Consider the following 57,671-nt stretch of genomic DNA (forward strand, 5'->3'; position numbering starts at 1 on the left):
ATAATGGACAGCAAGCGTTTCCGAAAGGAAACAGACGACACAGCCAGTTATGTATTCAGGTCAAGTTTGCTGCCTGCCGAACCACAGTTAATGAAAGCAACTAAAATGGATTTGTTTGTCGAGGAATTTTTAAAAATCACTCATCTATAAAAATAGTAAAGTATGGCTTCAGATAACAAAAACAACGATTTTGAAAAGCCCAATGTTGATGAGGAATACCTTATGAACGTCATAAGCGGCGATGAGCCTGTTGCTCCACCGACCATTAACAAAAAGCAGGATGTACCAAAGGAAAACAAGCCCAGGGAAAAAGCCCGTAACAGTTCATCAAAGAAAGCGGACTACGAGGAAACGTTTTTGGTCAATCGTTTTCCATCGGGGCGTAATGGCAAGGTCGTTTACATACGCCCTGAATACCACGAAAGATTGCTCCGCATCGTTCAACTGACAAGGGAAGAAAGAACAACGCTCTACTCTTACATTGACAATATTCTTGAACATCATTTCAGGGAGTACGGGGACGATATTACCGATTATTTCAATGAACATTTTAAACCCATTCTATAATGAAGAAAGATAAAAAGAACAGGAATACTGTTGCAGCCGGCAGCAACTCCGATACAGTTAGCAATACAGCTAAAACAACCTATGAAAACGCATTTATGCAAATGAATAAAATGCAGAAAAGAGGCAATAAAAGCATATACCTAAGTCCTGAACATCACGAGCGTTTAACCCGCATAGTCCAGATTATAGGCGATGATAAAATACCCTTGTTTGCCTATCTCAATAATATTCTTGAACATCATTTTAAAGTATTTGAAGATATGATTACAAAAGAGTTCAACGAAAAGTACAAAGGCTTGTTTTAAAAAACCTACGTTATGGAAATAGTAATTGTGATATGCCTGCTGATAGTCATTGTCCTGCTTTTACAGGATAAGATTGTCATTAAGAAAAGGACAAAACAAGTACCTCCGCAGAAGAAAGTCAATCCGAACCTGCCCGATATTATGGGGCAGCCAAAATCCGTAGAACGCCTTTCAATGCCAAACGCTGCCAATGAACGCCAAATTGAGGAACCGGAGATAAACCCCGCTAATTTAGACATTGAATACGACGAAAATGAAAACGTCGGCATTCAAATCCGCAAGGAAGAGCTGGACGAAGTTTTCAGTAATATACCTGATTTGGAGGAAGAGGAAGAAGATTGGAACAGGTACGGAATATCCGGTGGCGATGACGGTTTTGCCCAAGGGGTTACCTTTGAAGAACTAAGCTCCGTGGGGGTGTTGCTCCAAAAAGAAGAATTGGAACCAGCCCAAAAGGAAACAGCGATAGCCATAGTTCAAAAAATACAGGGAACCGAATTATTCAGCCTATTGGAGAATTCTATGGAAGATGCTTCCCGAAGAATAGCCGAGCTTTTGGATAGCACCCTTTCATCTGAAACGGAAGACAGTTCTTCCACTTTGCGGAAAAGTGATTTGAGTGATTTTGACATTGAGGAGTTTGTTTAGGCAAGCTCCCTTTTGTATGTTAGACACAAATTAAAAATTGTTCAAACGCTATAAAACTAAGTGCCCGCTATTTTTACAAATTTTGGAGTATCGAACTTCGGTGTAATTGTTGGCATATCTACTTTGACTGATATTGGCATTGGAAAATCAACTCCCATAATAATTGCTTCTCCTGACCCTAAAGATGGTAAAAAAGAAAGAGTTTCTTTATTGGCAGTCGAGCAAGCACTCGCGATTGCTTCCTTATCTTGATAATTTATCAGCCTATGAGTAATGAATGTTCCCATTTGACTTAGCGTACCAACAGGAATATCTCTTGGCATTTGTGTTGATAAACATAGAAATAATCCATATTTACGACTTTCTTTAGCAATGTTATCAAAAGCATTTAATTCTGTGCTTTCAAAATATTCATCCTTAATTTTCTTGTTTAAAAACTGATGGGCTTCATCTACAAAGAGAATTAGAGGATTTTCTCTGAAAATATTAGTTCGAGCTTTATTCAATAAGTATCTTCCCAATGAATTTGCCAAGATTTCTCTTGCCTGAAAATTATAAGGTACATTTTCAAAACCAATTCTTAAAATATTTAATTCTGGATTATTCAAAAACTCGTCTATCTTGGTTATTAGGTTATTTGTGGTTGGAGCATTAAATCCAAACATACCGGAATAATCATTGTCCGATATTACATTGTTAACACGCATTATTAAACTCGTTGCATTTCCATAATTTCTTTCATCTCTATTGTTTGCCCAACGGTCGTTGAATATTTGAAAACATTCATTCCCTATTTGCCTGTGGAGTAGATTTATACTGAAATTATTTATTGTGAAATCTTCTATAATAGATTTATAAGTAAAGTAGGCATTATTATATGCCGCAGTAATATTATTTTGTTTTACAACTAATCCATTATTTATAACTACTTGCTGACCCCTGAATGTAAAAGTATCGTTAGTTCCATCATTATTATGTCCATTATTAGGAATATTCCCTAATAAGCAATGTGCAACTTTTAACGACTTAATAGCTTCCAATAAAACGGGTTGCTGTACTTGTCCTGATGGTCTGAACAGAACGAATAAATCATTAATGGTTAAATTCTGATATGGAAAATAGCTTTCTGAAATCAGTGTTGAATGGTCAACTTTTGGATGAGCATCAAATGTAGAGTATTCTCCCGTTGGGTCTAAGATTATAGCTTTTGCTCCGGTTTCTATAACTCCCTCAATAAATTTGCTGATGGTATAACTTTTCCCTCCTCCTGTTGTACCAACAACCGCACAATGACGACTAAATATCGCTTGCAAAGAAATATCTACGGGAACATTTTTATCGTATATCAAATTCCCCATTCTAAAAGTAGGAGAATGTTCGATATTTTCGGGTTTTATGCCAAAGGTTTTGAAATGTGTAGAAAGAAATTCCGACGAACAAATGAATACCTTAGAACCAATGAGTGGGAGGCTATTTATCCCTTTTTCTATTCTACTCGGGTCAAACAAATCAAATGATAAAAGAATTTCTATTCTTCCTACTGGATGAAATGCTTTAGTTGAAAAAGTTCTTTCACTTAATTCCAACCGTTCTTTTTCAGGTAACGATATTTCCAACATTTTTCCCAGAAAACCTTTTTCCTCTCCCTCAACAACAATATAGTTTCCTACAAGTCCACCTCTCAACACTTCTGCGTGGTGAACAAATGTTTTCATCAAAACAGAAGACGGGAAATGCACTTTCACAAATGCAGGGGATACAAAATTTACATACCCAAGAAAATGACTGTGATTAAAGGGGCTATTGCTCATATCTAACTATTAGGGATATTAATTACTATTTGTCGTGTATCTTCCTGATTGTAAGATTTTAAGTCAGGATAATTCTTAGCGAAATCCTCAAAGGTTTCTGAAACAATAGATATATTGGAATATTTGTTTGCAGCATCAATAAAGGGTTTCATATTTTCGTTGGTTTCATCTATCCCTTTATTTACAATCATCAATTGAAAGCCTGGATTTTGTTCCAAGGCTTCGATGATTGCGGTTACGATATGTTTATCCCCGAAACTAAAGCCTATTGTAATAAGGAAAACATTCTCCTTTCTCAAATTGGACTGGAACCTCGACATCATTTCAAAATACGGCTGTTCATAAGAGCTTTCATATTTTGATTGATGTGGATATATCATCAATGGTTCGTCAGGTTCTTCTTTTTGTATAATCTTGTTGTCTTGCTTTTCCCAATTTACAGAACCGTGTAATTTGTACAAATGGAAAACTTTTTGAATAAAATTGTCTTCTTCTTTTACTCTACTTTGATTGCGGGAAACAATATCGTAATCATAATTACGCCCACTAAATATTCTTGGTTGAGAAAATGAAAACCCGTCTATAACAACAAAATTGCTTTCACAAGCTGATTGTTCAAACATTAGGTCATAATTCAATGTAAACAGCTTAAATCTTGGTAAAGTAACTTTGCGTTTCGTTATTTTATTTAATAAGAGCGTATGTGGCGAATTATCTGGCAAACTCAATTGACAGGCTTCTTTGATAAAATCTTTAATTTTGTTTACACAATCCTCAATATCTATATCCTCTTTGGGTATATATGGTATAGCAGGTGTTGCCATAGAAAGAACCTTTTCTAAATTCTTTACTATAGAGCCATCATCCCATTTTTCATCGTAGCCAATAGTTTCAAGTAACTTTCCAAAAACATCGGCTGTTAAAAGAGCTTCCGCATCATCCCATAAATTTGCCATCGACTTACCCAACTTCCCATCTTTTCCCCAACCAATAGATGACCCTGCACCAGTTAGAAGTAATAAATTCTCAAATTGATTATTTAGAGTTTGGGAGTATTTATTCCTATTTGTTGCAATTGCATAATCAATTCTATTTTCGGTACTTTCTTTGAAATCGTGAAGTTTGCCGTCGATATATACTTTTATATCAGTAGCATCACTATCATCATAAGCAACAGAACTGTTATTGTTGAGTAAAATGTATTTCATATTCGCATATTTTATTTGTTAACCTTTTTATTGCCAAAGAAGAGTTGTTAAAAACCTAATCTGCATTATTCTTGATTGCATTTAATTCTTTTAAAACAATTTTTAAAGCCTGCTTTCCTATTTCTTTATCGTCAATAAGTCCCTTTATTTTATCTGAAAACCATAAAACCAATAGCTCATCAATTGGGGTATTCAAAAATTCTGCAAGCTTTTCGATGTGTTTTCTTGGCAATGGTCTTTCTTCATTTTCGACTTTACTGATAAAAGCACTATCCAGTTCCAATGCAGCCCCAACTTCCCGTAGGAACAATCCTTTACTTTCTCTTAGTCTTTTTATGTGTTTTCCAAATGCCATTTTGCTTTTTTAAGACTTGTCTAAATATGTCAAATTTAAGCAAAATAGTTTAATAAATACGGATTTAGACTTTCTATAAAGCCACTCACTGCCAAATCATTCCTTTGACTGCCACTTTATTATAACGCCCTGATTTCTGAAACACCTTTGTTCCGAAAGTCCGCAAGGTGCGGGATAACAATAACAAATTAATGTGTTTCAATTATGGAAAAACAGAGAAAAAAAGTTTTGCTGGCAGCCGTGGCTATGCTGTCAGGAATTGGTGCGTTCGCACAGGGAAACGGCTCGGCAGGTATCAACGAGGCTACCCAAATGGTAACTTCCTATTTCGACCCCGCAACCCAATTAATCTACGCCATCGGTGCGGTCGTGGGCTTGATAGGGGGCGTTAAAGTTTACAATAAGTTCAGTTCGGGCGACCCCGACACATCGAAGACTGCGGCAAGCTGGTTCGGTGCGTGTATCTTCTTAATCGTAGCGGCTACCATCCTGCGTTCATTCTTCCTTTAATCCTTTGCTTTATGAACAATTACAACATAAACAAAGGCATTGGCAGGACAGTGGAATTTAAGGGACTGAAAGCACAATACCTGTTCATTTTCGCTGGCGGACTGCTCGGTACGCTCATCCTCGTGATGATACTGTATATGGCAGGCGTAAACTCTTACATCTGCCTGTTCCTCGGAGCAGGCGGTGCTTCGCTCATTGTGTGGCAGACCTTTTCACTAAACAGGAAGTACGGCGAACACGGGCTAATGAAAATCGGAGCAGGAAAAAGACATCCCCGATACATCATTTGTCGCAAGCCTGTACACCGCTATCTGAAATTCACTCCTAAATCGAATGCCCTATGAGAAACGTTGCAAAGACAACAACGCTGGAAAACAAATTTCCTTTGTTGGCAGTAGAAAACAACTGCATCCTTTCCAAAGATGCGGACATTACCGCCTGCTTTGAGGTTCGTTTGCCGGAACTGTTTACGGTAGCATCGGCGGAATACGAAGCTATTCACTCCGCCTGGCATAAGGCTATCAAGACCTTGCCGGATTTTACGGTCATCCACAAACAGGATTGGTACATCAAAGAAAGCTATGCTCCCGATTTGGCAAAGGAAGACCAAAGTTTTTTGGCTAAATCCTACCAACGCCATTTTAATGAGCGACCATTTCTGAACCATTATTGTTACCTGTTCCTGACCAAGACCACTAAGGAAAGAATGCGTATGCAAAGCAACTTCAGTTCGCTTTGCAAAGGTACGCTCATACCAAAGGAAATCAGGAACAAGGAAACGATACACCGCTTTATGGAAGCGGTGGCACAGTTTGAGCGTATCGTGAACGATAGCGGTTTCATAACCCTGCAACGCCTTACCGAAGATGAAATCATCGGAACGGACGAAAAGCAGGGATTGTTGGAACAGTACCTAACCCTGTCAAGGGAAAGCGGAACACCGATGCAGGACATCGCACTCGGAACGGAAGAAGTCCGTATCGGAAACAAAAGGTTGAGCCTGCACACCTTGTCCGATACAGACGATTTGCCCGGAACGGTATCGGCTGATACCCGTTTTGAAAAGCTATCCACCGACCGGAGCGACTGCCGTTTGTCGTTCGCTGCTCCCGTGGGATTACTCCTTAGCTGTAACCATATCTACAACCAATATTTGTTTTTGGATAACAGCGAAGACAACCTGCAAAAGTTTGAAAAGTCCGCCCGCAATATGCACTCTTTGGCAAGGTATAGCAGGGCAAACCAAATCAACAAAGAGTGGATAGAAAAATACCTGAACGAAGCCCACAGCTTCGGTCTGTCGTCTATCAGGGCACACTTCAACATTATGGCGTGGTCGGAAGACCCTGCGGAGCTGAAACAGTTAAAGAACGATTGCGGTAGTGCATTGGCATTGATGGAGTGTAAGCCTCGCCACAACACTACGGACGTAGCCACTTTGTTTTGGGCTGGAATGCCCGGCAATGCAGGCGATTTTCCGAGTGAGGAAAGTTTTTACACTTTTATCGAACCTGCCTTGTGCTTCTTCACAGAAGAAACCAACTATCACAATTCGCCCTCGCCGTTCGGTATCAAGATGGCTGACAGGCTTACAGGAAAACCTATCCATTTGGATATTTCCGACCTGCCTATGAAGTGTGGCATTATCACGAACCGGAACAAGTTTATACTTGGTCCGTCAGGTTCGGGAAAATCGTTCTTCACAAACCATATGGTAAGGCAATACTACGAACAGGGCGCACACGTATTGTTGGTAGATACGGGTAATTCTTATCAGGGCTTATGCGAACTCATCAAAGGAAAGACCAAAGGTGAAGACGGTGTTTATTTTACGTACACCGAAGGCAACCCGATTGCATTCAATCCATTTTACACGGATGATGGGGTTTTCGACATCGAAAAGAGAGAAAGTGTTAAGACCTTAATATTGACACTATGGAAACGTGATGATGAACCGCCAACCCGTTCGGAAGAAGTGGCATTATCCAATGCCGTATCAGGTTATATTGAACGTATCAAAACAGATGATGTTTACCCATCATTCAACGGTTTCTACGAGTATGTCAAAGGTGATTACCGCAAGGTACTCGAAGAAAAACAGGTAAGGGAAAAAGACTTTGACATTGCAAATTTCCTGAACGTCCTCGAACCCTACTACAAGGGTGGCGAATACGATTATCTGTTGAACTCCGACAAGCAGTTAGACCTGCTTTCCAAACGCTTTATCGTGTTTGAAATTGATGCGATTAAAGACCACAAAATCCTCTTTCCCATAGTCACAATTATCATTATGGAAGTTTTTATCAACAAGATGCGGAGGCTGAAAGGTATCCGAAAACTCATCCTGATTGAAGAAGCGTGGAAAGCGATTGCCAAAGAAGGAATGGCGGAATATATAAAATATTTATTTAAAACCGTCCGCAAATTCTTCGGAGAGGCGATTGTCGTTACGCAAGAGGTAGATGATATTATCCAGTCGCCCATTGTAAAAGAAAGTATCATCAACAATTCCGACTGTAAAATCCTCTTAGACCAGCGTAAGTATATGAATAAATTCGATGACATACAGGCAATGTTGGGGCTTACAGATAAGGAAAAAGGTCAGGTACTTTCTATCAATATGAACAACGATGCAAGCCGACTGTACAAAGAGGTTTGGATTGGCTTAGGTGGTACGAACTCGGCAGTCTATGCCACCGAAGTTAGTTTGGAGGAATACCTCGCATACACCACCGAAGAAACCGAAAAAATGGAGGTAATGCAATTAGCTTCCGAATTGGACGGTAACGTAGAACTCGCCATTAAGCATATCGCAATGCAAAGGCGTGACAAAGCAAATCAATAGTCATTAACATTTTAAAATTCATAAAAATGAAAAAGTTCCTTTTTATGGTGTGTACGGCACTAATGCTCGCCGTAGCACCGTCCGCAAAAGCACAATGGGTAGTAACCGACCCCACAAATCTGGCATCGGGTATTCTCAACAGTGCGAATGAAATCGTACAGACTTCTTCCACGGTATCCAATGTAATTAAAAATTTCAAGGAAGTGGAAAAGGTGTATAAACAGGGTAAGGAGTATTACGACAAGCTACAAGCTGTAAATAATCTTGTAAAAGATGCACGTAAGGTACAGCAGACTGTATTGCTTGTCGGTGACGTATCCGAAATGTATGTTACCAACTTCGGTAAGATGATGAACGACCCGAATTTTTCTGCACAGGAATTGGCAGCTATCAGCAATGGTTATTCGGCATTGCTGAATGAAAGTACCGAACTGCTGAAAGAACTCAAACAGATTGTAACCTCATCAAGCCTTTCGCTGAACGACAAAGAGCGTATGGATATTATTGATAGAGTGTACAAAGAAGTAAAGGAATACCACAGCTTGGTACGCTACTATACCAATAAGAATATCTCTGTAAGTATTCTAAGAGCAAAAAAGCAGAACAATACCAAAAGAGTGCTTGACCTCTATGGAACTCCTAACCAAAAATACTGGTAGTTATGGAATTTCAAAATCTTCACGAAGTCCTACGCTCATTATATGATGAGATGCTCCCACTGTCCGCCGATATGGCGGCAGTGGCTAAAGGGATAGCCGGATTGGGGGCTTTGTTCTATGTTGCCATAAAAGTATGGCAGGCTTTGAGCAGGGCTGAACCCATTGATATGTACCCTTTGCTTCGTCCTTTCGCTTTGGGGCTTTGCATTATGTTTTTCCCAACTATCGTATTGGGAACAATCAATGCCGTGTTAAGTCCGGTGGTACAGGGTACTCACACAATCCTTGAAAATCAGGTGCTTGACCTCAACAATTTGCAGGCGAAAAAAGACCTGCTCGAACGGGAAGCTATGCTACGAAATCCTGAAACAGCCTATCTCGTATCAAATGAGGAATTTGATAAAAAGCTCGAAGAATTGGGCTGGTCGCCCGGCGATTTGATTACGATGTCGGGAATGTATATGGATAGGTTTGCCTACCAAACCGAACAAGCTATTAAGAATTGGTTTCGCAATCTGTTAGAGGTACTGTTTCAGGCGGCAGCTTTGGTTATTGATACCATAAGGACGTTCTTTCTCATTGTCCTGTCCATACTCGGGCCGATAGCCTTTGCGATAAGCGTGTGGGACGGTTTTCAGTCCACGCTCACGCAATGGCTGACCCGATACGTCAGCGTTTACCTGTGGTTGCCTGTGGCAGACCTGTTCAGCTCTATGCTTGCCAAAATACAATCCCTCATTATCGAAAAGGATATAGCAATGCTTGCCGACCCTACTTACATACCTGATACGAGCAATACCGTGTACATCATCTTTATGATAATCGGTATCGTGGGCTACTTCACTATCCCAACGGTAACAGGCTGGATTATTCAGGCAGGCGGTGCAGGGAACTTTACCCGTAACGTAAACCAAGCCGCAATGAAAACCGGAAATATCGCCGGAGCAGGAACAGGTTCGGCAGTTGGAAATATCGGTGGCAAGTTAATGGGGAAATAAAAACAATCAAATCATTTAAAAATGGAATTTAAAACATTAAGAAATATCGAAAACAGTTTTAGGCAAATACGGCTGTATGCCATTGTATTTGCCGTTCTCTGCCTAAGCGTGGTAGGATTTTCACTTTGGAAATCTTACAGCTTTGCAGACGAACAACGCCAAAAAATCTATGTGCTGGATAATGGAAAATCGTTGATGCTTGCCTTATCGCAAGATGCAAGTATCAACCGACCTGTGGAAGCAAGGGAACACGTCAGGCGTTTTCACGAACTCTTTTTTACGCTTGCTCCCGACAAGAACGCTATCGAAAGCAATATGAGCAGGGCATTCAACCTTGCCGATAAATCAGCTTTTGATTATTACAAAGACCTGTCGGAAAAGGGCTATTACAGCAGGATTATTTCGGGGAATGTACAGCAACGCATTGAGGTGGATAGTGTCGTGTGCAATTTCGACACCTATCCTTATGCGGTGCGTACCTACGCCAAACAATTCATTATCCGTTCGAGCAACGTGACCAGGCGTAACCTGATTACTTCCTGTTATCTCGTGAACTCTGTCCGTTCGGACAACAACCCGCAAGGCTTCAACATCGAAAAGTTTGCAGTGATAGAAAACAGGGATATAGAAGTTATCGAACGCTAAAAAAACAATCTTATGGAAGCATTATCAGATTTAAGCACGTTTGCAAAAATCCTTACCGATAAAGGATATAACGGCTATTTCCATACGCAGGGAGCGTATGCTGGAAAGTTGAAGGAAAGTATCGGCGAATACCTCGAAAACTGCCAAAAAGGTACAGATAGTTTGCCTAAACAGGACTTGTTGCTGACGGGCTACCTGCAATGGTCGGGCGAAGACAAGCCAAGTGTAGAATGCAGTATGTGGGTAAAATACCTGAACGGCAAATTCTCGCTTAACAGAATGGAGGTTGCAAGGAAAGACCAATTTGGGCAACTGCTGAAAAAATCGGAACTGACAAACCTGTCAGTCATATCCGCACCCAAAGCGGTTGAGGCAGTCGCTTTGGTCAATGAAGAACCGAAGCAAAAGGCAGGTCAAAGTCCTAAGCGTTTCAAGCTATAACAACAGAAATAGTAAGGTTATGAAAAAACTAAGAGCAAATATGGACAGGTACTTTGACAAGCTGGACGAACGCTGGCGGGCATTGCCCTTGCGGAAACAGCACCAATACACACTTTACTTTTTTGTGGGGTATCTACTGCTTACGGCAGGTGTCATTTGCAAAGTATGGTACGATACCTCAAAGTCGGGTAACGATATGGTCATTGAGCATATCGAAAACCCTGTCCTCAAAAAAAGTGAAAGTCCTGCAAGATTGCAGGACACATTATCAACAATTCTAAAAAACAAGATTTATGAAAGAAAATGAGAACAAAAAGTCGGTTGTTCGGGTAACGGAAGGGAACCAGGCAGCAACCACTGATGTACTGCAAGACGGTACACAGAACAAAGCCGAAAAGCTCAAAAAGCCACTCATATTTGGCTTAATGGGAATTGTCTTCGTAGGTTGTATGTACCTCATATTTAAACCATCCGCAGACAAAAAGGAAATTGAGAACATCGGGCTGAACGATGCAGTACCGGAGGCTACCGGAGCAGGAATGCCTGCCGACAAAGGCAAGGCTTACGAGTTGGAAATGCTGGAACGCAAAGAGCAAGAAAAACGCAATGCACTTACCACGCTTTCTGACTATTGGAATACTGAAGACAAAAAAGAGCCTAATGATGAATTTCCCGAAGAAGACGAAAACAGCAGCTATGGCGTTGGCAGAGGTTCGGGAAGAAACGGCAATCCTGCATTGAGCAGTTACCGCAATGCACAAAGCACATTGGGTTCATTTTATCAGGATAACAACTCTGAAACAACAGAACTCCGCAGGCAATTGGACGAACTAAAAGAACAATTAGCCGAGAAAGATGTACCTAAATCTGTAACCGTTGATGACCAGCTTGCCATAATGGAGAAATCCTACCAGATGGCGGCAAAGTATCTGCCAACAGGTACAAATTCGACAGAAGCCCCACCTGCTAAGGATGCAGGTACGGCTACCGCAGGTTCAACTCAAAAGGAGCATTTTGTGGCATTCACACCTACAAGAAAGAACACCGTTTCCGCTTTGTATCGTGAGCCTACGGACAGTGCCTTTTTAGCCGATTGGAGCGAAACAAGAAACCGGGGCTTTTATACCGCAGGTTCTATTGAGCAAACGGCACAACCGAAAAACAGTATCAAAGCCTGTGTACACGATGCGCAAACGGTTATTGGCGAAACAGGGGTACGATTGCGATTGTTAGAGCCAGCCCAAACGCCTCAACGTACCATTCCGAAAGGAACGATTGTAACAGCTAATGCCAAATTTCAGGGAGGTCGATTGCAGCTAAAGATTACCTCCGTAGAATTAGAGGGCAACATCATTCCGGTTGATATTACTATTTACGATTTGGACGGACAGCAAGGCTTGTACGTTCCGTATTCGCCCGAAATGAACGCCCTTACCGAAATGGCGGGCAATATGAGCCAGACTTCGGGAACAAGCATAATGCTCACGCAGAATGCAGGACAACAGGTTGCTGCTGATTTAAGCCGTGGCGTGGTACAGGGTGTTTCGGGCTATTTCGCCAAAAAGGTAAGAACCCCAAAGGTTACGCTAAAAGCAGGGCATCAGGTCTTCCTTGTATCTAAAAAATAATGTTGAACTCAAATAATTTAAACAATGAAAAATCATTTAAAAACCTTTTGGGCATTTGCCCTGATACTCGGCTTTGCCGTACAATCTTACGCACAGGATAGTGCAAAAACTCCGCTTGCATTAGGCAAGATAGAACCGTATAGAATGGAAGTTACCTACGATAAAACTTCACATCTTATTTTTCCGACCGCCATCCGTTATGTGGATTTGGGAAGCGAATACCTGATTGCTGGAAAAGCGGAAGATGCGGAAAATGTATTGCGTGTAAAAGCATCGGTAAGGGAATTTGAAGCGGAAACCAATTTTTCAGTTATCACAAATGACGGGCGTTTTTACAGTTTCAATGTGTATTACAGTCCCTATCCCGAAGCGTTGAGCTATGACCTCTTGACAATGCAAAAGGCGGTTGATAAAGCCAACGGAAACGATGTGCTTTTTGAAGAATTGGGCAACAATTCGCCATCATTGGCAGGCTTGCTTTTGGAAACCATTTACAAAAAGGACAAACGTATTGTAAAGCATATCGGGGCTAAGAGTTTCGGTATTCAGTTTATCCTCAAAGGTATCTACATACACAACGGCAAATACTATTTCCATACGGAATTGAGAAACCGTACCAATGTGCCGTTTCAGATTGATTTTGTGAATTTCAAAGTGGTGGATAAAAAGGTAGCCAAACGTACCGTAGTGCAGGAACGCCCGATGATACCGCTTAGGACTTACAAACCATTGGATGAGATTGGCGGAAAAACGACCGAGCAAAACGTGTTCCTGTTAGACCAATTTACCATTGCCGATGACAAGGTACTACTTATTGAGATTTTCGAGAAAAACGGTGGCAGGCATCAGACACTCCAGATAGAAAATTCCGACTTAATCAAAGCTCGTTTGATTAACGATATGCACCTGAAATTTTAATAACCTTTTAAAGTAAATAATATGAAAAAGTATATCTATACCGTGATGCTCATCTTTATGGCCATCACGGTCACACAGGCACAAAGAATGTTACCTAAACAGAAAGGATTGGAAGTGAGTACGGGTGTGCTGTCCGATGATAAAATCGGTAACGATTATTACATCAATGTAGCAATGACCGTAAACGGCAAAAATGGTAACTACCAGCTTTGGGCGTTGGAATATACACACCAATACCACGATTATAAAGACCTCCGCATACCGCAGGAAACTTATACCGCAGAGGGCGGTTACAGTTTCTTCCTGTTGGGCGATGTTCGTAAGAACATCACGCTGAACTTTGGAATAACAGGCGTAGTCGGTTACGAAAGCATCAACCGTGGCGAAGCAATGTTGTATGACGGAGCGAAGATACTGAGCGAAGACAATTTTGTTTACGGAGCAGGCGGACGGCTCACATTTGAAACGTACCTGTCCGACCGTTTTGTGTTAGTCCTGCAAGGGCGTACAAAGGTTTTGTGGGGTACAGACTTGGAACAATTCCGACCGTCCGCAGGCGTGGGATTAAGGTTTAATTTTTAAAATGTAAAATGATGATAGCAATATTCAATAAATTCAGGATAGGATTAAGCTCAATATATATACTCTTGGCAATCCTCACGGCTTCGGTTACGTTGGTATCTTGTAGCAAAGACGATGAACTCGAAATACAGAACGATTTCCCTTTTGAGGTCAAAGTAATGCCTGTACCCAAAGATATTGCCAGTGGGCAGACCGTAGAGATACGGATTACCATACAGCGAACAGGCAATTACAGCAACACGCAATATTTTCTCCGCTACTTTCAATTTGACGGTCAAGGCACATTGCGGTATTATGACGAACCACCGTATTTGCCAAACGATTTGTATTCGTTGCCAACGGAGCAGTTCCGGTTGTATTACACTTCGGCATCTACCGTATCACAATCCTTTGAGGTTTGGATTTCCGATAACTTCGGTAACGAAAAGCAGTTGAGCTTTCAGTTCAACAGTAGTGATTAATGCTACTTATATAAAAGCAAAACCGACTGTTACAGGTCGGTTTATTGCTTTTCAGCTTTCGGTGTACGTTGTTTTTTGTTTAAATTTACTTGAATTATAATCTTAACGGGTATGGATACAGTTACGGCTCAATTGGTGTTTGGTATTATTGTTATCGTTATTGCGATAGTGCTTATTTATTGGATAAACCGCAGGAAATTTTATAGGCGTAATGGTATGGGTGCAGAGGGATTTTCGAGTTTTGAAGCATCTGTATTTACCCGTTTTATAGAACGTGTCGGCAAATGGATTGCATACGCTTTGATAATTCTCGGTATTGTCTGTATATGGACTTATAGCCAAATGAAAAAGGACAAAGAGAAGCAACAAGTGGAGATACCTAACTCGAAATAAGTATTTTTATGGAAATTTAGATTATATGATTTAGTATTCATAATAAAGAGGAAAATTATAAAATGACAAAATCCTTTGATGACATAACCCTACGAAATATATCTGATATTATATCAAATATACTGACACATACGAAAATTACAGAACATTTATCAGGTGCTGGTATTTCTCAATCTCAATATGGCACAAATAAAACAGACAGATTGTTTTATGCTTTAAAAGAAAGACAAGCACAAGACAGATGTGGAAATAATGTATTGGCATTTGTTGTTAGATTATTAAATCCTAAAAGATATAATTCCGAAGATGAATTTGAAAAAGATAGAACAACTATCAATGAGAAACTTGTTTATGAAGGGATAGAAATTGATAAAAGTGGACAGCCCCGACAAGTTGATAAGGCGAAAACTATTTCGGAAGCAAAAAGCAGGTCACTAAAAATCAAAGAAAAAGTACACGGAATTGGAGTTCATTCAGAAATTTTGCCTTATTGTGAAGCTGAATGGTTAAAGGAAAATTATTTTCACGCTATACTTGAAATTACGAAAAGTGTAGCAGAGAGGCTTAGGCAAAAAAGTGGCTATACTTCAGACGGAGCAGATTTAGTTGATGATTGTTTTGCGTTGGGAAAGGACAAAAGACCTATGCTTGCTTTCAATACTCTGAAAAATCAAAGCGAAGAAAGTGAACACAAAGGTTTTGGAAATTTCTGCAAAGGATTTTTTTCTATGTACAGAAATCCAAAAGCACACAACCCCAAAATATTGGAAGATACCCAACTTTCACAAATGACAGAAGTTTTGGTTGTAGCAACAATTATTCACAACAAACTTGATAACACTTATAAAACGGGGCTTAAATAAAAAAAATCGGATAGCTCAAAAGGTTATCCGATTTTTCGTTTATGGCAAAAGTAAAAAGCCAAACACTGCCTTTCAACGCCAATCAATGCAACCTTTCCCAATCCTGCAATAAGCCTTTATAAATTCGACTTCCACAGAAAAAATGAGCAAACAATGGAAGTTATTGCAATACAAAAAACCGCATTGGACGGAATGAAGAATGACCTAAGGGAACTTTTGGAAATGACCGAAAATGCCACACGAAAATATACCCCGATTTTCAAAGAGGAGCAATGGCTCGATAACCAGGAAGTGTGTTTGATGATGAACATTACCAAACGGACTTTGCAGACCTACAAGGACAAAGGCTTATTACCATATTCCAAACTGAACCGCAAGAATTATTATAAACGCTCGGACGTACAGGCTTTACTCGAAGCCGGACAGCCGTACAATACCAACGACAATGGATTTACTGACGAATGAAACGGAAGAAATCATCGCCCATCAGGAAATGATAATGCAGTTGAGAAACCGTATTGAAGAAATATTAAAAAATTACCGTCCTGTAATGAACGGAGAAATATACTTGTCGGGCGAAGATGTGTGTAGGCTGTTACATATCAGTAAACGGACTTTACAGCAATACCGTGACGATAATATCCTGCCGTATATACAAATTGGGGGTAAGATTATTTATAAGGAAACGGATATTCTGACCGTCTTAGAACAGAACTATATAACCAATGACAGACATTGCTTCTAATTAATTTGGTTCTGACTATGTTTCAACGGAAGGACTTTAGTATATTTGCTATGTAAAATATAACAATACTTAAAGTGTTTTTGCTTTAGGTCTTGGTACTGAAAACTGGTAATTTTTTGTATCCCCAAGACAATAAGTAAGAACGCTCACGTCATAGGCGTGGGCGCTCGCTTATTCGGGGATTAAGGCGTACCAGTGCCTCAGTATCGGTAAGTGTGGTTGCCTGCGCTTCTTTTTTTTGTGCAGGGCTACATCAACTCAAAAAAGTAATGATATGGAAACTGGTACAGCACAACAAAAAATTGCCCTCGCCTTTATCAATGATAAAAGCCCGATTTTGGATTTGACCTGCAACGACCTCGTTGCTTCAGGAATTGAAGTATTGTTCCGTTCTGAAAACATTGAAGACGGACTATCTCAATTACCAGCATTAAAAACACTTCCCAACATTTGTATTATTGACCTTGATTTTTACAATAAGAATGTGCTGGCACAGCTTCAAGAATTGAGAACACAATATCCAACCATTAACCTGATTGCACATAATGATATTGATGCAGAAAAAGCCGTAAAACCTCTTTTGGAAATTGGTTTTACAGGTTATTTGCTCATTGGTAGCGATACGGACGATTTTAAAAAAGCTATTGATGTTGTTACCAATGGCGGTAGATATTTTAGTGTGGGAGTAGCGGAAATTGCACAGGAATATTTCAGTAATAAGTAACGTTCCGATTATAATAGTATAAAATATCTGTTCTAATCAAGCGGCGTTCTTTTGCTTCTCCTATGTTTGTATAATATAATCTAAGTGAAGAAGGGCGAGAGCAGATTTTGCTTTAAATAGCCTTATGGTATATTCAAGAAAAGAGACTGCCTCCTCTTCTTTAACCTTTTAGAATCTGAACAGAATGTAAGGAATTTGCTCATTATAATGAGTTTTATAGCCAGTATATCCAGTCAGGAGAAAAGATGAAGAAAGGTTATCACTTACCTAAACCATATAAGATGAAGGTATTATTAAAGCAGACAGTAGGAATTGATGTTGCACAAAATGAATTAGTTGTATCTCTTGCTAGAATGGATGAACTGATAAGCATAGAAGTTTATGCCTATAAAGTATTTCCTAACACTAAAAAAGGGTTTTCAAGCCTCGTATCGTGGGTAAATAAGCAGACATCGACTACAATAGATGTACGGTACGTAATGGAAGCAACAGGGGTTTACCATGAATCCTTAGCGTATTATCTTTGTAATATTAAAAAACAAGTAAGTATCGTTTTGCCAAACAAGATTAGTAATTATGTGAGGACACTTGACATAAAAACTATAACTGACAAGAGCGCTTCACAAGCCATTGCGAGATTTGGTTTGGAAAGACAATTGGAAGTTTGGCAGCCTCCTTTAAAAATATTCAATGATTTGAGACATCTTTGTCGGGAACGTGAACAGCTTGTACAAGAACGTACAATGCTAAAAAATCAACTGCATGCAGAACGTACTTCCGCAACATCAAGTGTAAACTCCGTCAGACGAACTAAAAAGAGAATAGCCCTTATAGATTTGCAGGAAAAGCAAATAAGAGAAGAAATTACTACACTTATCAAAGGAGATCAGACTCTAGGGGAAAAGATGAAAATAGTATCATCGATTCCCGGAATTGGAAATCTAACTGCTGCAACCATTATTGCCGAAACCAACGGATTCGAGTTAATAAAAAATAAAAGACAGCTAGTCAGTTATGCAGGATTAGATGTAAGAGAAAAGACATCTGGAACCTCAGTGAAATCCAAACCCCGAATCTCCAAGCGGGGTAATCGTAATTTAAGGAAGGTAATGCACTTTCCGGCACTAGCTGCAATCAGAACCGATGAAAGGTTCAGAGATATTTTCTTAAGAATAGTTTCAAGGCATGGTATTAAAATGAAGGCTATCGTTGCCATCCAAAGAAAACTACTAGAATTAACTTTTATCTTATGGAAAAACAATTCTTATTATAATCCAGAACACGAGTATCAAATCATTTCACCGCAGAAAATAGCACTATAAAAAAGAGAAGTTTAAGCCGCTTCCCCTTGTAGTATATTTAAAAGGTTTAGCTTTTAGCTACAACCCTGAGCTCTTTTTGCATTTATTCAATTGTAATGGTTCTTTTTTTGATATAGACTTTTGAGAGTGTAAACTAAAATTGATGTAATAGAAAACCCAATAATGTGCCGCCAAAAACGATAAATGCACTATTAACTTTTTTGAATTTGAATACCACGAAAGCGCTAACAAGCGCAATAATTATTGTCCGCCAATCGGTAATGGTCTCTTTACCCATTGTAAGACAAATGGCAGCAATTATAGCAACGGATGCAACATTAACCGCATCCAAAAACGCTGATAATCCTTTAGCATTTCTCATTTTTCTCATCAGAGGATTTAGTAATGCCACTAAAATAAACGATGGAAGAAAAATGGCAATCGTTGAGATAACCGCTCCGGATAGTCCGTTAATTTGATAACCGATAAATGTTACCGACGAAAAAACTGGACCAGGAGTGAACTGACCAACTGCAATGGCATCCATTAATTGCTGTCTGGAGAGTAAGCCTGTTGCTACCAACTCAGTATCTAAAAAAGCGAAAAGTACATAACCGCTTCCATATAGGATAGCGCCAATTTTTAAGAATATCCAAAACAATCTGGTATTTGTTTCTGACAATAAGGGGCTTAGTGTGATTTGTAAGAATGCGAGTGGAATAAAACTTTGGAGTGTATTTTTTTTGTTCTGAATGTAATACAAACCCATTGTAAGCAGACCTGCCCCAAACATTAAATAAATTTCATTAATATTAAATAAAGACAGAACTAAAACAACAATACCTATAATTGCTAAGAATGTTGATTTTACAGATTTCTTTGCCAATGGTAAAACTGCTCCAATAATGATAGCGATGATTGCAGGCTTGATACCATAAATAAAGGGCTGTATTTCAGGAAGCTGTCCATAACGCTTATATAACCAGGCAAATACTCCGGTAATGAAAACCGCAGGCAAAATAAAACATAAACCTGCAGCGATCAAGCCTTTCCATCCGCCTTTGTCATAACCGATGTGTATCGCCATTTCTGTGCTGTTGGGCCCGGGAATGAGGTTGGTAGCTCCTAACAAATCCAGAAAATGCTGTTCGCTCATCCACTTTTTTTTGACAACAACTTCCTGCTGCATCATAGCAATATGGGCTGCTGGACCTCCAAAACCAATAAAACCTAACTTAAGAAAGAGCTTGACAATTTCTTTTATTTTAATATCACACTCCATTTCTAATTAAGATTTTATCAATAGACCAATTGCCGCCCCCTTTAATTAATAAAAAGATACTTCCCAAAAGCATTGCCCAATCAGTACGACTGCCATGCAGCATTTCCCAAACACCCTTATTAGCCAAAACATCTGCTTTGGTAGTGACAATAGCAACGAGCATAATGATGATTAGCGGAATACTTGCCAGACGCGTAAGCAAGCCCAGCAAAATAAATGTCCCAAAAAGGATTTCAAATGTACCTACAAAACTTCCCAGAAATTCAGGCGATGGTAAACCGATTTTCTCAAACCGTCCGGCTCCCCGTAAAGCAGGAAACAGAAATTTTTGAATGCCCTCCGATAAAAAAACTGCTCCAACAATCAATCGGATTATAATTGTTGTCTTTGAATTATCTGTATGAATGATTTTTTTAAGCATTTAAATTTTATGTAATTTTCTGAAACTGCAAAACACAAAATTCTGAATAGTGTCAAATGGTGTTCTGTGATCAAGAGTGATACATTTGATTTTTTCAAAGTCATTTTGAAACAAATCCGTCATTGTATGTTCTGAATATTGTTTGATTTCTATGCCACTGCATTTTGTAGGACCTTGTTCGGAAAAAGTACCAATAACTAAAATTCCATCTTTGGAAATAGCTTTGGCAGTTGTTGCTATATAATTATCAATTTCGTTTTTATTTGTCAAAAAGTGAAAAGCTGCACGATCATGCCAAAAGTTATACTTTTCGTTTGGTTCAAAAGTCGCAGCGTCTGCAACTATCCATTTGACTTTATCTGCTCTTTTTCCAAGTCGCTCCTTAGCCCTGTCAATGGCAGATGCTGAAATGTCAAGAACTGAAATGTCCTGATAACCCAAGTCAAGTAAATGGTCAACTAAAAAACTGTCACCACCACCAACGTCAATGATTTTTGCAGTGGTAGAGACATTAAATTGTTTAAAAAAATCCAATGAAGTTTCAGGTTTGGGTTCAAACCAACTTACATCTTTGAGCTCTTTTGTCTGGTAGATATCCTCCCAATGTTTTTTACGTTCAAAATTTTCCATTTATGATTTGATTTTAATTAGCAGCACCCTCCGTCAGTGTGCAAGTCTTAGCATTATTTATAGTGTTTTGTCCCATTTCAGTAACATGAGAGTGTTCGAAAACAAATGTTCCATTTTCTAACAGCATTGCTTAACTTTTATATCCTGATCAAAAAAAGTATTAAATTCCTCTTGAAATTGCTTCCATACTTTCTCTTCAATACAATAACCAACTGATTTCCCATCTATTGAACCTTGAATAATTCCAATACTTTTTAATTCTTTCAAATGTTGTGAAATAGTTGCCTGCGCTAATCCTAATTCCTCAACCAAATCATTACAAATACATGTTTCTTGGTCGATAATATATTGCAGGATTGCTATTCTGGCAGGATGCCCTAAAACTTTAAGAAACGATGCTAATTCATTTTCCTTGTCTTTATAAATTTCTGTTTTTGTAGCTCCCATTGCTATAATTATTCACATCGTAATATTACGATATTAAGTTTAAAAATTGAAGACTTTTCTTTTTTTATTTCAAAGATTTAATCAGTAGACATTTCAGACCTAATTGAAAAACTGATAAAAATATTTGGATCATAACACAGAATCTTTTCTTTGGTCGCTTATGTGAAAAGAAAAGAAGTCATTGCATACCTAATCATTGGGATAATGAATATCCCACACAATAATGTCGCAACCTGTTTGGTAAAAGGTAGAGAAAGGAAATTGTGTAGCGGTGCATTTTGACAAAGGGGTTGCACCGATTTGATGCAAAAAGACTGTCCCGACCATCGGGAGGATCTGTCTTTTTGCCGCCCGACTTTTCGGGTCAGGCGACTTTTATCGGGTGGGTGCGGAAATCTTTCAGATTGTGAAAAAATCCTTTGTATTCAGTCATTCCCCTGCGAAATAAGTTCCACAGCAAAGAACAACCCATTTGGGTTAATGAGGAATTGATAAACAAGTCCTGGTGTTCCAACGCTTCGGCAAGGGAGCAACTTGGCGTGTTATCCTCTTGTTCGGATTGCTTCAGCAATTCGCCAAATTCATCGGTAACAAATGGCAGGCTTGCCACCGTTTGGTATTTCTCTGAATTGGGTTGCTTTATCTCTCCGATAGTAGATAGTAGCACTTGTCCTGTATCTTGGCTGTTGCCAAAATCCAACCAATATTTCGGCTCATCTTGGTAGTGTCTGCGGTAACTTATTTCTTTAAGAATTTCAGCAACGCCAAACCTCGCCTGTACATTGTCCACACAAGTAATAGTAATGATTGCCCTTGCTTTTTCGGGTATTCTACCAAACTTGTCCTTTTCAAATTTTACCGTTTCGGCTTTCCAATTTGTACCGATGCAACGATTGATACGGTTTATCAATGCAACCGATTTGTACAATCCTGTTTCACTTTCAAAAAAACGCTGTCTGCCTAAATTGGCACTCGTGATAACATCATCATCCCAAAGGCGGACTTGCAACCCTGCGTGTCCCAACGCTATCAAGCTCTCGTTTATTTCCATTAAAGCGGTCAATACTTTTGAGCCTGTGCCACCTGCCCCGATAAGGTTTACCGAAATTGGGTTTGTCGGATTGAGCAGATAATTGTCCGTAAAATGGATTGCTGTTTTTGCTGTATTCATCACAATAGATTTTTAAGGGTTTTGTTATTCTTTTTTAATACTTCTTTCGGAAAAGGTTTATCAGTATTGATAAGGTCTTTCCAAAGGTTTACAATGTTTTTTTTCGTGAGGTTCTCGCATAATGAATGGCTGAAATAGGAATTAAAAAAATAATGTTCCCACGCCTGTGTAAATTCCTCAACCGAAGCCGAATTTTTAATATCAATACTAACAGTACCCATACATACATTGCCCTTTTCGTAGATATTGAAGAAAGGTGCGTAATGCAATGGCGTTTTCTCGGTGGGTCTTCTGTCGCTTGCCAAAGCAAATACAGTAAGACTGCTTTTGCTCGCTAACCAAAGCATTGGCGGTACTTGTGCCATTCCGTTGGATATGCCCAAACTATCCACAAAATACAGTTGTCTTTGCTGTGCTTTGGTGTACCATAATACTATACCTTTTTCAGCATTTGGATTGATATGCAGAATGTTTGTAGGCAATATTCCCTTTGACTTTAAAAAGGCTGTGTTCTTTTCTTCATCGGTCTGTAACGCCTTTGCCAATACGTTGGCTTCTTTTACGGTCAATGGGTGGGCATTGATAGGCGTTCCGTTGCTATCCATATCGAAATGCTCCACGTACATTGCTGTATCTGTTCCTTTGGTTTCATAGAAAACCAAAGCGGATTTTGGATAGTATAATGTGCCGAAATCTTTGGTTATGTCGTTTACGGTGTTCATTTTTCTGTTGTTTTATAGTTATATAATAAGTAAGAAAGGTCATCCAACAATTCAAACAGGCGATTTTCAAAATCAAGGTTGCCTTGTGTTATTTTACTGCCGTCAAATGCTTTGCAAATGGTCGGCTCTTCCATTTTTCCGTATTCGTTGAACTCATTGTTGATGCTTTCGGAAAGGCTTTCATATAGCCAACCTTTGGTATCTGCGATAAATGAAATGTACTTTTCCATTCCGATTGCTTCGGTTTCGTAATCATCGTCATAAGGGTCTTCTTCGGGCAATGGTGCGTTTCTAAAAAAAGTTGCTTTCGGATATTCAGTACAAAGGGCAAACGCATTACACGCTACCTGCCAACATTCCCTGTCGAACGTGTCAAGGCTTTTAAATCGGTTCAAACGCTGTTCAAATATCTTTAGATTGCTTCGGTTAAATAACTTTTGTTCTATCCTGTCGCCAATATATTCGGCATTTCTCAACTCACTTCTATATGTTTCTGTTTCGTCCGTTTCCTCGTCCTGTTCTACCCAATCTTTATGCGTTTCATACAACCAATACAAATAGCTGTCTTCCTGCCTGTAATACGGCACATCGGCAATATGGTACAGATAACTGCATACCGATACAAGTAGCTGTGCGGTCTTTTTACGCTTCGGGTCTTTGAGCATTTTAAAGAGTGGTGCAATAGGAATATAATACAAGGTTGTACCTACATTATACCTTTCCTCACTTACAAAAAAGGTTTTCTTACTATCCTGTACCAATTTGAAACTGTCCCAATTTATGTTGGTACGTTTTACTTTGGTTTCCATATCCCACATAGATAATACTACATTGTATGGAAACTCAAAATCTTGGGTTTGCATCGGTTCAATGCTGTAATGCTCGGCAAGTCGGGAAAGGGACTTGTAAAAATCCCTCTCCGTTTTCTGACAAGCCTGTACGGATTGTGCTGTTTTCAGTTTAGGCAGAAACGTACACTTTAGAATACCATTGGTAGCATTGCTATCGGTACGGATTTCTGCTTGTCTTTCTGCACTTGGTTTGCGTCCTTTGGTCTTTGTAGCCAATTTGCGAACTCGCCCAACTGTCGGTGTAACTGCTGTTGTCGTTTCTGTTCGGGTATATTGATTGTTCCCGATATGATGTTGCGTTGCATAATTCATCGTTTTAAAATTTTGGTTTAACCTTTCGTACCCATTACGCTCTCAAATTTGTACTCTACCGCATCGTCTTTTATCTGTGGTGCAGATGCTTTTGCCGTTGTCAAAATCGGGTACATATTGGCGTAAAAATTCATTACGGCTTCCACGCTCCAACGTGGCTCTGGGTCGGTCAGTCTGATGTCCTGTCCTTTGTCTTTGAGTATGAAAACTCGTTCTAATTGCGTTGCTAATAACATAACTTTCTAATTTTGGGGTTAACACTTTTATTCTTCCTCGTCCGCTTCATCAATAGGATAATCGGCAGTAACTTCTTCCACCTTTGGCGGTTCGGGTGTAGCTTCTTCCATTGCTCCGAAAAGGCTCGGTGTTGCGAACTTGTCGGACAATGAAGTTTTGCGTTTGCGTATCTCGTCCGCTTTTTCGGGAAACTCCGTTATATCGGGTACTTTCATCCACGCTTCGCGGAACTTGCCCTCTTTCTCCAACTCGTCAGCCTTTACCATAGCATCTTTAAATTTCTTGTCTTTGGCTTCTTTTTCCTTTTTCTCCTTTTCTGCTTTTTCTTTCTCGATTGCCGATTGCTTTTTAACTTCTTCCAATTGCTTTAAGAATTTTTCCATATCCACCATTAAGCCCGATACCTTTTGTATAGGTGTGGTAATCTGTTCAAAAAATCCCTCGTCAAACTCTTGGGGTGTGGCGTTAAATGTCAATGGGGGAATAAGGTTTTTGGCACTATCTCCGCATTGTTCGTTATTGAGCAATACTGTTACGATTAGGTTGCTTTCTATTCCTTTTGAAATGTTCAGTTGCAATACTCCTGTAAAGTCCAACTGCTGTATCTGATTGAAAAAATTTGTGTTCATCGTTCTTTGATTTTAATTGTTGTTTAACCGTTTTTTGATTGCTTTTAGTTTCTCGTATATGTCCATCCAATAGGCATTTTGCCTTTTATCGAAGTCTGAAAAACTTTTGTCCTCGTGGCTATACCCTGTATTTCGTTTGGCAATACAGATAGCTTCTTTTAGGTCGGTTACTTCAATTTCGTAACCGTTCAAATCCGTTATTTTCATACCTGTTCTAATTCTTATTTAGTGATTTCCGCTATTTGGTCAATCCTGCCGTAAACAATACTTCTAAGGCTTGTTTTGTCGGGGGCGTTGTATTCTGCCCAACTGCCGTACTGCTTCACTACATAGGTTTTCAAAATATCCTCAAACCCGAAGCGATAACCCATAAGGGGTACGGCTCTTTTGAAGTAGGCATTTCGGTTTACTGCTTCCGCAAGCCAATTTTTTTCTGCTCGGCTCAACTTGTCGCTTTTGTTCAGTTTTTCCCTTAGTAGGTAAACCTTTGCATTTTGCAGGGTTTCCAATTCGGGAACATCGTAGCGTACAAACTTTGTGGCTATTGCTGTCGTTTCCATTGTATCTGCTTTAAGTGTTATGAATTAGTTTCAGCATCGGTGTATTTTCCATTTTCATAGTAGCCTATAAGCCGTTCCCAAAGCCGTATTAGGCTGTCGGTATCTACATAGAAATACTCTGTTCTGTTGCAATAGATGATGTATATAGCTTCATCCCTGTATTGCGTTTCAAGGCTTTTTTCTTTAGCCATACTTTTGGCTTCGTCTATGGTTTTTGCTTTCATATTCTGCTGTTTTGTATCGTTATCAATCTTTACTATATCCACAATGGCACATTCGGGACAACCCTCTACGGCTGTTATCTGCTGTATTGCTCTCTGCTTTCCGCTAAGTGATACTACTGTCAGCGTTACTTTGCCTGTGTCGTGTTTCAGCGTTGCTTTATAGGTTTCCATTGTCATAGCTGTTGTTTATAATAGGCTACCACCGATTAAGGCGGTAGCCTGTGGTTATCTAATTAAGGTTTAGGATTTCCGCACCGTCCAGAGCAAATGCAGTACATAGTTCAAATGCTTTCTGCGATTTGAGTTGGGCAGTACCACCCAATACAATGCTCTGCAACTTGGCTTCGTCATTCTTGTAACTCCTTACATTCTGATAGTAGCCTGTCACAGAATTGTACGCTCCGAACAACGTACCTTTGGTAGTGTCCATTTGTTGGGTGTCGCTTATCATAGCATACGCAAAAGCATCCTCAACGACATTTTTGAACACGGTGGAAATTTCATCTTCCGCACCTTTTTTGATTAGGTCAAGCGTTTCCTTATTTGGGCAAAGTGCCAACTGTATTAGCTTTCTTACTTCTCGGTCTGTTACCTTTACTTTTGCCCATTCGTTGAAAATGCCCTCTAATTGGTTGCTCAATGTGTTGGCAAGTCCCATAATCTTGTGAGCGTTCTCGATACGTTGTTTTGCTCCCGAAGTGTGCTTGATACGGACTACATTGGTCATACTGCGTAACGAAGCATTCAGCGTGTTTTGGCATACAATACGGATAGGCGTAAATGCGGCTGTGATACTTCCGCTACCATCGTGCGAAGTGGTTAGGAAAATGTACTTTTCCGTAACATCATCGCCATTGCCTACACGGATATAGTCGGGCAATTTGGCTGTGATAAAAACACGTTCTCCGTTGCCTAACGCTCCTGCGGTTTCGTACAGAATGCCCTCGCCACCGCCTACAATGGCATCAAAGAAATTAAAGGCTTCACGGTTTTGTACGATATGGTAATCCTTACCGACTACGCCCAATACTGCATTGTTATCGGTGCGTATGTTGGCGAAATAGTTAGGTACTTCTAATTCGCTACTGTCTATCTCTATGCCGTTGGTGGTTTCGATAATGCCCGAACCTTTGGTAAATAGTGGGGATTTTACGACTTCGTAATCTAACCCTGCGTATTTGATTGCTTCCTCACTTGTCGGGTATTGTTCTACGATTTGACCTAAACCGTGCCACGCTTTTTGTTGTACGCTAAAAAATGAATAACGTCCTGTTCTCTCGTTGAAATTGATATTATGTGCCATAATGCTTAAAATTTGATGTTTAAAAAATGATTGAATACTCGTTGTTAGAATGGGAGGTCGTCATCTGCTCCCTGTGCAGTAAAGCTGTTGTTCTCGGCTTGTGCAGTAGCCTGTATGGTTTCGGCTCTCTTACTACCTCCGTGCAGTTTGATTTGAGAGGTATGAAAGTTCAGCCCCGAATGTGCTTCGCCGTTTTTGCCTATCCACGCCCTTGTGCTTATTCTGCCTGTGAGTTCTACCAAAGTGCCTTTTGTGAGTAGGCTTGCCACGTTTGCAGAAATCCAATAGGCACAATCGAAATAGGTTGTTTGCTCTATTCGTTCACCTTGCTTGTTTTTGTAGCTTTCATTGGTCGCTACTGAAAAGTTTACTACCTGTTTTTCGTTCGACAATGTGCGTACTTCCGCATTTTTTGTCAGTCTTCCGATAATGTTCATAATCGTCCTGTTTTAAAAGTTTTACATTTTGTTACGTTCGCTTTTCTCGTTTCCTGCTTCCTGTTGTGGTTTGCTCCGCTTCGCTTCGCATAATTTTTTCCAAAAGAAAAACCGGAAAAAAGAAAGCAGATAATCCAAGCGGGCAATAGCGAAAACCAAGAAAAAAAATGATTTAATGGGGGTTCCTTTAGGGGGAAACCGTTCATTCATTTTTTTTATTGGTGGGTGTGTGCGGTGGCTGCCCGCTATAACTTAGCTGCCTTTTTACCGGTTGATTGTGGAAATATTCTGTTCTAATTTTTATGGAATAAATGACCAGGCTATGAGAGCCTGAAATAGAGGTTGGAATAATCGAAAAGTAAGGGCATAAAAAAAGCAGGATAGTTAAATCCTGCTTCAATCTGATAAGTAAAGAATGCACTAATTTTTAAACCATAATTTCTTCGGTATTGTAAATTTTATCTGCGTTTGTATGTTCATTCAATAATGCTATTTCTTCCCGTTCCATTTTAATAATAAACGCATCTTCCATTGCCTTAAATTTAGGCGAAACCAAATCCATATCCTTACTGATTTTTTGGCTGGTAATCTTAGCATAAATCTGTGTAGTGGAAATATTCTTATGACCCATCATTTTGCTAAGGCTTTCAAGCGGAACACCCTCGGTCAAAAACATTGTGGCGAATGTATGACGGGCGGTGTGGAATGTAACTTTCTGTTCTGTAACAATACCCGCTTCCTCAATAAGTTTACCTATATGCGTGTTGCAAGTCGCATTGGATGGCATTGGGAATACAAAATCATTTCTTGTAGCTCCACGATATTTCTCAATGATGCGTTTGGGGATTTCCAAAAGACGGACGTTGGAGGCAACATCTGATTTCTTTCTCCTGCTGATTATCCATTGGTGTCCATCAAAGAAAGACTGGATATTGCTCCATTTCAGTTTCTTAATGTCTATGTAAGAAAGCCCTGTGAAGCAACTGAAAATAAAAAGGTCTTTTACAAGTTCATATCGAGGCTTAGATGGTTTCAGGAGCATTAAGGTTTCTACATCCTCTTTTAAAAGGTAGCTGCGGTCGGTTTCTTCCATACTGATTTCATAATCCTCAAAAGGATTATCCCGTATCAAGCCTTTTTTAATAGCCAATTCTGCCAAAGCAATAACTGGCATTGTGTAAACCCAAACCGTATTATGGGTACATTCCTTATCAATGCGAAGAAAGAAATCAAACTCACGAATAAAATCAGAAGTGAGTTCCCGGAAAGCCATATCGTCCCGATGGTAACGCTCCCTTATAAATTCGCTAAGATGGTTGTAAACAGTGTTGTATTTGCTATACGTGCTTTGAGAGCGTTTTCCCTTAGCGACCATTTTTTCAAAGTCTTCATTTTGGTCTTTAAAGACTTTTAGTACGGCATCGTCCATTACACCAACACCCAAAAACGAGAGCTTTACTTTCTGTGCGGTCGCAAAACCCTCGTGCTTCAGCATATCTTCGTAAATCTTGTCGATACGACCCCGTACGTTATCCAGCTTTTGGTTAATGTTCAAAGCGGTGGCACTCTTGCCCTCAACTCTTCCGTATTTTAAATCCCAATTTTTCGGGTTAATTTCTAACTTTGTTCCCAAAGTTTTAGCTGTTCCATCAATGGTAATACGTGCCATAATCGGTGCATTACCGTTCTTTTTCAGTTCGTTCTTTTTCAGGTAGAAAAGCAGTTTGAACGTGGACTTTTTTGTCTGTTCCATAACTCAAATGTTTAATGTTTAAAATTAAATTACATTGAGTTACAAGGGAATGTAAAAAAGGGTGCAAAAGACTGAAATATAAACAGTTAAGCTATGTAGTTACCTTTATCAATCGGTAACGAATTAGTAACCTAACCTTGTGTTTTCAAGCCCAAAACCTATCAGACACCGAGTTCCAAACTAAGACTACTGTTTTATAAAGCATTGTATAGCAACGGGTTTAATCGTTTTGCTTATTTTTGCTTTTTACTAATCTTTTTTAAAAAAAAGAACAATCAAACCAGGAATAACCAAAACACCTAGTATTGTACCAATCACCATTCCACCAACAGAAGCTGTACCAATGGTTCGGTTACCAATTGCACCAGCACCAGAGGCTAACATTAGGGGGATTAATCCTGCAGCGAAAGCGAAGGAGGTCATCAAAATCGGGCGAAGTCGAGCGACTGCACCTTCAATAGAAGCCTGTAAAACATCCATACCCTGCTTTCTTTTTAAATTAGCATACTCTACAATTAGAATGGCATTTTTACCTAATAAGCCGATGAGCATTACCAAAGCCACCTGCGCATAGATATTATTCTCCAGACCAAATAATTTAAGGAAGATAAATGCACCAAATATTCCTGCAGGTAAACAGAGTATCACCGGTAATGGCAGCAAGAAGCTTTCATATTGAGCTGCTAATAGTAAGTAAACGAATAATAAACAAAGCAAGAAAATATAGGCTGCTTGGTTACCGGAAATCTTTTGTTCCCGGGTCATACCAGACCATTCGATATCGTATCCTTGTGGTAAATCCTTGGCAAGACGTTCAACCGCATCGATAGCTTGTCCAGAACTGAAGCCAGGAGCTGCTTGGCCGGTAACCATTGCTGAGGTAAACATATTATATCGTGTAATTTGTTCAGGTCCATATACTCTTTTCATCGTCATAAAAGAAGAGTAAGGCACCATTTCACCATCAGCAGTCTTCACATGCAATCGAAGGACATCTTCAGGACGCTGTCTAGAGAAAGCATCGGATTGAACCATTACCTTATACATTTGTCCATAGCGAATAAAGTTGGTGGCATATAAACTACCCAATAAGGTCTGCAGGGTATTCATGGAATTCTCTACCGATATTCCTTTCTTGGCTGCTAGGTCATAATCAATCTCCAACATATATTGTGGGAAGTTCACATCAAAAGAACTGCTCGCGCTTTCGATCACCTCATCTTCTTGTAGTTTAGTCAAGAAATTTTTGACCACCTCATTGGTTTTTGCCAAATCTTCATTTCCACTACGATCTAATAAGCGGAGTTCAAAACCAGAAGAGTTACCAAAGCCCGGTACAGTTGGTGGGGGGAAGAATTCAATTTCCGCATCAGCAATGTGTGCTGTTTTTTCACGTAGGACATTCATCACATCGTCTACCGATTGGCTACGATCGTCCCAAGCTTTGAGGTTAATCATACCCATACCATAAGAGGCACCAGAAACCTCGGTTACAATACTGTATCCTGCCAGGATGGAAACCGTTTCCACGACATCCAGTTCACGGGAAATCTTATCCACCTCATTCAATACTGCTTCCGTACGGTCAACCGTCGCCCCTGGAGGAGTAGTTACCGCCACATAGATCATCCCCTGATCTTCTGTAGGTATAAAGCCCGATGGCAAGATGGCTGCAGAGCCCCAGGTAATAAGGAACATACCAGCTAAAGCAGCTAGTGTAATTACCCTTCTTCCGGCAATACGGCCTAATGTATTTTTATAACCACCACTAATGCGATTATATGCACGATTAAAACCATTGAAGAAACGATCCAAAGGACCATTACCCGGTTTCTTATCGTGTGGTGATTTCAAGATAATGGCACATAAAGCAGGCGTAAGCGTTAAAGCGTTGATACCAGAAATAACGATTGCAGCAGCCAATGTTAAGGAGAACTGTCTGTAGAAGATACCAACCGGTCCAGAGAGGAAAGCTACGGGAATAAATACTGCAGACATGACCAAAGTAATAGCAATTACTGCAGAACCCACTTCTTTCATAGCGGCTAATGTAGCTTCCATTGGTTGTAAATGTTCCTCTTCCATTTTGGCATAGACAGCCTCGACGACGACAATACCATTATCGACGACAATTCCGATAGCCAGTACCAAAGCGAATAAGGTCAACAAGTTGATGGAGAAGCCCATCATTTGCATAAAAAACAAGGAACCAATTAGACAGACCGGAACAGCCAAAATAGGAATAATGGTTGCCCTAAAGTCTTGTAAGAAAATAAAGACGACTAAGAATACCAAGATAAAGGCTTCCAATAGCGTGATCAATACAGAAGAAATGGAGGCATTTAAGAAACGGGATACGTCATAACCCATGGTATAAGTCATACCAGATGGGAAACTGGAACCCTTTAATTCTTCCATTCTATCTTTCACGCGTTGGATGACCTCTTGTGCATTCGATCCAGGTAATTGTTTAATCATGATGGATGCGGATGGACGACCATCCGTCTTGGATACCATTTCATAATCTAAGGATCCGAACTCTACCTCAGCAATATCACGAACACGAATAATTGAACCATCTACATTAGCGCGGATTGGGATATTTTCATATTCACTTATTTCGGTGAATTTCCCAGGGTACCGCAATACATACTGTTGCATATTGACGGTTTTATCCGAACTGATCCCTGTTTGACCAGGAGCAGCTTCAATATTTTGTCGACGTAATGCTTCAACGAGTTCTTCGGTCGAGATGGAATAAGCGGAAAGACGATCAGGTTTCACCCAGATTCGCATGGCATAATCCTTCATACCCATGATTTGCGCAAAGCCCACACCTTCGATACGCTTCAACTCCTTCAAGACATTGATATCCGTGAAGTTGTAAATGAAACGTTCATCGGCGGTTTCATCATCGGTATAGAGGTTTAAGTACATTAACATACTATTTACCTCTTTTTCTGTGGTTACACCGGCTTTGATTACCTCTTCGGGTAACTCATCCAGTACGGTTGTGACCCTATTCTGGACGTTTACCGCAGCGATATCGGGGTCTGTCCCCACCTTAAAGAAGACTTGAATAAGGGTATTACCATTATTGGTCGACACGGAATTCATGTAAGTCATGCCGGCCACCCCATTGATTGCCCTTTCTAATGGGATAGCGACAGCATTTGTACTTACCTCTGCATTTGCCCCCGTGTAGTTTGCCGTCACTACCACAGATGGCGGTACAATGTCAGGGAACTGCGTAATAGGTAAGGTAAAGAGGGCGAGTAGCCCTAATAAGGTAATAAAGATGGAGATGACCAATGACAACACTGGTCTCTTAATAAAATTTTCAAACATCTATCCAATCCTCCACTTAATTATTAACCAATTTTGGTTTAATAACCATTCCATCTCTTAAAGCTTGCACACCTTCATAAACTACTTTGTTGTTTTCAGCAAGGCCATTTTCAACGACATAATAATGCCCAAGTCGTTGTCCTTGTTGGAAAGGAGTCATTTTAACGGTATCACCTTTTAAGGTGTACACATATGCTTTATCTTGAATTTCAAAAACGGATTTTTGATGAACGAGCAGCAAGTTCCCTGTTTGTACCGGAACAGCAATTCTACCCGTGGCGCCATGTTTTAATAGACCTTCAGGATTGGCAAATTTTCCTCTTAAGGAAATAGAACCAGTGCTGGATTTGAATTGACTTTCCACGATTTCAGCCATTCCCTTGTGTGGGTAAAGCTGTCCATTGGCCAAGATGAGTTGGACTTCTTGTTTAAAGTTATTTCTATTGAAATTGGGATCAGAAGCTAAGTCTAAGTATTCTGATTCTGAAATATCGAAATAGACATTGACATTTTGTTGGTCGGAGATACTGGTAATTAAGGCCCCTTCATCAAGCAGGGATCCCTCTTTAAGAAGAATTCTGTCGATACGTCCATCAAATGGAGCTCGAATTTGTGTATGGGCCAATTTGGTTTTTGATTGGTTGCTCATGGCTTCCGCTTCTTTCACTTTTGCCTGAGCAGCCCTTAGTTGAACTTTTAGCAGTTCAAATTCGGACTTACTAATGATATTCTTTTCTACTAGTTTTTTCGTACGCTCCATTTCAAGCTCTACTTTTTTGACTTCCGTCATTGCTGAGTTCACAGCAGCTTGAGCTTGCGCATAATCTGCTTTATATTCATCATCTGTCAATGAAAAGAGGACTTGGCCTTTTCTTACATAGGCACCTTCATCGACATAAATTTTATTTAAGAATCCAGTTAATCGAGATCTCAACTCTACATTTCTCTGGGATTGGATATCGGCGATGTATTCTTTATATACGACGGTATCCTTTTGGGTTAACTGGGTTACGGGGTACACTTTAGGACCCGTATTTTGGGTTTGTTCGTTAGAATTTGCTGTACAAGCAGCAAAAAAGAGGGCGCTTCCAAACAATGGGAGCATCATTCGTTGGTTCTTCATAAAAATATATATTCTGGGAAAAATAAAATACAAGGGCAAGCAGCATTGACTGAAGTGCATCAGCACAAACAGCCTTACTTACCTAGACAATAGGAAAAACAAGAAATTGACTAGAATGGTCTGTATCGATACAGAAAATTATAATATCCGGGTAGACATTGTGTTTTAGAGAAATAAAAAGGGTGATCTAAGCTATTTAGCAGCTTAATTACTCTGGAGAACAACCAGGCAAAGATCATAATCGCAGGGAGAATTCCTAGGAAAAATCCCATCGTTCTATAATCGTCAAAAACGATAGAGGGGATATTTTTGTCGGATTCTGCGTGATTTAAGTTTAAGACTTCTTCAAGTACTACTTCGACGAAGGTTTCATTGGCAGATGCGGATGGAGTTCCGAAAATGCCACAGGTATTCACTTCATAACAGAGCATGTTAAGATAGCCGAAAAGAGCTAAGAAGTGGAATAGTCTAAACATCTGCTGCAAAGATAAGCAGGCAATCTTTGCTTTACGACAGGATAGTGTAAAAAAACTGTGATTTTATATAGCTGAGGGCTATTTTTTTGTGGATTAATAAAAAAAGAAACAGCGAGAAAACTACTTTTAGTATCTCGCCATTTCCTAATTGTATTTTAAGAAAATTATTTTTTACGGGCTTCTACATCAAACAGTGATGATTGTTGTATTTGATAATTATCTAGGGTAAAGAAGTAATTCAGAACAAATCCATTTTCTCCTTCTATTGGGAAGGTATATGCAGGGACTTGAATTTGGCTCATCATTTGGCTCTCTAAAAAAGCCCATTCCGTTTTACTTCCGTGCTTAAGGAATTTAAAGGTGGAATTCTGCAATTTATTGAAAGAAATAAAATCATTTTCAGGAAGGTAATCAATATGCACCCATTGTTCGGCATAAACCTTCTCCGCTAATATTTTCCAAGATTCTTCTTTTGATGTAGGATTAACAAATACCATATAGATATCGAATGGGTCCTTAGTTTTGACATTGTGTAAAAAGAATCCAATTTTATTAAAATTAGGTTTTGCGCTTTGCGGAGGGATAGACATTTGTTTTCCATCAATTTGAATGTAATTAAAGGATGTTGAAATGTTATTATTGTTAATTTCAGCTTCAAATATTAATCGATCGGTATCCACTTCTCTAATACTTAGTTTTTTTGGAGGATTCTTGGATTCATATGGAAATACAACACTAAAATTAATATTGGTTTTGGGTTTCAACAAATAGTTTCCATTTGCTACATTTTTGTCGAATTTAATTTCATCAACATTCACATACCATAGGTTGGAACTTCCATTGTACCCATTAATGGCAATATTGATGGCCTTTTTGTCCATCAACTCTTGTTTATCACAAGATAAAAGCATGTTGATGGAGATGAGAAGGCAAAAATAATATAGAAAAAAATTTATGATGCGATTCATACTGTCGGAATTAAAGTTCAAGATTTTTATTGAAGGAAATATTCTCTCCGGTTGGTTTTTCAGAGAATATGTAAAGTTTCGATGAGACTACGTTAATTGAAGGAACTGGAATGGTAGTCGCAGGGGGCCAATTGAATCCATTCTCTTTAGTATAAAATTCCGAGGTTCCAGCGTGGTACAGATAAGCTTTAAGTTGAACGATTTGTCTAATTCCATTGTACACTTCAAAATTACCTAAAGTATCCAGAGTTATGTCCTCACTTAATTCATAAGGTTTTAAATTGGAATAACGTTTTAATTCAACGAATTTTTTTGATGTAAAATAAAATTTTCCAAAAACGATATCAAGAGGCTTATTTGTATTCGTTAATAATGGTCTAAATAAGTATTTCAACTTAATTTTTCCCGGTGTAATATCTGATTTCTGAGGAATATCCTGAAACTTTCCATCTAAATAAAAGAAGTTGTAGGTAATTTTAGGTTCTTTATTAGGGATTATTTTCTCCAGGATAATTTCATTATTTTTTTGATTTAGAATAGTAAGTTTAGAAACATCGGATAGGTTATCGAATGTAAACAATCTTCGGACAGCAAACTTAGCATTAGGGTCTATGTTACCTAAGGTTGTTGTATCAAATTTTACGGTCAAATTATCATTTGAGACATTATAACCATTCAATATTACAGGAGTTAAATTATTATCATAAAGCAATTCGCCATCATCAGATTTACAGGAGAGAAAGTAAAAAGATAGAATTGATGCAATTAGTAGTAAAAAGACTGGAGAAATTGTATTTAATATTTTCATGACAGTGGCATTAAAAGTTATAGTTCAATGAAATGCTAAAAGAAGATCCAACTCTTCTAACATAGGTATCAAGGTCCCCGATAAGGCTTCTAGTTTTACCATCTTCTGAAAGCTGATAATATCCTTTGTCGTATTTTTGAGAAAATCCATATTTCCATTCATAAATATCTCCCCAAGAGTTTGTTTGATCATAAATTTCACTTATAGAATAACCGAACCATTTATCCTGAATTTTATAAGTTTCATTTTTATTGATGTAGAATCTATATGGAGCATTGGTTAGATTGGAGACATTAAATCGTACTTTCATTTTCTTGTCTTTGAGAAGATTATAGCTGATCTGGGCATCTAATTGTCCTCTTGGTCTTTCTAATTCCACAATTTCGGGAACTAAACCCGTAGCAAATGTTTTATAGCCCATATAATTATAGGCGAGATTTATACCGAGTCTATCCCCATCATATTGAAGTCCAAGATTTAGGGTTACAGGTACCTGGCCATATAAAGGTCTTTTTTCAGTCAATAATTGTTTGGTTCTATAGGCATATTCATTTCCATCTTTATCTACTCCATGCCCCATTGATTTACTTGCATAATTAGCACCTTGCACTTCTGATTTCTGTAGTGTTAAATTTCCATTAAAATATAGATTATCAAGGAAGAGCCAATTAGGATTTAGAAAGGTGAAGTTTTTCCTAATATCGAGTTCAAGACCTTTTATTTTAGCCCATTCGGAATTCATGGTTTGGACATATGTACGCATACTTGAATCAAACTGCGTATTATAAAGTTCAACAGGTTTATCAAAATATTTATAGAACAATCCAAAAGAAATAACTTCACCTGGATTAGGGTACCATTCAGTTCTAAAGTCTAAATGGTCAATCACTGTTGTCAACACACCTTCATTTTTTCTATAGGCACCAATAGAGGGGTCATAGCGAATCATTTGGGAGTTCTCGATTAAGGCGGGTCTAATTGCAGTCTTAGCATATGCAAATCTAAAGTTCACCTTGTCAACTGCAGTAATGGTTAAATTTGCTGATGGCAAGACTCTCCATGTTTTTTCTTCAGAAGTTGCATCCGCAGTAGCGGTTACCATTTGACCTGTTATAGGATCTACATATTTTTTCTTTTCACCATCAAGAATCTGATGACTTATTAACAAGTCATTACTTGAATTTAGGATTCTTTTATAATTATAGTATTCTGATCTTAAGCCCCATACCAGTCTTGCCCACTTGGTTATTTTATTATCTAACATGGCATAATAGCCAATATTTGTATTTTTTCCTTCATAGCCATTTTTAGAAAATGCGGCAGGGTAATACATCAAGTCAAATTTTCGGTCTTCAAATTCCAGGAGTGAAGACCATTTTTGAACTGGCAATTGACCTAATCCACCTAAGGTTCCACTTACCGTTCCTATTGGAAGTACTGTCCAAAAATAAGTTCCATGGCGATCTAAATATTGAAATCCGACTTTTGTTTTTTGAATCAGTCCTAAGGCATTGAATTGGTAGCTGAGGGATGATTCTAGCATTTGATTCTTTTCTTCGTATCGATATTTTGATCTTCCAAAGTTATCTCCACCACCAGGATTTGTTAATGCCTCAGGAACTACCGAATAAAGTGTATCATTTCCAATTTGATAAGGGAGATTTAAAACATCAATAGCATCAAGCTCTAGATTTACGATATTATTTCGAGTAACATTCCATTCCCAAGTGAAACTTCCGAGTTGATGTTCACCGTTCAATCTATTCTGAATCAAATCAATATATTTAGGGCGATCAAATTCTTTAATGTGTGGACCAAGATCGGTTGAATTACCTTCTCGATTTTCAAAAGCAACCAGACTAGAAAATTGATTACTGAAGACGCGAGAATAAAAATTACGGCTTTCAATTTTATGGTTTTTAGATTGCCAGCCCAGATTTACTAATAATCCCCAATTAACTTGGAAATTATATTGGTTCAAACTGTTCGTTTTATTCGACTCACCGGTAACAGTATTGATTGTTTTATTGCCCAATTTTTGCCATTCTCCACGGTTATAATCGGAGATATTATCAATCTGCTGTTCATTTCTGTAGGTTAAAGAACTCGCAAAACCAAATTTACTGTTGTTAAAGTCATAGGTTCTGCCAAGGCTAAATTGGAGATTACCACCGGGCAAGGTATTATACCGACGAGTTCCCATTCGTTCAAATCCACCAATCTTCCTATTATTTTCCCTTATCATTTCCTCTGTAATTTTGGTTACACCGGGTAAGGGGATAAAATTGGGATCATTAGGTTGGAAATTACTATTGTCAAAAATGAGGATATCATCTGGAAAATGATTTCTTTTCCCATCATCAAAAGCTAGGAAATCAAATTTTCCACGACCGAAACCCAAGAATTCTTTATTGGTACTTCCATTAACATATTTTCCACCTAAGCTCAGGTTGGTAAAATTCTGCTGTGGTATAGCCATGGTATTAATTTGCACTAAACCACCTCCAAAACCAAAGCTTAAATCTGTGGTAGATGTTTTACTGACGATAACATTATCAATTAGATTACTGGGAATAATATCAAATTCAAAATCCCTTACCTGAACATCAGTAGATGGTAAAGTTGCACCATCCATCATCGCCAAATTATAGCGTTCGGCGATTCCACGTACCACCACTCTTTTATTATCATTCGTACTGATACCTGAAATTCTTTTTAATGCTTCACCAATATTTTTATCAGGGAGGTTAGCAATTTGTTCAGCACTTAATCCATTTGATATACCAGCTTCATTTTTTTGCCTTAGGTAATGTCCTTCGACACTGGCTTTACGAATGTTTGCTACGACTTTAATTTCTTCTAAGCCTTCTTTTGCTTCGACTAAGTATACATCTAAGTTGCTGGATAATCCTGCCTTAATCAGGATATTTTGATATCTTCTTTTCTGATATGCCAAGAAAGAGGCCTCTAAAGTATATTTGCCAGGCAGTAAACTAAATGAATATTGCCCTTGCTCATCTGATTTAGATACTTGATTTGTTTCTACTATCCTTAGAGTTGCACCAATCATTGGATCCATTTGATCATTAAACACCTTTCCTCTAAGCTGTCCATTTTGCTGCTTAACCTGATTCTTTTTAGGTTCTTCAAGCTTCTTTGTAGAAACAGCAATTTTTGAATGAGGAAGTAAAGTAAACTCAAGTGGATATTCACGAGAGAGGGCTTGAAGAACTGAGCCAAGAGGTTTATTATTAAAATTTACATTTTTAAATTCCAGTTGTTTAATTTGATTACGATCATAAATAAAGTGATATTTCACTTGCTTAGAAACATCCTCTAGTAAAGATGTAACGGCTACTTTCTGATATCTTAAAGAAACGGGGTCTTTAATATCACTGATTTTTGCTTGACTTTGAAATGGAAAAAAAAGCAAAATTAGAAATTGACAAATTGTTGCCATTCTTAGAATTTGGTTAATGGAATTCATTGTTTTTCCGTATTTTCGGAATTGATAAGTTAATATTGATCTGATTAATATTTATTGTCAAACATGCTGCTAGCCTAGCTAGTGCATAACGGAGTATCACCCGGCACGGTGATACTTCCTTTTTATTTAAAATCTATTTCTTTATCATTTTATAGGATTTTTCAGTTGTCTTAATGAACCGATAAGGGTGTATGATGCTAATTGCGTCTAAAATTTGCTTCGTATTCATTCCATCAAAGTTTCCAGATATTTCCATATTTACCAAGTCAATACCTTCCGTATCGATGATTATCTGTTGGAGAAATTCAAGTCGGTTGAGGACCAGCTCCAAGCTAGATTGGGAAAAAGTCATGCTTTCTGCATTTGTAGGATTACCTTCTATATTAAATTCACCTAAGTGTACTCTATTCAATTTTGCATTCCACTCGTAGAATTGTCCTGGTTTTAAAATCGTTTCTGTTTTTTTGAATGAATTTTCAATTTGGACTGCTCCCTCATAAAGATTTATTTTTTCATATTTTTTAGCTTTATAATGTTCAATGGTAAATTTTGTTCCCAATACTTTCGTATTCATATCTGATAAATGGACTATGAATGGTTTATCTTGATTCTTAGCCACCTCAAAATATGCTTTGCCATTATCTATAAAGACTTCACGGTACTTTCCACTAAATGTTTTGGGATATCGAATTTGAGTTCCCGGAGTTAAGGTCACGATAGAACCATCTATTAAATTTATTACAGCCCTTTTTTGCATAGGTGATTCATAAGAAATCCACTCTAATGACAGGGAATTATTACGTTGATGCTGATAATAGGAATAAATAATAGTTGCCAAAGAGATAAAGACGAAGAGTAGAGCTGCTATTTTCATCCATAAATTATTGGAGAGTCTGGCCATAAAGGTTTTCTTGGGAACTATTTGACTATAGGTGGATTCCATTTCATCAAACAGAGGGAAGTTTTCATCATAATATCCATCTGCAACTTGCTCAATATATTTTGACAATTCCGTTTCAGAAAGCTTTAGCTGAAGGTATTTCAGGTGATCCTGTTTATGTTCATTTGGATTCATACCTATATATTAGGTTGAGACCTTAAAAACGGGTAGTGAAAAATGAAAAAAAATAATTAATTTTTGAAAGGAGGTAAAAGAGATATTAATAGGGCTATTTGGAAATAATTCAAACCAGTAATTTTACTTTTGATGAGTTTATCAGCAATTTTTAAGTGATACTTTACAGTATCTTTACTTATTTTCAATTCTTCTGCTGCCTCATCATAGGAATATTCCTTAATACGAACGAGTTGATAAACCTTTCGTCCATTTTCAGGTAAATTAACAAGTATGTTTTGAATAGTTGCTAGATCAATTTGTGATAGGATTTGTGTTTCTAAATTAACATTCTCTTGATGTGCTTGATATCTTTTGATCAAACTATCTTTTAATTTCTTATTGTTTTCAATTTTTCGAAACCAATCAATCACCGTGTATTTAGCAATACCTAAAAGGTAACTTTTTACCCCTAACTCAGGATTAATCCTTTCAGAGGCTTCAAATAATTTTAGAAATATATCTTGCGATAATTCTTTGGAGGTCTCCATACAACGAGTAAATCTAAAACAATACCTTAAAATGCTTTCTGAGTATTCGAAATAGGTGGCATTGAAATTAAAATCCTCCATATGAGTTACAAAAGAATTCCTTGAAATGGAAACGCTTATTTTTTTTATACAAACCAACTAATCTATTATTAGCTTATTGTTAATAAAAAATAAAAAATAAGTGAATATTTCTAGTCCTTACCTTTGATAAATAAAAGAAGGAAATGGTAGTTAAAACTGTGATTTTATATAGCTGAGGGCTATTTTTTTGTGGATTCTTTAGTCTTCTCCTGGGGTTCATCATCGAAGAGGATACGAACAGAAGGCGTATAGGTATCCTCATGTTGTCCATTTTTGCTAGCCCAGAAAAAAGCAGCTAAAAAGAACAAGGCGATCAACACACTACAACCGATTAAGAAAAATATGATGTTCATAGCTACAAAGTTAAATTAAATTTCTACGTTTTGCATACCAACGGGTCATAAGACTGGTGAAAGATATAATCGTGACGGTGCTGATAGGCATTAAAATAGCGGCAAAAAGAGGCGACATGGTTCCTTGCACAGCAAAGCTCAATCCGATAGCATTATACATAAGGGAAATCATGAAACTCATTTTAATAACCTTCACTGCATCTTTACTAAAGCTAAAGAATTTCGGCAATTTGTCGAAGGCATCACCATCAAGAATAGCATCACATCCTGGAGAGAAATTATTGATATCATCGGAAACAGCAATTCCCAAATCGGCTTTACGTAAAGCCCCAGCATCATTCAAACCATCCCCTAGCATGCAGACATGTTTTCCCTGCTCCTGCCACTGAGCAATTTTATTTAATTTATCAGAAGGCGTTTGGTTAAACAATAATTTAGACCCTTGCGGAAAAATTACTTTTAAGGCATCTGCCCGGCGTTCATTATCTCCAGAGATAAGATGTAGATCGTATGTTTTCGACTTTAAGGAGTTAATGACATCAGCTAAGCCAGGACGCCAAGATTGTTCTAAGGTAAAATAGCCTTTCACCGCATCATTGACTTTCACATAGACAACGGAACCTTCTAAATCGACCTTTGCAGTTTCCACGAAAGTTGCGGATCCAATCTTAATGGTATAATCCTGGTATTTTGCGGACTGCCCTTTACCCACTTGTTCTTGGTAATCCTCTAAAGTTAAATGCTGTGCCTCTCCAATCCATTTGATGATTTCTCTACTTAGTGGGTGGTTGGAATTTCTACACAAGGACAGCAATAGGCTTTTGTCCATGGAAGAAAGGGAACCTTCAAAATACATACTGGAAACATTTGGCGATGAAATGGTACCTGTTTTATCAAAGATAACGGTATCAATGGCAGCCATTTGTTCGATTGCTGAGGTATTTTTGATATAGAGTTTGTTTTTATCGAAAATACTAAGCGCTGCTGATAGCGTAAAAGGCGAGCTCAATGCCAATGCACAAGGACAGGCAATAATCAGAACCGCAGTAAAAGCAGACCATGCTTTATCGGCATTCCCACCTAACAACCAATAAGCACAAGCTGTAAAAGCGACTAGCAATAAACCTATGGTAAAGTATTTACTGATGTACCCAATAAAAGTGTCGAATTTCTTTTCGTAATCCTTAAAGCTATCGTTGTTCCAAAGTTTGGTCAGGTAACTTTGCGACACAGCCTTCACCACTTCCAATTCAATGGCCTCCCCCATTTGGCGACCACCTGCATACACCACTTCACCCAGCACCTTTTCTACCGGTTTACTTTCACCGGTAACAAAAGAAAAATCAACTGAAGCATGACCTTTTAATAAGATGGCATCTGCTGGAATAATTTCATTATTGCGAACCAATATCCTATCGCCAACTTTTAGATCGGCAATCTGAGTTGGCTTATCCATTTCCTCTTCCAAGACGGTAACTGCCACCGGGAAATAAGAACGGTAATCTCTTTCAAAAGAAATGTGGTAATAGGTTCGTTGCTGAACCCATTTTCCGATTAGGATAAAGAATACCAAACTACATAGTGTATCCATAAATCCTGCCCCAGTCTGACTGATGATTTCAAATGCGGAACGGAAGAATAAAACAAAGATACCAAGTGCTAAAGGCACGTCTAGATTCAATCGTTTTTGTTTCAAACTAATCCAAGCGGATTTAAAATAATCCGAAGCACTGTACAACAAGACTGGCAAACCGAATGCGAGGTTCATATAACCAAAGAAATTGGCATACTGTTTCTCAAAATCTGCCATTCCAAAGTACTCTGGAAAAGAAATCATCATGGAGTTTCCGAAGCAGAAACCTGCCACAGTGATTTTGGCAATCAGTTTATTTTGGTTAAACTTCTTACCTTCTTTGACTACGTCTTGAAGGGTTATTTTTGGATCATAACCGATATTATGCAATAAAGAGACTAATTCCCTAAGGGAAACTTCTTGTTTATTGAACGTAATACTGGCTTGTTTTTTCATAAAATCAACCTGCGAAGATTTCACGCCAGGGTTGAGTTTATAAAGGTTTTCTAGGAGCCATATACAGGAGCTACAATGAATAGCTGGCACATAGAACGTGATGATGGCAATTTCATCATCTTGGTAATCCACCAATTTGGCGACAATATTAGGCTCGTCCAAATAAGATAGATCTTCTTTTTGTTTCTTTTGAGATTTTCCAGGGAAGGTATTGTATTTATAATAACTAGCAAGGTTATTCTCATTCAAGATTTGGTAGACCGTTTGACATCCTAAGCAACAAAATTGATGCTCATCAAGGATATATGCAGAATCTTCCACCTGATCACCGCAGTGATAACAAATCGTACTAAGCTTTAAACCAGAATTCTCTGCCATTATATACCTGCGCTCTCGCTATTAAATTGCTTGACTAAATAAGTTTTCGCGTTCTTTTGTTCTTTGCAAACGAACATCAAATGCCATACAAACATTTCTTAAGAAGGATTTACCAACTTCCGTAATTTGTATTGCTTTTCCGTCATGGATAACCAAATCATCTTCCATTAGGGGGATCAATCTATCCAAAATACCTTGGTTAACTGCTGCATTTTCCTGAAGAACGACTTTTCCACGGCACATCATATCCAAGATGTATTGTCTAACCAGAATATCTTCTTCATTCAGCAGGTGACCCTTAACCACTGGAAGCTTACCTTCATTGATTAGTTTATGGTATTCTTCTACGGTTTTCACATTCTGTGCAAAGGCAGTCCAAGCATCAGAAATGGAAGAAACGCCTAATCCGATCAGTAATGGGGTATAACGGTCTGCATAACCCATAAAGTTACGGTGCAAGGTTCCATCGATAGATGCGATGTACAAGGCATCATTAGGTTTAGCGAAATGGTCCATTCCGACATCCTTGAAGCCAGCTTCTTGTATCATCTGTTTGCCAAGTTTATATAAATTTAGCTTTTCTTCTCCAACTGGCAAATCATGTTCTGTAAAACGACGTTGGCCAGGTTTGATCCAAGGCACATGAGCATAGCTGTAAAAGGAAATACGATCAGGATTTAAGATTAAAGAATGTTCAATGGTCATCCGAACCGACTCGGCAGTTTGAAGAGGAAGACCATAAATGAGATCGAAATTAATGGATTCATATCCAATATTTCGTGCATCATCCATTACTCGAGCCACATCTTCAACGGTTTGATGACGGTTGATGATAAATTGTACCTTTTCATCAAAGTCTTGAATACCCAAACTTAGGCGTTTAAAACCTAAGTCATAAAGTGTTTTTAAGTGATCGTATGTGGTATTGGCAGGGTGAGCTTCAAAGGAAAAAGAAGCATCTGCTGTCTTATCGTTTCCATCAAGTAAACCATCAATAAGTCTTTTCAGGTTCTCAGCTTGAAAGAAGGTTGGGGTTCCTCCACCGAGATGGATTTCCGCAATTTTCAAATTTTCATTTCCCAAGATGTTTTTATACATCTCCCATTCTTTTAGAAGGGATGTGATATAAGGATCTTCTACTTGGTGATTTTTGGTGATTCGAGTATTGCAGCCACAGTAAGTACATAAGCTTTCGCAATACGGTAAATGGACATAGATACTTATTCCATTGTTCTTGGACTGCTTAAAATTTTCTTCAACACGAATTTTCCAATCCTGCTCCTTAAAATTATCGTTTTCCCAAAAAGGGACAGTAGGGTATGAAGTATAACGTGGGGCTGCCACATTATATTTGTTGATCAGGGCATTAAATTTTTCAGCATCCATATTATCCGAATTTCATCTTATTATTACAATCCATTTTACATTGACACGCATCGCCAGCACAACCACCTACCATCCATTGGGTCAGGTTATGTATTGTTCTTTTTGCAATATCTTCATAAGAAGTTTCGAAGGGAACATTGGCGACGTGCATTTTTAATTCGCCTGCATAATCTAGGTCTATATGGTTTGTTGCTGCAGAGCGAGTGACGATATTTTTAACTCCAATTTTGAACAATTCGTACAACATCACTCGATCTAGAATATCTCTATCAGAAATAATAATTGCTTCTTTCCCCATCGCGTAATGAACTGTACTAAAATTCAACTCATTCGTCACCAAGGTCAGATCATGAACCTTGGCATTGGCTTTTGCCAAGGACTCCTTTTCTGGGCCTAAAATGTTATATGCAATCACTCTCATCCTTAAGTTAAATAGATAAACAATTCAAAGGTAGACTTATTGCAAGGATCAAGGAGTGAAGTGTGTCAGCATAGAAAGTGATATTAATCACCATTCTAAACTGCCTTAATGAAGATTAAAATAGGATTTATGATCTAATTACTGAAAAAGCAGATGCCCGATTCGTGCTATTAATGAAGGAATAAACGATTGGAATTTCATAAAATTGAAGGGTTTAGAGTTAGCTAAATCGCTTTAAAAAACACAAGCCAATCCGTAAATAGTCGGATTGGCTTGCTAATTATTATTGTAATCTAATCAAAAAAATCGATTACTGTTTTATGTTTTTCAATCGAGTTATGGAAAATATTTTAATGGCATTCCCTTCTTTGGTCAGTAACTTTTCGTCCTTAAAATCGGCCAACATTCGGCTGATGGTTTCATTTGCTGTTCCTGCTAATGCTGCTAGGTCATCACGGGAAATCTTGATGGTAACTTCATCGGATGCAGGACCAGATTTCTCTGCTACATTCACTAAAGCATTAGCCACCCGCTTGCGGACAGAATCGTAAGCAAAACCTAACATTTGCTCTTCCTTTTCTTTAATATTTTGAGAAAGGACTTTAATTAATTTAGCCGCAATAGCTGGTTTTTTATACAACAACTCGAAGAAATTATCCTTATGAATTAAAGCGATTTCAGCATCCTCTAAAGTAGAGGTATTATCGCCGTATTTATCATTCAGAAGAATGGATTCTAAACCAAAGAATTGATCTTCCACATAGATATTGGTGGATAATTCGCGACCATCCTTATAATTCAAGAAAGATCTAACCTTTCCTTTTTTGATGTAGTAAACATATACCGGGGTATCGCCGGCTTCATAGATCGTTTGTTTCTTTTTAATAGACTTTACGCGACCATGATCAGCTAAATCTTGCAACAGATAGGCTTGTTCTTGTTCATCGAGTCTAAAATTCTCAGGCGAAGGGACAGCCTTTGCTTGGATTTGTGCTCGTTTTTTAAACCTGCTCTCAATGGCATTTAGCAATTCCAGGTCATCGAAAGGTTTTGTGAGGTAATCATCAGCCCCCATTTCCATGGCCTTACGTATATCTGCTTTTTCAGTCTTGGCGGTCAAAAAGATGAAGGGGATGTCTTGGGTAGCTTCATTTTTGCTCAGCATATAAAGCACACCATAGCCATCCAATTCAGGCATCATGATATCACAAAGGATCATATCTGGGCGAAATTTCAAGGCCAGGTCAACACCGGTCTTACCTTCCGGTGCCACCATGACGGTATATTCACCGGTTAGTTCCAAGATTTCAGCTGTACTTTCCCGGATATCCAGGTTATCTTCAATGATGAGTATTTTTCTTTTTTCCATTGTTATTGGATAAAATTCATTTTAAAAATAGCGCCTTGGTTCACCTCAGACCAATATTCCATCTTACCACCCATCAATTCAACATAGCGTTTAACGATGTTTAATCCCAAACCAGTACCAGGAATATTTCCAGTGTTATTGGCCCGGAAGAATGGTTCAAACAAATTGATTTGATCTTCTTGAGGAATACCTATTCCATTATCTTTAACGGTTACCAAAAGGCTATTGTCCCCAATTTCGGTATTAAATTCTATAAATGTATCCTCCCCGGAATATTTAATAGCGTTGGAGACTAGGTTAATAATACTGTTTTTTAATAGGTTAGGATCAATATGGAAGGACGATATTTCACCGGTATGCTGGTAAATGATATGTTGATTTTTCTTGCAGATCATTTGCATTTCTTCGGCGATTTCTTCTCCTAATTGAACAATGTTTACATCGGATTTATTGACCAATACCACACCAGCCTCTAGCTTTTCCAGATTAAGGAAATCATTGAGGATGGTATTCAGTAGCTGTACGGAGCTTTTAATCCTGTTGGTATGTTTTTCAATAGGTCCATATTCCGATTTTTCGACATATTTATCGATCAACGATGCGGAAAGCTGAACCGAACTCAATGGTGTTCTAAATTCATGCGAAGCCATGGAAACAAAACGTGATTTCAGTTGATTTAGTTCCTTTTCTTTTTCCAAGGATACACTGACATCAGCTTTTGCTTTTTCCAGTTCCGAAACCAGTTTGATCAGATCTTTCGTTCTTTCACGAACTTTGAGTTCTAATTCCTGGGTATGTTTCTTCAATTCAATTTCGGCTTGCTTTTCTTTGGAAAGGTCGTGTACAAAGCCCGTAAAAATCTTACGGTCTTTATAGAACACTTCACTTACCGCCAGTCGGAAAGGAAAAGTAGAACCATCTTTACGAAGTCCTCGCACTTCACGTCCAATACCTATGATTCGCTTTTGACCAGTTTCTTCGTAATTGGAGATATAACGGTCATGATTGGACCTATCAGGTTCAGGCATCAGCATGGAAATATTATTTCCGATAACCTCATCTGCATCATAGCCGAAAAGCTCTAATGCAGCGGGGTTAATGCTTTCTACTATTCCTTGTTTATCAATGGTAATAATGCCATCTATGGCATTTTCAATGATTGCTTCGAGTAGTTTGGCGGTTTCCACAGGCCTGAAATTATTTAACCAATTTTTTGTATTTAATTCTCTTCGGACCTACATCTCCTAAGCGCTTTTTACGGTTCTCTTCGTATTCTGTGTAGTTTCCTTCGAAGAAGTAAACTTGCGAGTCGCCTTCAAATGCTAAAATGTGAGTACAAATACGGTTTAAGAACCAACGGTCGTGGGAAATAATTACCGCACATCCACCAAAGTTCTCTAATCCTTCCTCCAATGCACGAAGTGTATTTACGTCGATATCGTTGGTAGGCTCATCCAGAAGCAATACGTTAGAACCTTTTTTCAAGGTAATTGCTAAATGGACGCGATTTCGCTCACCGCCTGATAACACAGATATTTTCTTTTGTTGATCAGCACCATTGAAGTTAAACTTAGAAACATAAGCTCTGGAGTTTACCGGACGGTTACCTAAAGTGATATTCTCATTACCATCGGTAATATTTTCCCAAACAGATTTATTAGGATCTAAGTCATCGTGCATTTGATCGACATAACCTAATACTACGGTCTCTCCTACTCTGAAGGTACCTGTATCTGGTTGTTCTTGCCCTGTAATCAAACGGAATAAAGTGGTTTTACCAGCTCCATTCGGACCAATAATACCCACAATACCTGCAGGAGGTAAAGTGAAGCTTAGGTTTTCAAATAAGATACGATCGCCGTATGCTTTAGAAACGTTATTGGCTTCAATAACGACATTACCCAAGCGAGGACCTGGAGGGATGAAAAGTTCTAATTTTTCTTCACGCTCTTTGGTTTCCTCTGAGGCTAATTTTTCATAATTATGTAAACGTGCTTTTGATTTGGCATGGCGAGCTTTAGGTGCCATTTTTACCCACTCCAATTCACGCTCTAATGTTTTTTGACGTTTTGTTTCTTGTTTTTCTTCTTGTGCTAGGCGTTTAGCTTTTTGATCTAACCAGGACGAGTAATTTCCTTTCCAAGGAATTCCCTCACCGCGGTCAAGTTCTAAGATCCATCCAGCAACATTATCCAGGAAGTAACGGTCGTGTGTTACTGCGATTACCGTTCCTTTGTATTGTTGTAAGTGCTGCTCTAACCAGTCGATGGATTCCGCATCCAAGTGGTTGGTTGGCTCATCGAGCAATAGAACGTCAGGTTCTTGTAATAATAAACGACATAAAGCCACCCTTCTACGCTCTCCCCCTGACAAATTGGCAATTAATGCATCTGGTTCTGGACAACGTAATGCATCCATCGCACGTTCTAATTTGCTATCTAATTCCCAAGCGTTTGTAGCATCAATAATATCCTGAAGTTCACCTTGTCTTGCCAATAATTTATCCATTTCATCGGCATTTTCATAAACCTCTGGCAGACCAAATTTCTCATTAATTTCTTCGTATTCCTTAAGAACAGCAGTAGTTTCTGCTACACCTTCTTCAACGATTTCTTTTACGGTCTTTGTAGGATCTAATTCGGGTTCCTGTGCTAAATAACCTACAGAATAGCCTGGAGAGAAAACGACTTCACCTTGGTACGATTTATCGATTCCCGCTATGATCTTTAAAAGAGAAGATTTACCGGAACCATTTAAACCAATGACCCCTATTTTAGCTCCATAGAAGAAAGAAAGATATATATTTTTGAGTACTTGTTTAGAAGGCGGGTGGATCTTGTTGACACCGGCCATTGAAAAGATAATTTTCTCGTCTGACATAAGGATGATGAAACTTTTTTCACAAAGATAATAGAATTACTGACAAATTGATAGTTTTAGGGTAATGGTCTAATTGTTGATAAATATTAATCGGTAACAAATGGGTGTAAACTGTATTTTTAGTACATTTATAGAATTATCACCCGATTTAACAGAGAAAGGAATTTAATGGAAGCAAAATTTTCACCCCGGGTCAAAGATGTGATCTCCTACTCACGGGAAGAAGCTCTTCGCTTACGGCACGAATACATAGGTACAGAACACTTATTATTAGGGTTGATACGTGAGGGCGACGGAGTGGCGATCAAGATATTGAAGAATATCGGCGTAGACATGGCAGCTGTTCGGCAAGCCATAGAGGAGGCCGTAATGGGGCCTTCTGTTTCTCGCACATCGATTAGCAATATGCCGCTGACCAAACAGGCAGAAAAGGTATTGAAGATTACCTATTTGGAAGCTAAAATATTTAAAAGTGATATCATCGGAACGGAGCATTTATTATTAGCCATCCTACGTGATGAGGATAATATTGCCTCGCAGATTTTATCGCAGTTCAACGTGACTTACAACGTATTTAAAACAGAGGTAGAGCAAAGTGCTACCAACATCACAGACGAGGCTTCAAATACACCTTCAGGTGGCGATGAAGACTACAATGAGGAAGAATCACAATTTACTACTCCGAAAAAAGTATCGGATATCAAATCAAAAACTCCGGTATTGGACAACTTTGGTCGTGATTTGACTAAAGCTGCAGAGGAAGGTAAGTTGGATCCAATCGTAGGTCGTGAGAAAGAGATTGAGCGTGTGTCACAGATTCTTTCGAGAAGAAAGAAAAACAATCCGATTTTGATTGGTGAGCCAGGTGTTGGTAAATCAGCAATCGCAGAAGGTTTAGCATTGCGTATTATTCAACGTAAAGTTTCTCGTGTGTTATTCAACAAGCGCGTGGTTACTTTAGATCTAGCTTCATTAGTTGCAGGAACGAAGTACCGTGGTCAGTTTGAAGAACGTATGAAGGCAGTGATGAATGAATTGGAGAAATCACCGGATGTTATCTTGTTTATTGACGAGATCCACACCATCGTTGGTGCTGGTGGTGCTTCAGGTTCTTTGGATGCATCCAATATGTTTAAACCTGCTTTAGCACGTGGAGAGATTCAATGTATTGGTGCCACTACTTTAGATGAATACCGTCAGTACATTGAGAAAGATGGTGCATTGGATCGTCGTTTCCAAAAAGTAACGGTTGAACCAACTACCTACGATGATACGATTGAGATCTTAAACCGCATCAAGGATAAATATGAGGAGCACCACAATGTAACTTATACGCCAGAGGCTATTGAAGCCTGTGTTGCCTTGACTACACGTTATATCACGGATAGATTCTTACCAGATAAAGCTATTGATGCTTTAGATGAATCTGGATCACGTGTTCACTTGAACAATATCCATGTTCCGCAGAGCATCATTGATATCGAAGATAAGATTGAGGATGTGAAGCTGGAAAAAAACAAAGTTGTTCGTTCGCAGAAATACGAAGAAGCAGCTAAGTTACGTGATACTGAGAAAAAACTAATTGAAGAATTAGAGAAAGAAAAAGCGGCTTGGGAAGCAGAGACTAAAACCAAGCGTTATACCGTAACGGAAGACAACGTGGCAGAGGTCGTATCGATGATGACTGGTATTCCAGTACAACGTGTTAGCCAAACCGATAGTCAGAAGTTATTGAACATGGGCGAATCCATGAAAGGCCGTATTATTGGTCAGGATGATGCTGTTCAGAAACTGGTTAAAGCCATTCAACGTACGCGTGCTGGATTAAAAGATCCTAAAAAGCCAATCGGTTCCTTTATTTTCTTAGGTCCAACAGGTGTGGGTAAAACAGAATTAGCTAAGGAATTAGCAAGATTTATGTTTGATTCAGAGGATGCCTTAATTCAGATCGACATGAGTGAGTACATGGAGAAATTCGCTGTATCTCGCTTAGTTGGAGCGCCTCCAGGATATGTTGGTTATGAAGAAGGTGGACAATTGACGGAGAAAGTTCGTCGTAAGCCTTATGCTGTCGTGTTATTGGATGAGATTGAGAAAGCTCACCCAGATGTATTCAACTTGTTATTACAAGTATTAGATGAAGGACAATTGACAGATAGCTTAGGTCGTAAGGTTGACTTCCGTAACACCATCATCATTATGACTTCGAATATTGGCGCACGCCAGTTGAAGGAGTTTGGTCAAGGTGTTGGATTTACAACAGCGGCAAAAGAAAGCCAAGCAGATACGCATTCAAGAGGTGTTATTGAAACCGCATTGAAACGTGCATTTGCACCGGAATTCTTAAACCGTATCGATGATGTAATTGTCTTCAACTCGTTGAATAAAGATCATATCTTCAAAATCATTGATATTGAATTGAAAGCTTTATTCGCACGTATCGAAGGATTAGGTCACCCTATTGATTTAACTGAAAAAGCGAAGAACTACATTGCTGAAAAAGGTTATGACAGTAACTTTGGTGCCCGTCCATTGAAACGAGCAATTCAGAAATACTTGGAGGATCCTATTGCAGAAGAAATCCTAAAAGGAGTAATGAAAACCGGAGACACCATCGTGGTTGATTACAATGAAGAGAAGCAAGAAATTGTGGTAACTTCTAGAGCAAAAGATGAGAAAGATGATTCTTCATTAGCTTCTGAATCAAAGGATAACAAGAAGAAAGACTAATTTTTAAGAGTCAATTTTTATAAAATTACAGGGCGGATGTTAGGCATCCGCCCTTTTTTATGGCAAACTTTTTGCAACATGGCTTAAACTATTTTGTATTAATATTGTCATAACCTGTAAGAAACAAATAAGAAACACTAAAAAACACTCTCATATGAAAAAACTTTTATTAGCTCTCGCAATAGGAACTGCATCTTTAGTAAGTTTCAGTTCATGCACCAAGGAAACCAACAATTATACTAATGGTTATAGCTATGTATATACTGTTGAATCTTCGCAATGGAAAGCAATTCCCGAAGCAAATCGCCCAACCTACGAAGTTGTCATTGATGTTCCTGATTTAGATAAACAATACTTCGAAGATGGTGAAGTGAGTGTAGCAGCATTATTTGCTGGGAATCCAGACTTTTACGAAATAATACCAGGGTCTATTGGTGACTATCATTTTAGTGCAAACTATGGTATTGGTTCAGTAGCTGTTTATGCGGAATATCGCGGACCTGGCTCTGCTGTAAAACCAGAGAAAATGCTAGTCAAAATAGTATTAACGGATGCTCTTCCTGGAAACTAACAATATAAAAATCGATTAATATAAAGGGGTGGTAAAATTACCGCCCCTTTCTTATTTTTTAATATAGCTTATTTCAGCATTTCTTTAGCATGCTGAATGGCTGTTTCTTCAGGTTTCGCCCCACTAAGCATTTGGGCTATCTCTAAGACGCGTTCTTGCTCATCCATTAAGACGATGTTCGATTTAGTTTTAGCGCCTTTATCTTCTTTATATACCTTAAAGTGACTATTTCCTTGAGATGCTATCTGCGGTAAATGGGTAATGCTAATGACCTGCATATTTTCAGCAAGTTCTTCCATCAACTCCCCTACGCGTAAAGCGACCTCTCCAGAAATACCTGTATCGATTTCATCAAAAATAATGGTTGGTAGAGCGGACGTCTTTGCAACCAAAGACTTGATAGCAAGCATAACGCGTGAAAGTTCTCCACCTGAAGCCACTTTATGAATAGGTTGAAGGGACTGCCCTTTATTGGCGGAGAACAAGAAAGCAACTTCATCTTGTCCGGTAGATTTAAAATCAGCTAGTTTCTTTAAATCGACTTTTAATTGTGCATGTGGCATTCCAACTCTTGCCAAAACGGCTGTCACTTCTTTCTCCAGTATCTGGGTAGCCTTAGTTCGATTCTTAGATAGTTTATCGGCTTTAGCTTGAAGATTTTCAAACAATTTGGCAATATTTTTCTTTAGTTCATCCAGTTTTTCCTCTTGTGTGCTCGAGTCGACTAATTTAGCTTCCAATTCATCCTTAAGTTGAATCAAGGATGCTACTGAGTCCAAGCGGTGTTTCTTCTGGAGATCATATAGTTGCGAAAGTCTTTCTTGAATAATAGAAAGTCTTTCTTCATCCATACTCACCGAATCAGCCAATTGTTCTACCTCCGCATGAATATCTTTTAATTCAATAAGTACGCTCTGAATTCTATCATTTAAAGGTTCAGCAGCGGGTAAATATTTAGCACCTTGTTGGATTGCTGAGGCTGCTGTTTTTAAATTATCAATAATATTGACCTCTTCTTCACCTAATACTTGGCTAGCGGTATGGAATTGGCGTTTGATTTCCTCAGCATTTTCTAATTGAGTTTGTTCAGCTTCCATTTGCTCTTGTTCACCAGATTGCAAGTTAGCCTGTTCCAATTCATTGAATACAAATTGGTGGTAATCGAACTCTGCACTCGACTTGGCAATATCCTCTTCCAGATTCTTTAATGCTGTTAAAGCTTTCTTATAGTTATGATATTCCTTTTTGTAGTCGAACAATAATTCCTGATGCTGAGCTACGGTATCTAATACTAAAAGTTGAAAGGATTCGGTATTTATTTGCAGGGTTGCATGCTGGGAGTGGATATCAATTAGTTTCTCCCCAAGCAACTTGAGGATTTGCAAGGTAACTGGCGTATCATTGACAAAGGCTCTGGATTTTCCATCCGCATGAAGTTCTCGTCGGATGATGGAAGTATTTTCATAGTCTAGGTCCAGTTGCTGAAAAAGATCCTGCAATTCATAGGCTTGAATATCAAAATAACCTTCAATAATACATTTACTGGATTCATCGAAGAAGTGTTTACTTTCAGCGCGATTTCCCAAAATTAAGCCTAAAGCTCCCATTATTATGGATTTACCTGCTCCCGTTTCACCGGTTATAATATTGAGTTTTTTGTCGAAAGTGATATCCAATGCATCAATTAATGCATAATTCTTAATCAGTAATTTACTTAACATGTACGCTTTTGCCTAGTTAAAAAGAACCTAATTCTCTGTACTTCAAATATAGTTATTTCCCCATCGACTGGGAAAATTCTACTTGTTAATATTCTTATTTCTGCACTTAAACTGATATGTTTGTATAGCATGCCAGATTTTAGCAAACAGTTAAGCAAGTATATGCCAGCAGAAGCAGCACCTATCATTTCCGAATGGATTAATGATACCAAATGCCGCTTTAAAGTAACACGATCCAGAAGTTCCAAACTGGGTGATTACCGATCGCCTTTTAAAAACGAACCACATCAGATCACCATTAATCATGATCTTAATCCGTATTCTTTCTTAATCACTACGGTACATGAGTTTGCTCATTTAAAGACTTGGGATTTATATAAGAATAAAGTTAAGCCACATGGTCTGGAATGGAAAAAGAGTTTTAAGGCATTAATGGATGGTTTTATTCGTTTAGAGATCTTTCCTCATGACATTCGTTTGGCGTTAATCCAATACATGAATAACCCTGCTGCATCCAGCTGTACAGACCTGCAATTATATAGAACCTTAAAGAAGTATGATACGCAGGATAAGGGTTTAATTACCATAGACACCTTAGCTGATCTCTCTTATTTTAAGATGCCTAATGGCCGATTATTTCAAAAGCAAGAGAAATTACGCAAGCGGTATAAATGTCTGGAGGTATCGAGCAATAGAATCTATTTATTTCACCCCATTGCGGAGGTTATTCCTGTGGAAGGTGATGTAAAAGCGAGTTAGCATATAATCAACAATTAACTAAACATATGATGAAAACAAGTTATTTTATCGGGGCAGTTGCCCTGCTATCATTTGCTTCTTGTAAATCGGGAAGTACTGGTGGTAATTATGATGCATCGGGTCTTGACTCGGGTGCCATTGCTGCAATCACCGAAGAAGGCTATAAAGGATACATTTCCAAATTAGCATCGGATGAGTTCCAAGGAAGAAAACCTTTTACAAAAAGCGATACTTTAACCGTATCATATATTGAAGAGCAATTTAAAGCATTAGGTTTAGCTCCTGGCAACGGGGATTCTTACTTTCAAGAAGTTCCTATGGTTCAGATTGATGCCAAACCAGTTGACCCTAAAATGACCTTTAAAGGCAAGAATGCTGATGTTACTGTACAATCCTTAGATGATTATGTGATTGGTACTCCACGTATGGAGAGTGATATTAACATCGAAAACACCGAATTGGTATTTGCGGGTTTCGGTATTGTTGCTCCAGAGTACAATTGGAATGATTATGAAGGATTAGATGTCAAAGGGAAAACAGTAGTCGTGATGGTTTCTGACCCTGGACGATACGATAAGAACTTATTCAAAGCAGATACCATGACTTATTATGGTCGTTGGACCTATAAGTTCGAGGAAGCTTCAAGACAAGGCGCTGCAGGTGTCCTCATCATTCATGAAACAGCAGCCGCTAGTTACGGTTGGAATGTTGTACGTGGTGGTTGGTCAGGCCCTCAATTGTCATTGGTACCAGAGAATAAAGGAGCTGATCAAGTTGCTTTTCAAGGCTGGGTAACCTCTGAGACAGCACAGAAGCTGTTTAACGCTGGCGGTATAGATCCAAAAGTAATGGAAGAAGCTAAGAAACCAGGTTTTAAGGCAGTACCAATGAATATCAGTACGAAAGTAGCCTTGAAAAACAATTTCAGAGAATCCAAATCCAATAATGTCCTTGCCACCATCAAAGGCTCAAAGCGTCCAGATGAAACCATCATTTACACAGCACATTGGGATCACTTAGGAATTGGCGAGGTAAGCAATGGAGATTCTATTTTCAATGGTGCTATAGACAATGCTTCCGGTGTTGCTGCCTTATTTGAAATAGCCAAAGCATTCCAAGCTGCCAATGTAAAACCAGAGAGAACAATCGTATTTATGGCTGTTACGGCAGAGGAAGAAGGCCTATTAGGCTCGCAATATTATGCAGAACATCCAATATACCCGCTCAACAAAACTGTAGCTAATATTAACATGGACTCCTTCAATCCTGTAGGTGCCATGAATGGCATTCGAGTTACCGGAACTGGACAAACCGAATTAGAAGATTATGCTGCTAAGTCGGCACAGAAATTCGGTCGTGAGTTAAAACCAGAAGGAAGTCCTACTTCAGGTGGTTTCTACCGTTCTGATCATTTTAACTTCGTTAAAAAAGGTGTACCAGGTCTTTATATGGGAAGCGGAGGTGATTACTTAGAAACCGACACAACTGTTATTAACAAACGCAGCGAAGCATTGGCAGGCCGCTATCATGCAGTAACGGATGAGCTTGATGATAATTGGAATTTTGACGGTATCCTAGCGGATATCCGACTT

At 38.7% G+C, this 57,671-nt stretch carries 61 protein-coding genes (2 of these 61 cut by a window edge); 26 read left to right on the forward strand and 35 right to left on the reverse strand.

Annotated elements, in window-relative coordinates; genetic code table 11:
* From ABD676_RS16865 to ABD676_RS16880, 4 genes are all read left to right on the forward strand, one after another.
* A protein-coding gene (locus tag ABD676_RS16865) for a ParA family protein (RefSeq protein WP_123860956.1) crosses the window boundary here: on the forward strand, window positions 1-150 show its final stretch. It extends 618 nt beyond the left edge of the window; the window shows 150 of its 768 coding nt (coding positions 619-768); the start codon falls outside the window, past its left edge; the stop codon is at window positions 148-150.
* A 72-nt stretch (window positions 151-222) separates the two neighbouring features.
* The gene (locus ABD676_RS16870) at window positions 223-567 is read left to right on the forward strand and encodes a DUF3408 domain-containing protein (protein ID WP_344675874.1); all 345 of its coding nucleotides are present in this window, start codon (window positions 223-225) and stop codon (window positions 565-567) included.
* Window positions 567-872, forward strand: coding sequence for a DUF3408 domain-containing protein (locus tag ABD676_RS16875; RefSeq protein WP_066434593.1), 306 nt, complete (start codon window positions 567-569; stop codon window positions 870-872). The genes ABD676_RS16870 and ABD676_RS16875 overlap by 1 nt, the downstream gene beginning before the upstream one ends.
* 12 nt (window positions 873-884) lie before the next feature.
* A complete protein-coding gene (locus tag ABD676_RS16880) occupies window positions 885-1,520 on the forward strand; it encodes a conjugal transfer protein TraD (protein ID WP_123860957.1) in 636 nt (211 codons plus the stop codon).
* Window positions 1,521-1,576: 56 nt separating this feature from the next.
* On the opposite strand, the gene ABD676_RS16885 is transcribed toward ABD676_RS16880, so the two are convergent.
* The 3 genes from ABD676_RS16885 to ABD676_RS16895 form a co-directional block, all read right to left on the reverse strand.
* Complete coding sequence (locus tag ABD676_RS16885) at window positions 1,577-3,235, reverse strand: ATP-binding protein (protein ID WP_019974893.1); 1,659 nt, start codon at window positions 3,233-3,235, stop codon at window positions 1,577-1,579.
* Between the two features lie 98 nt (window positions 3,236-3,333).
* Entirely contained in the window at window positions 3,334-4,539 is a 1,206-nt protein-coding gene (locus ABD676_RS16890) for an SIR2 family protein (protein ID WP_019974894.1), read from the reverse strand.
* 55 nt (window positions 4,540-4,594) lie between these two features.
* Entirely contained in the window at window positions 4,595-4,894 is a 300-nt protein-coding gene (locus ABD676_RS16895) for a helix-turn-helix domain-containing protein (RefSeq protein WP_019974895.1), read from the reverse strand.
* 204 nt (window positions 4,895-5,098) lie between these two features.
* Between ABD676_RS16895 and ABD676_RS16900 the strand changes: the two genes are divergently transcribed.
* From ABD676_RS16900 to ABD676_RS16985, 18 genes are all read left to right on the forward strand, one after another.
* On the forward strand, window positions 5,099-5,404 hold the full coding sequence (locus ABD676_RS16900; RefSeq protein WP_002979435.1) for a DUF4134 domain-containing protein: 306 nt from the start codon (window positions 5,099-5,101) through the stop codon (window positions 5,402-5,404).
* A gap of 11 nt (window positions 5,405-5,415) precedes the next feature.
* Window positions 5,416-5,748 (forward strand): DUF4133 domain-containing protein, encoded by a 333-nt coding sequence (locus ABD676_RS16905; protein ID WP_019974897.1) that lies wholly within the window; start codon window positions 5,416-5,418, stop codon window positions 5,746-5,748.
* Window positions 5,745-8,249, forward strand: coding sequence for a TraG family conjugative transposon ATPase (locus ABD676_RS16910; protein WP_123860958.1), 2,505 nt, complete (start codon window positions 5,745-5,747; stop codon window positions 8,247-8,249). The genes ABD676_RS16905 and ABD676_RS16910 overlap by 4 nt, the downstream gene beginning before the upstream one ends.
* 26 nt (window positions 8,250-8,275) lie before the next feature.
* Window positions 8,276-8,908 carry a DUF4141 domain-containing protein gene (locus ABD676_RS16915; protein ID WP_019974899.1) on the forward strand — a complete coding sequence of 211 codons (633 nt, stop codon included), beginning with the start codon at window positions 8,276-8,278 and terminating at the stop codon, window positions 8,906-8,908.
* A gap of 2 nt (window positions 8,909-8,910) precedes the next feature.
* Entirely contained in the window at window positions 8,911-9,906 is a 996-nt protein-coding gene (traJ, locus tag ABD676_RS16920) for a conjugative transposon protein TraJ (protein ID WP_059333820.1), read from the forward strand.
* A 21-nt stretch (window positions 9,907-9,927) separates the two neighbouring features.
* Window positions 9,928-10,551, forward strand: a complete 624-nt coding sequence (gene traK / locus ABD676_RS16925; RefSeq protein ID WP_026357463.1) for a conjugative transposon protein TraK — start codon at window positions 9,928-9,930, stop codon at window positions 10,549-10,551.
* 12 nt (window positions 10,552-10,563) lie between these two features.
* Complete coding sequence (locus ABD676_RS16930; RefSeq protein ID WP_066439692.1) at window positions 10,564-10,992, forward strand: hypothetical protein; 429 nt, start codon at window positions 10,564-10,566, stop codon at window positions 10,990-10,992.
* Window positions 10,993-11,011: 19 nt separating this feature from the next.
* Window positions 11,012-11,299 (forward strand): hypothetical protein, encoded by a 288-nt coding sequence (locus ABD676_RS16935; RefSeq protein WP_019974903.1) that lies wholly within the window; start codon window positions 11,012-11,014, stop codon window positions 11,297-11,299.
* Window positions 11,286-12,620: a conjugative transposon protein TraM gene (traM, locus tag ABD676_RS16940; RefSeq protein ID WP_066439696.1), complete on the forward strand. Its 1,335-nt coding sequence runs from the start codon at window positions 11,286-11,288 to the stop codon at window positions 12,618-12,620. Before ABD676_RS16935 ends, traM begins: the two co-directional genes overlap by 14 nt.
* 24 nt (window positions 12,621-12,644) lie before the next feature.
* Window positions 12,645-13,538 (forward strand): conjugative transposon protein TraN, encoded by an 894-nt coding sequence (gene traN / locus ABD676_RS16945; protein ID WP_066439697.1) that lies wholly within the window; start codon window positions 12,645-12,647, stop codon window positions 13,536-13,538.
* Between the two features lie 21 nt (window positions 13,539-13,559).
* Window positions 13,560-14,120, forward strand: coding sequence for a conjugal transfer protein TraO (locus ABD676_RS16950; protein ID WP_066439701.1), 561 nt, complete (start codon window positions 13,560-13,562; stop codon window positions 14,118-14,120).
* An 11-nt stretch (window positions 14,121-14,131) separates the two neighbouring features.
* Window positions 14,132-14,581 (forward strand): DUF3872 domain-containing protein, encoded by a 450-nt coding sequence (locus tag ABD676_RS16955; RefSeq protein WP_066439702.1) that lies wholly within the window; start codon window positions 14,132-14,134, stop codon window positions 14,579-14,581.
* Window positions 14,582-14,692: 111 nt separating this feature from the next.
* On the forward strand, window positions 14,693-14,974 hold the full coding sequence (locus ABD676_RS16960) for a molybdenum ABC transporter permease (RefSeq protein ID WP_066439704.1): 282 nt from the start codon (window positions 14,693-14,695) through the stop codon (window positions 14,972-14,974).
* A gap of 62 nt (window positions 14,975-15,036) precedes the next feature.
* A complete protein-coding gene (locus tag ABD676_RS16965; RefSeq protein WP_066439705.1) occupies window positions 15,037-15,837 on the forward strand; it encodes a TIGR02391 family protein in 801 nt (266 codons plus the stop codon).
* Window positions 15,838-15,990: 153 nt separating this feature from the next.
* Window positions 15,991-16,302, forward strand: a complete 312-nt coding sequence (locus ABD676_RS16970; RefSeq protein WP_066439706.1) for a helix-turn-helix domain-containing protein — start codon at window positions 15,991-15,993, stop codon at window positions 16,300-16,302.
* Window positions 16,283-16,582: a helix-turn-helix domain-containing protein gene (locus ABD676_RS16975; protein WP_066439707.1), complete on the forward strand. Its 300-nt coding sequence runs from the start codon at window positions 16,283-16,285 to the stop codon at window positions 16,580-16,582. The genes ABD676_RS16970 and ABD676_RS16975 overlap by 20 nt, the downstream gene beginning before the upstream one ends.
* Window positions 16,583-16,856: 274 nt before the next feature.
* A complete protein-coding gene (locus ABD676_RS16980; RefSeq protein WP_066439708.1) occupies window positions 16,857-17,306 on the forward strand; it encodes a response regulator in 450 nt (149 codons plus the stop codon).
* A gap of 281 nt (window positions 17,307-17,587) precedes the next feature.
* A complete protein-coding gene (locus ABD676_RS16985) occupies window positions 17,588-18,628 on the forward strand; it encodes an IS110 family RNA-guided transposase (RefSeq protein ID WP_344675875.1) in 1,041 nt (346 codons plus the stop codon).
* Window positions 18,629-18,761: 133 nt separating this feature from the next.
* On the opposite strand, the gene chrA is transcribed toward ABD676_RS16985, so the two are convergent.
* The 31 genes from chrA to ettA form a co-directional block, all read right to left on the reverse strand.
* Window positions 18,762-19,889: a chromate efflux transporter gene (gene chrA / locus ABD676_RS16990; protein WP_344675876.1), complete on the reverse strand. Its 1,128-nt coding sequence runs from the start codon at window positions 19,887-19,889 to the stop codon at window positions 18,762-18,764.
* Window positions 19,879-20,310 carry a DoxX family protein gene (locus ABD676_RS16995; RefSeq protein WP_344675877.1) on the reverse strand — a complete coding sequence of 144 codons (432 nt, stop codon included), beginning with the start codon at window positions 20,308-20,310 and terminating at the stop codon, window positions 19,879-19,881. The genes chrA and ABD676_RS16995 overlap by 11 nt, the downstream gene beginning before the upstream one ends.
* Window positions 20,311-20,940 (reverse strand): class I SAM-dependent methyltransferase, encoded by a 630-nt coding sequence (locus ABD676_RS17000; RefSeq protein ID WP_344675878.1) that lies wholly within the window; start codon window positions 20,938-20,940, stop codon window positions 20,311-20,313.
* Between the two features lie 117 nt (window positions 20,941-21,057).
* Entirely contained in the window at window positions 21,058-21,387 is a 330-nt protein-coding gene (locus ABD676_RS17005; protein ID WP_344675879.1) for an ArsR/SmtB family transcription factor, read from the reverse strand.
* A 364-nt stretch (window positions 21,388-21,751) separates the two neighbouring features.
* The gene (locus ABD676_RS17010; RefSeq protein ID WP_055133019.1) at window positions 21,752-22,558 is read right to left on the reverse strand and encodes a PRTRC system ThiF family protein; all 807 of its coding nucleotides are present in this window, start codon (window positions 22,556-22,558) and stop codon (window positions 21,752-21,754) included.
* On the reverse strand, window positions 22,558-23,280 hold the full coding sequence (locus tag ABD676_RS17015) for a PRTRC system protein B (RefSeq protein ID WP_123860962.1): 723 nt from the start codon (window positions 23,278-23,280) through the stop codon (window positions 22,558-22,560). The genes ABD676_RS17010 and ABD676_RS17015 overlap by 1 nt, the downstream gene beginning before the upstream one ends.
* Complete coding sequence (locus ABD676_RS17020) at window positions 23,277-24,443, reverse strand: hypothetical protein (RefSeq protein WP_213189191.1); 1,167 nt, start codon at window positions 24,441-24,443, stop codon at window positions 23,277-23,279. Before ABD676_RS17020 ends, ABD676_RS17015 begins: the two co-directional genes overlap by 4 nt.
* Before the next feature lie 17 nt (window positions 24,444-24,460).
* Window positions 24,461-24,679 (reverse strand): PRTRC system protein C, encoded by a 219-nt coding sequence (locus ABD676_RS17025; RefSeq protein WP_002978317.1) that lies wholly within the window; start codon window positions 24,677-24,679, stop codon window positions 24,461-24,463.
* A 27-nt stretch (window positions 24,680-24,706) separates the two neighbouring features.
* Entirely contained in the window at window positions 24,707-25,309 is a 603-nt protein-coding gene (locus tag ABD676_RS17030; RefSeq protein WP_123860964.1) for a PRTRC system protein E, read from the reverse strand.
* Between the two features lie 12 nt (window positions 25,310-25,321).
* Entirely contained in the window at window positions 25,322-25,516 is a 195-nt protein-coding gene (locus ABD676_RS17035) for a hypothetical protein (protein WP_123860965.1), read from the reverse strand.
* Window positions 25,517-25,530: 14 nt separating this feature from the next.
* On the reverse strand, window positions 25,531-25,869 hold the full coding sequence (locus ABD676_RS17040; protein WP_123860966.1) for a molybdenum ABC transporter ATP-binding protein: 339 nt from the start codon (window positions 25,867-25,869) through the stop codon (window positions 25,531-25,533).
* A gap of 17 nt (window positions 25,870-25,886) precedes the next feature.
* On the reverse strand, window positions 25,887-26,264 hold the full coding sequence (locus ABD676_RS17045; protein ID WP_228445162.1) for a hypothetical protein: 378 nt from the start codon (window positions 26,262-26,264) through the stop codon (window positions 25,887-25,889).
* A 58-nt stretch (window positions 26,265-26,322) separates the two neighbouring features.
* The gene (locus ABD676_RS17050; RefSeq protein WP_249601202.1) at window positions 26,323-27,396 is read right to left on the reverse strand and encodes a DUF932 domain-containing protein; all 1,074 of its coding nucleotides are present in this window, start codon (window positions 27,394-27,396) and stop codon (window positions 26,323-26,325) included.
* A 44-nt stretch (window positions 27,397-27,440) separates the two neighbouring features.
* The gene (locus tag ABD676_RS17055) at window positions 27,441-27,833 is read right to left on the reverse strand and encodes a single-stranded DNA-binding protein (protein WP_123860968.1); all 393 of its coding nucleotides are present in this window, start codon (window positions 27,831-27,833) and stop codon (window positions 27,441-27,443) included.
* Between the two features lie 21 nt (window positions 27,834-27,854).
* Complete coding sequence (locus tag ABD676_RS17060) at window positions 27,855-28,043, reverse strand: hypothetical protein (RefSeq protein ID WP_034867728.1); 189 nt, start codon at window positions 28,041-28,043, stop codon at window positions 27,855-27,857.
* 217 nt (window positions 28,044-28,260) lie between these two features.
* A complete protein-coding gene (locus ABD676_RS17065; protein ID WP_228378468.1) occupies window positions 28,261-29,586 on the reverse strand; it encodes a site-specific integrase in 1,326 nt (441 codons plus the stop codon).
* Between the two features lie 249 nt (window positions 29,587-29,835).
* The gene (locus tag ABD676_RS17070) at window positions 29,836-32,934 is read right to left on the reverse strand and encodes an efflux RND transporter permease subunit (RefSeq protein WP_344675880.1); all 3,099 of its coding nucleotides are present in this window, start codon (window positions 32,932-32,934) and stop codon (window positions 29,836-29,838) included.
* 16 nt (window positions 32,935-32,950) lie between these two features.
* Entirely contained in the window at window positions 32,951-34,057 is a 1,107-nt protein-coding gene (locus tag ABD676_RS17075; protein WP_344675881.1) for an efflux RND transporter periplasmic adaptor subunit, read from the reverse strand.
* Window positions 34,058-34,167: 110 nt separating this feature from the next.
* A complete protein-coding gene (locus ABD676_RS17080; RefSeq protein ID WP_344675882.1) occupies window positions 34,168-34,533 on the reverse strand; it encodes a hypothetical protein in 366 nt (121 codons plus the stop codon).
* Between the two features lie 164 nt (window positions 34,534-34,697).
* Window positions 34,698-35,444 carry a hypothetical protein gene (locus tag ABD676_RS17085; RefSeq protein WP_344675883.1) on the reverse strand — a complete coding sequence of 249 codons (747 nt, stop codon included), beginning with the start codon at window positions 35,442-35,444 and terminating at the stop codon, window positions 34,698-34,700.
* A gap of 67 nt (window positions 35,445-35,511) precedes the next feature.
* Window positions 35,512-36,309: a hypothetical protein gene (locus ABD676_RS17090; RefSeq protein ID WP_344675884.1), complete on the reverse strand. Its 798-nt coding sequence runs from the start codon at window positions 36,307-36,309 to the stop codon at window positions 35,512-35,514.
* Between the two features lie 10 nt (window positions 36,310-36,319).
* Window positions 36,320-39,769, reverse strand: a complete 3,450-nt coding sequence (locus ABD676_RS17095) for a carboxypeptidase regulatory-like domain-containing protein (RefSeq protein WP_344675885.1) — start codon at window positions 39,767-39,769, stop codon at window positions 36,320-36,322.
* 160 nt (window positions 39,770-39,929) lie between these two features.
* Window positions 39,930-40,871, reverse strand: coding sequence for a FecR family protein (locus tag ABD676_RS17100; RefSeq protein ID WP_344675886.1), 942 nt, complete (start codon window positions 40,869-40,871; stop codon window positions 39,930-39,932).
* Window positions 40,872-40,927: 56 nt separating this feature from the next.
* Window positions 40,928-41,482: an RNA polymerase sigma factor gene (locus ABD676_RS17105; protein ID WP_344675887.1), complete on the reverse strand. Its 555-nt coding sequence runs from the start codon at window positions 41,480-41,482 to the stop codon at window positions 40,928-40,930.
* 179 nt (window positions 41,483-41,661) lie between these two features.
* Entirely contained in the window at window positions 41,662-41,835 is a 174-nt protein-coding gene (gene ccoS / locus ABD676_RS17110; RefSeq protein WP_344675888.1) for a cbb3-type cytochrome oxidase assembly protein CcoS, read from the reverse strand.
* Between the two features lie 10 nt (window positions 41,836-41,845).
* A complete protein-coding gene (locus tag ABD676_RS17115) occupies window positions 41,846-44,242 on the reverse strand; it encodes a heavy metal translocating P-type ATPase (protein WP_344675889.1) in 2,397 nt (798 codons plus the stop codon).
* 21 nt (window positions 44,243-44,263) lie between these two features.
* Window positions 44,264-45,628 (reverse strand): oxygen-independent coproporphyrinogen III oxidase, encoded by a 1,365-nt coding sequence (hemN, locus tag ABD676_RS17120; RefSeq protein WP_344675890.1) that lies wholly within the window; start codon window positions 45,626-45,628, stop codon window positions 44,264-44,266.
* A 1-nt stretch (window position 45,629) separates the two neighbouring features.
* Window positions 45,630-46,049 (reverse strand): Rossmann-fold NAD(P)-binding domain-containing protein, encoded by a 420-nt coding sequence (locus tag ABD676_RS17125; protein WP_344675891.1) that lies wholly within the window; start codon window positions 46,047-46,049, stop codon window positions 45,630-45,632.
* Between the two features lie 310 nt (window positions 46,050-46,359).
* Window positions 46,360-47,418: a response regulator gene (locus ABD676_RS17130; RefSeq protein WP_344675892.1), complete on the reverse strand. Its 1,059-nt coding sequence runs from the start codon at window positions 47,416-47,418 to the stop codon at window positions 46,360-46,362.
* A gap of 2 nt (window positions 47,419-47,420) precedes the next feature.
* A complete protein-coding gene (locus ABD676_RS17135) occupies window positions 47,421-48,605 on the reverse strand; it encodes a PAS domain-containing sensor histidine kinase (protein WP_344675893.1) in 1,185 nt (394 codons plus the stop codon).
* Window positions 48,606-48,615: 10 nt separating this feature from the next.
* Window positions 48,616-50,298, reverse strand: coding sequence for an energy-dependent translational throttle protein EttA (gene ettA / locus ABD676_RS17140; protein WP_344675894.1), 1,683 nt, complete (start codon window positions 50,296-50,298; stop codon window positions 48,616-48,618).
* 168 nt (window positions 50,299-50,466) lie between these two features.
* Between ettA and ABD676_RS17145 the strand changes: the two genes are divergently transcribed.
* Both ABD676_RS17145 and ABD676_RS17150 read left to right on the forward strand, forming a co-directional pair.
* Window positions 50,467-53,028, forward strand: coding sequence for an ATP-dependent Clp protease ATP-binding subunit (locus tag ABD676_RS17145; protein ID WP_344675895.1), 2,562 nt, complete (start codon window positions 50,467-50,469; stop codon window positions 53,026-53,028).
* A gap of 154 nt (window positions 53,029-53,182) precedes the next feature.
* A complete protein-coding gene (locus ABD676_RS17150) occupies window positions 53,183-53,599 on the forward strand; it encodes a hypothetical protein (RefSeq protein ID WP_344675896.1) in 417 nt (138 codons plus the stop codon).
* A gap of 68 nt (window positions 53,600-53,667) precedes the next feature.
* Here ABD676_RS17150 and recN read toward each other — a convergent pair whose 3' ends face one another.
* Window positions 53,668-55,320, reverse strand: a complete 1,653-nt coding sequence (recN, locus tag ABD676_RS17155; RefSeq protein ID WP_344675897.1) for a DNA repair protein RecN — start codon at window positions 55,318-55,320, stop codon at window positions 53,668-53,670.
* Window positions 55,321-55,449: 129 nt separating this feature from the next.
* Between recN and ABD676_RS17160 the strand changes: the two genes are divergently transcribed.
* Window positions 55,450-56,079, forward strand: coding sequence for a sprT domain-containing protein (locus ABD676_RS17160; protein ID WP_344675898.1), 630 nt, complete (start codon window positions 55,450-55,452; stop codon window positions 56,077-56,079).
* Between the two features lie 26 nt (window positions 56,080-56,105).
* Window positions 56,106-57,671: the 5' portion of a M28 family metallopeptidase gene (locus tag ABD676_RS17165; protein WP_344675899.1), read on the forward strand. It continues 102 nt past the right edge of the window; the window shows 1,566 of its 1,668 coding nt (coding positions 1-1,566); it begins with the start codon at window positions 56,106-56,108; the stop codon falls past the right edge of the window.

This window comes from Sphingobacterium kyonggiense (assembly GCF_039536825.1).
In the GTDB taxonomy this organism is placed as follows: domain Bacteria; phylum Bacteroidota; class Bacteroidia; order Sphingobacteriales; family Sphingobacteriaceae; genus Sphingobacterium; species Sphingobacterium kyonggiense.

Excerpts from the sequence above, each read along its gene's own strand:
- ABD676_RS17035 (WP_123860965.1), bottom strand. The coding sequence starts at position 25,516 with ATGAAAATAACGGATTTGAACGGTTACGAAATTGAAGTAACCGACCTA.
- ABD676_RS17070 (WP_344675880.1), bottom strand. The coding sequence starts at position 32,934 with ATGTTTGAAAATTTTATTAAGAGACCAGTGTTGTCATTGGTCATCTCC.
- ABD676_RS16875 (WP_066434593.1), top strand. The coding sequence starts at position 567 with ATGAAGAAAGATAAAAAGAACAGGAATACTGTTGCAGCCGGCAGCAAC.
- ABD676_RS17115 (WP_344675889.1), bottom strand. The coding sequence starts at position 44,242 with ATGGCAGAGAATTCTGGTTTAAAGCTTAGTACGATTTGTTATCACTGC.
- ABD676_RS16985 (WP_344675875.1), top strand. The coding sequence starts at position 17,588 with ATGAAGGTATTATTAAAGCAGACAGTAGGAATTGATGTTGCACAAAAT.
- ABD676_RS17125 (WP_344675891.1), bottom strand. The coding sequence starts at position 46,049 with ATGAGAGTGATTGCATATAACATTTTAGGCCCAGAAAAGGAGTCCTTG.
- ettA (WP_344675894.1), bottom strand. The coding sequence starts at position 50,298 with ATGTCAGACGAGAAAATTATCTTTTCAATGGCCGGTGTCAACAAGATC.
- ABD676_RS17000 (WP_344675878.1), bottom strand. The coding sequence starts at position 20,940 with ATGGAAAATTTTGAACGTAAAAAACATTGGGAGGATATCTACCAGACA.
- ABD676_RS17095 (WP_344675885.1), bottom strand. The coding sequence starts at position 39,769 with ATGGCAACAATTTGTCAATTTCTAATTTTGCTTTTTTTTCCATTTCAA.
- ABD676_RS17055 (WP_123860968.1), bottom strand. The coding sequence starts at position 27,833 with ATGAACATTATCGGAAGACTGACAAAAAATGCGGAAGTACGCACATTG.
- ABD676_RS16960 (WP_066439704.1), top strand. The coding sequence starts at position 14,693 with ATGGATACAGTTACGGCTCAATTGGTGTTTGGTATTATTGTTATCGTT.
- ABD676_RS17065 (WP_228378468.1), bottom strand. The coding sequence starts at position 29,586 with ATGGAACAGACAAAAAAGTCCACGTTCAAACTGCTTTTCTACCTGAAA.
- ABD676_RS16975 (WP_066439707.1), top strand. The coding sequence starts at position 16,283 with ATGGATTTACTGACGAATGAAACGGAAGAAATCATCGCCCATCAGGAA.
- ABD676_RS16895 (WP_019974895.1), bottom strand. The coding sequence starts at position 4,894 with ATGGCATTTGGAAAACACATAAAAAGACTAAGAGAAAGTAAAGGATTG.
- ABD676_RS17160 (WP_344675898.1), top strand. The coding sequence starts at position 55,450 with ATGCCAGATTTTAGCAAACAGTTAAGCAAGTATATGCCAGCAGAAGCA.
- ABD676_RS17015 (WP_123860962.1), bottom strand. The coding sequence starts at position 23,280 with ATGAACACCGTAAACGACATAACCAAAGATTTCGGCACATTATACTAT.
- chrA (WP_344675876.1), bottom strand. The coding sequence starts at position 19,889 with ATGGAGTGTGATATTAAAATAAAAGAAATTGTCAAGCTCTTTCTTAAG.
- ABD676_RS17130 (WP_344675892.1), bottom strand. The coding sequence starts at position 47,418 with ATGGAAAAAAGAAAAATACTCATCATTGAAGATAACCTGGATATCCGG.
- ABD676_RS17040 (WP_123860966.1), bottom strand. The coding sequence starts at position 25,869 with ATGGAAACGACAGCAATAGCCACAAAGTTTGTACGCTACGATGTTCCC.
- ABD676_RS17100 (WP_344675886.1), bottom strand. The coding sequence starts at position 40,871 with ATGAATCCAAATGAACATAAACAGGATCACCTGAAATACCTTCAGCTA.
- ABD676_RS17060 (WP_034867728.1), bottom strand. The coding sequence starts at position 28,043 with ATGAATGAACGGTTTCCCCCTAAAGGAACCCCCATTAAATCATTTTTT.
- ABD676_RS16900 (WP_002979435.1), top strand. The coding sequence starts at position 5,099 with ATGGAAAAACAGAGAAAAAAAGTTTTGCTGGCAGCCGTGGCTATGCTG.
- ABD676_RS17105 (WP_344675887.1), bottom strand. The coding sequence starts at position 41,482 with ATGGAGGATTTTAATTTCAATGCCACCTATTTCGAATACTCAGAAAGC.
- traM (WP_066439696.1), top strand. The coding sequence starts at position 11,286 with ATGAAAGAAAATGAGAACAAAAAGTCGGTTGTTCGGGTAACGGAAGGG.
- ABD676_RS16935 (WP_019974903.1), top strand. The coding sequence starts at position 11,012 with ATGAAAAAACTAAGAGCAAATATGGACAGGTACTTTGACAAGCTGGAC.
- traK (WP_026357463.1), top strand. The coding sequence starts at position 9,928 with ATGGAATTTAAAACATTAAGAAATATCGAAAACAGTTTTAGGCAAATA.
- ABD676_RS16950 (WP_066439701.1), top strand. The coding sequence starts at position 13,560 with ATGAAAAAGTATATCTATACCGTGATGCTCATCTTTATGGCCATCACG.
- ABD676_RS17005 (WP_344675879.1), bottom strand. The coding sequence starts at position 21,387 with ATGGGAGCTACAAAAACAGAAATTTATAAAGACAAGGAAAATGAATTA.
- traJ (WP_059333820.1), top strand. The coding sequence starts at position 8,911 with ATGGAATTTCAAAATCTTCACGAAGTCCTACGCTCATTATATGATGAG.
- recN (WP_344675897.1), bottom strand. The coding sequence starts at position 55,320 with ATGTTAAGTAAATTACTGATTAAGAATTATGCATTAATTGATGCATTG.
- ABD676_RS16930 (WP_066439692.1), top strand. The coding sequence starts at position 10,564 with ATGGAAGCATTATCAGATTTAAGCACGTTTGCAAAAATCCTTACCGAT.
- ABD676_RS17030 (WP_123860964.1), bottom strand. The coding sequence starts at position 25,309 with ATGAACACAAATTTTTTCAATCAGATACAGCAGTTGGACTTTACAGGA.
- ABD676_RS17010 (WP_055133019.1), bottom strand. The coding sequence starts at position 22,558 with ATGAATACAGCAAAAACAGCAATCCATTTTACGGACAATTATCTGCTC.
- ABD676_RS16870 (WP_344675874.1), top strand. The coding sequence starts at position 223 with ATGAACGTCATAAGCGGCGATGAGCCTGTTGCTCCACCGACCATTAAC.
- ABD676_RS17090 (WP_344675884.1), bottom strand. The coding sequence starts at position 36,309 with ATGAAAATATTAAATACAATTTCTCCAGTCTTTTTACTACTAATTGCA.
- hemN (WP_344675890.1), bottom strand. The coding sequence starts at position 45,628 with ATGGATGCTGAAAAATTTAATGCCCTGATCAACAAATATAATGTGGCA.
- ABD676_RS17085 (WP_344675883.1), bottom strand. The coding sequence starts at position 35,444 with ATGCTTTTATCTTGTGATAAACAAGAGTTGATGGACAAAAAGGCCATC.
- ABD676_RS17150 (WP_344675896.1), top strand. The coding sequence starts at position 53,183 with ATGAAAAAACTTTTATTAGCTCTCGCAATAGGAACTGCATCTTTAGTA.
- ABD676_RS16995 (WP_344675877.1), bottom strand. The coding sequence starts at position 20,310 with ATGCTTAAAAAAATCATTCATACAGATAATTCAAAGACAACAATTATA.
- ABD676_RS16885 (WP_019974893.1), bottom strand. The coding sequence starts at position 3,235 with ATGAAAACATTTGTTCACCACGCAGAAGTGTTGAGAGGTGGACTTGTA.
- ABD676_RS16970 (WP_066439706.1), top strand. The coding sequence starts at position 15,991 with ATGGAAGTTATTGCAATACAAAAAACCGCATTGGACGGAATGAAGAAT.
- ABD676_RS17045 (WP_228445162.1), bottom strand. The coding sequence starts at position 26,264 with ATGGAAACCTATAAAGCAACGCTGAAACACGACACAGGCAAAGTAACG.
- ABD676_RS17050 (WP_249601202.1), bottom strand. The coding sequence starts at position 27,396 with ATGGCACATAATATCAATTTCAACGAGAGAACAGGACGTTATTCATTT.
- ABD676_RS17075 (WP_344675881.1), bottom strand. The coding sequence starts at position 34,057 with ATGAAGAACCAACGAATGATGCTCCCATTGTTTGGAAGCGCCCTCTTT.
- ABD676_RS16955 (WP_066439702.1), top strand. The coding sequence starts at position 14,132 with ATGATAGCAATATTCAATAAATTCAGGATAGGATTAAGCTCAATATAT.
- ccoS (WP_344675888.1), bottom strand. The coding sequence starts at position 41,835 with ATGAACATCATATTTTTCTTAATCGGTTGTAGTGTGTTGATCGCCTTG.
- ABD676_RS16905 (WP_019974897.1), top strand. The coding sequence starts at position 5,416 with ATGAACAATTACAACATAAACAAAGGCATTGGCAGGACAGTGGAATTT.
- ABD676_RS16910 (WP_123860958.1), top strand. The coding sequence starts at position 5,745 with ATGAGAAACGTTGCAAAGACAACAACGCTGGAAAACAAATTTCCTTTG.
- ABD676_RS17080 (WP_344675882.1), bottom strand. The coding sequence starts at position 34,533 with ATGTTTAGACTATTCCACTTCTTAGCTCTTTTCGGCTATCTTAACATG.
- traN (WP_066439697.1), top strand. The coding sequence starts at position 12,645 with ATGAAAAATCATTTAAAAACCTTTTGGGCATTTGCCCTGATACTCGGC.
- ABD676_RS16980 (WP_066439708.1), top strand. The coding sequence starts at position 16,857 with ATGGAAACTGGTACAGCACAACAAAAAATTGCCCTCGCCTTTATCAAT.
- ABD676_RS17020 (WP_213189191.1), bottom strand. The coding sequence starts at position 24,443 with ATGAATTATGCAACGCAACATCATATCGGGAACAATCAATATACCCGA.
- ABD676_RS16890 (WP_019974894.1), bottom strand. The coding sequence starts at position 4,539 with ATGAAATACATTTTACTCAACAATAACAGTTCTGTTGCTTATGATGAT.
- ABD676_RS16915 (WP_019974899.1), top strand. The coding sequence starts at position 8,276 with ATGAAAAAGTTCCTTTTTATGGTGTGTACGGCACTAATGCTCGCCGTA.
- ABD676_RS17025 (WP_002978317.1), bottom strand. The coding sequence starts at position 24,679 with ATGTTATTAGCAACGCAATTAGAACGAGTTTTCATACTCAAAGACAAA.
- ABD676_RS16880 (WP_123860957.1), top strand. The coding sequence starts at position 885 with ATGGAAATAGTAATTGTGATATGCCTGCTGATAGTCATTGTCCTGCTT.
- ABD676_RS16965 (WP_066439705.1), top strand. The coding sequence starts at position 15,037 with ATGACAAAATCCTTTGATGACATAACCCTACGAAATATATCTGATATT.
- ABD676_RS17145 (WP_344675895.1), top strand. The coding sequence starts at position 50,467 with ATGGAAGCAAAATTTTCACCCCGGGTCAAAGATGTGATCTCCTACTCA.